Here is a 57,671-nt window from a genome sequence, read left to right on the forward strand (position 1 = left end):
CCTGTGCCGGTCTCCTGATGCGGGTGCCGTTGCCGATGACCAGCACGGAAAGGATCAGCAGGACCGCACCTCCCACCAGGGGGGCGGAAGCATTGGCATGGTCCAGCAACTGGCCGCCCAGTGCGCCGCCCATCATGATCGCCAGCTGGATCGAGGCGACCAGCAGTCCGCCGCCGCTTTCCGGCTCGTCATCGATTTCCCTGGCCAGCCAGGTGGACCAGCACACCGGTATGGCCGCGTTCAGCGCTCCCCAGCCGACCATCATGGCCGCCACCGCCCAGAAGAGATGCCCGGCTTCCATCATGGCCAGGGTGACGGCGGCAAGGGCCAGGGGGAGGTAGCGCAGGAGCGGGTAGAGGTGCTGCCGATGGAGCATGGCGCCGGCAAAGTGGGTTCCCGCGAATCCGGCCAGGCCCAGGCCGAGCAGCAGGAGCGACAGCTGGCTCGGGCTCACGGCCATTTCGGCTTCCAGGAAGGGACGGAAGTAGGTGAAGGCACCGAACGCACCCGCGAACGTCAGCATGGTCGAGATCATGCCCAGGGCGACGTAGCGGCGCTTGAGCAGCCCGAACAGGCGGGTGACCGGAATGCTCGCCCGCGGCGGCATCGAGGGAAGGCTCCTGGCCTGCCAGAGCAGATTGACGATCACCAGCGGCACGAGGCCGCCGAACACGACCCTCCACCCGAACAGTTCCCCCAGGTAGGCCCCGATCGGTGCGGCGAACGCCGTGGCGATGGCATTGCCCATGAAGAGGGTGCCAAGCGCCTTCGGCACGCGGTCGGCGGGCACCAGCCGGATGACGGTCGCCGTGGCCAGCGACCAGAAACCGCCGATCGCCAGTCCCAGCAGGGCGCGGGCCGTCATCAACAGGGAAAAGTCGGGCGCCAGGGCGATCATCACCAGCGACAGCAGCATCAGCAGGGTCATGCCCATCAGGACGTGCCGGCGGTCGAAGCGTCCGGCGATCGGCGCGATGAACAGGCTGGACAGCACCGCGAAGAAGCCGGACACCGAGATGGCCTGTCCCGCCAGGCCCTGGGTGGCCTGCAGGTCTTCGGCGATCGGGGTCAGCAGGCTGACCGGCATGAATTCGGCGGCGATCAGCATCGCCACGCAAAGCGCCATGGAGCCCACGGCACTGCCCATCTGTCGTTGGGTCGATTCAAGTTCGAGAGTTGAAGTCGTCATCGGGTTTTACTCCGGCAATGCGCAACCCGGCACCGCCTCGCGGAGGAGGGGCGCAACGTGGTCGTCAGGTGGAGGTGCGGCCGGGCGTGCCGGATATCGCGAGCGGGATGGTTCGCTGGCTGCCGCTGTTGGAGCCTGATGATAGAGAGGCCGGGCTGCTCGAAGAACACCGGACGCCGAATAGAGCCATGAGCCGAAGTAATCAATCCGGCCGGTTGCGGGCGAGGCTATTCCCCGTAGCGCAGCGCCTCGATCAGGATCTGCATGGCCCGCGAGGTTTCCCGCTGGCTGGAGTAGTAGAGGTGATAGCCGGGAAAGGTGCGCCACCAGCTCTTCATCACCGGCAGCAGGCGTCCGGATTCGAGATGCGGGCGGGCCAGGTCTTCGGGAACGTAGGCCAATCCATATCCCGACAAGGCGGCGTTCACGATCTGGTAGATACCGTTGAACACCAGCTGGCCGTCTACCCGCACATTCAGCTCGCTCTGGTCCTGCTTGAGTTCCCAGGCGTACAGGTTGCCCCGCGTCGGGAGCCTGAGATTGATGCACGCGTGATTCGTCAAGTCCTGGGGGCTGGCAGGCATCGCGCGCGCGGCGAAATACGACGGCGCGCCGACGATGGCGAATTGCAGGTCGGGCGCGATGCGCACGGCCGAGCTGTCCCGGGTCAACCCATCGCCCAGGCGAACGCCGAAGTCATACCTGCCCTGGACGATATCGGTGAAGGCGTAGTCGGAACTCAGCTCCACCTTGATCTTCGGGTAGGCGGCCAGGATCCCGGAGAGCTTCGGCCACAGCAGCGTGTCGATGGCATGTTCGGTGGCGGTGATGCGGAGCGTGCCGGCGGGCGTTTCGCTCAGCTCGCTGACATGCCGCAGCTCCGACTCGATGTCCTTGAAGCGGGGGGCGACCACGCGCAACAGCCGTTCGCCGGCCTCGGTGACCGATACGCTGCGCGTGGTCCGCGTCAGCAGCCGCACCCCGAGCCGTGCTTCCAGTTCACGGATCGTGTGGCTGAGCATCGACTGGGAGATGCCGAGCCGGGCGGCTGCGCGGGTGAAGCTGCGCTCCTCTGCAACCGAGATCAGCGCGAGCAGATCGCTGTAGTGTTCCCGAGGCATCGATTCATTCCAGGCATGGACGGCGGAATTGTACCAGCCGGATACCCCGACGGCTGACGGCGCCTGCCGGGGCAGTGGCTCCGAGGGTTTCAATACGCGGTGAAACCGCTCCCGCTCAAACCGCCAGAGTGGCGGAGTCGATCACGAAGCGGTACTTCACGTCGCCCTTGAGCATCCGCTCGCAGGCCTCGTTGATCTACTCGGCCCTGATCAGCTCGAGGTCCGCGACGATGCCGTGCTCGGCGCAGAAGTCGAGCATTTCCTGGGTTTTCGGGATGCCGCCGATCATCGAGCCGGCGATCGCGCGGCGCTTGAAGATCAGGTTGAACACATCGGGGGAAGGGTGGGGCGAGGCCGGCGCGCCCACCAGCGTCAGGGTGCCATCGCGCTTCAACAGGGCCAGGAAGGCATCGAGGTCGTGCGGGGCGGCCACGGTATTCAGGATCAGGTCGAAGCTCTTCGCGTGGGCCGCCATTTCCCCGGGATTGCGCGATACCACGACCTCGTCGGCGCCAAGTGCCCTGGCGTCCTCGCGCTTGGACTCGGAGGTGGTGAACGCCACCACGTGTGCGCCCAGCGCATGGGCAAGCTTGATGCCTATGTGGCCCAGGCCGCCGATGCCGACGACGCCGACCTTCTTGCCCGGACCGGCCTGCCAGTGACGCAGCGGCGACCAGGTCGTGATGCCCGCACACAGCAGCGGCGCCACGGCGGCGAGCTGGTCTTCGGGGTGCCGGATGCGCAGCACGTAACGCTCGTGCACGACGATCTGCTGCGAGTAGCCGCAGCGTCCAGCCCGGCTCGTCCGGCGTCGGGAAGTTGTAGGTGCCGACCATGCCGTCGCAGTAGTTTTCCAGGCCGGTCTCGCATTCCTCGCAGTGCCTGCAACTGTCGACGATGCAGCCGATGCCCACCAGGTTGCCCGGACAGAAGCCCGACACATGCGCACCGACGGCCGACACGCGGCCGACGATCTCATGGCCCGGAACGCAGGGGAACTGGGTGCCGGCCCATTCGGCGCGTATACTTGGTGCAGGTCGGAATGGCAGACGCCGCAATAGGCGATGTCGATCTGGACATCATGCGGCCCCGGGGGCCGGCGAGTGATCTCCAGCGGTTCGAGGGGCTTGTCGCCGGCATAGGCACCGTAAGCTTTTACAACCATGGAAGGCTCCTTTCATCAACGTGCCGTGCGCTCGATATGACGCGCAGGCGAGATCGCCAATGTAAGCCGATACGGGCTGACCAATAAGGCGCCAAGGCCGCACGTACCTATGCAGCAGATTGATCAATCCGGTCGCCTGGCAGGTTCCGGGTGCAAGTGTGGGGGCGAGTAATCTGCGTTGAGCAAAAAAGCCACGCCCAATGGCGTGGCCTTTTTGTCGAGCGACCCGTGCAAACACGGGCGTCGAGTCACTTCAGGTTGTTACGAAAGAAGGTGGTCAGTTTGTCGAAGGGGATCAGATTGACGCGGTCATAAAGATCCACATGGCCGGCGCCCGGAATCACCAGCAGTTCCCTGGGCTCGCCGGCGAGCTTGTAGGCCTCCTCGCTGAACTCCCGGGAGTGGGCGTTTTCGCCGGTGACAAACAGCATGGGCCGGGGCGAAATCGTCTCGATGTCCGCAAAGGGATAGAAGTTCATGAACTTGACGTTGCTGGTCAGCGTCGGGTGCGTGGTGAGTTCGGGCGACTGGCCTTCGGAGGTGTATTCGCCTCGGGGGGTACGGTAGAAGTCATAGAACTCACGCTGGATCGGATCGGTATTGGCATCCAGTTTGTGTACCGTGCCGCTGGTATAGCGGGTTTCACCCCCGGTGAACTCCACATGGCGTTGCTGGGCGGCTTCCTCGAGGATTTTCTTGCGTTGCTCGAGGGTTAGCGAGTGCCGAAGTGCGTTGCGGTTGGCGCCGCCCATGTCGTACATGCTGACGGTCGCAATGGCCTTCAGGCGAGGGTCGATCTTGGCCGCGCTGATGGCAAAGCTGCCGCTGCCGCAAATCCCGATCACGCCAATACGGTTCCTGTCGACCAGGGCGTGCGTGCCCAGGAAATCCACCGCTGCGCTGAAGTCCTCGGCGTAGATGTCCGGCGATACGGCATTGCGGGGCTGGCCTTCGCTTTCGCCCCAGAAAGACAGATCCAGGGACAAGGTCACGAAGCCCTGTTCCGCCATCTTCGTCGCATACAGGTTCGCGCTCTGCTCCTTAACGGCGCCCATCGGGTGGCCGACGATGATGGCCGGGTTCTTCGTGCCAGGCGCGATGTCCTTGGGAAAGAACAGGTTTCCCGCCACCCTCATCTTGTACTGGTTATCAAAGGTGACCTTCTGCACGGATACCTTGTCGCTGGTGTAAAAGTTGTTCGCGCCGTTGGACATGTCTGCAGCCATTACCGTGAGTGAGTTCAAGAGAAGGCCAAACAATAGAATCAACTTCCTCATTGGGACTTCCTTTCTTTAGTGATCGATGAGGTCGCCTCCCCACTTGGGAAATGTCGATCAGACCGACCCCGGCCAGATCACTCTATGCCGCGTCAGGCTGTCCGGTAAGGTGAAAAGACCACATGGACCCATGCATCAGATTGATCAATCTAACAGCTCGGAGTTGGCGCAGGGATCAGCACCCGGCAGCCGCCGCCGACCGCGAAGCTGTACCCGTTGGCCTCGCCGGCGAGGATCATCCGCCCGAGCTGCAGGAGATCCCGCCGCGGTCCGTGACCGTCGATGCCGATGCCGAACAGCTTCGGCAGCTGGCTGACGAGCACGGCCAGGACGAAACAGGCGGTTTGAAAACAAGGTCGACGCGACAACTACCTTGAAAAACGCCGGCAAACAACCGGGCGCATGTTCACCGGCGGCGCCGGCTGCCGGGCAAGATCAGGAGGCGACGATCGGCACTCCCGCATTCTTGTCAAGTACCGGTGGCCGTCTAGATTCCAAGTGGCCCAGGACCGCGCAAGCGCGTATGCAGGAGGCCGATCATCATGGCTACCCCAGTATTCAAGCGAATTACTCTGGAGCAGTTCGAGGAGTTGTTGCTCCAGTTTCCCTTCACTCGGCAAATCGATGCGGTGCATATGCACCATACCTGGCGGCCGAGTCATCGCGATTTCAAGGGACATGAAACCATCGTCGGCATGTGGCGCTTCCACACCCGGGAGAGGGGGTGGAGCGATATCGCCCAGCACATCACCATTGATCCCGAGGGTTTCATCTGGTTGGGGCGCAACTGGAACCGTCCACCGGCCAGTGCGGCCGGCCATAACGGCAATTCCGCCTTCGGTCCGTTCATGTTCGAGATGATCGGCGACTTCGATAAGGGCCACGACACTTTCGCCGGCGCCCAGCGCGAAACCGCGCTACGGGTGGTCGCGCTGGTTCAGCAGCGCTTCGATCTGCCGGTCACCAGTCTGCGCTTCCACAACTCGATGTCACAGAAGTCCTGCCCCGGAAGCAGTCTGGTCTATGACGAGGTCGTGGCGGCAGTACAACAGATCCGTGCCCTGGGCCGCGGGCTGAACCGTGTCATGGCCGCCGGTGCAGTGGGCGAGGGGCCGTTTCCGGAAGAGCGGAGCCAGACCACCCGAGAGGCGATCGATATCCTGTCGCGCGTCAGCGCGGCGGCCGACGATCCCGCCGATGCGGAGCTGGCGCATGACGATGTCGAGGCCGCAGCCAGCGCTGCGGGCGAGCTGCAGCCTGCGCAGCTGGTGCGCGAGCTATCGCCGCAGCGCCTGACCGCGTTGCAGCCCCACGTGATCAATCTGTCCCTGGGGCGCTTCTCGGCCAGCGGCAGGATCAGCACCACGGAGTCCGATGTCGACGCCATTTTCGAGGAGCACCTGGTCAGGGCGCTGGCAGAGGCCAAGGCGCAGAACCGCAAGTTGCGCCTGCTGTTCTATGCCCATGGCGGGTTGGCCAGCGAGTCCGGCGGCCTGGCCATCGCGGAGAAGCACATCGACTGGTGGATGCGCAATGGCGTCTATCCGATCTATTTCGTCTGGGAGACCGGCCTGTTCGAGTCCATCGGCCAGATGCTCAAGCGGGCGGTGTTCGGCAGTCCGCGCGGTTTCATCGATTCGGCCACCGATCTGCTGATCGAGAGCGCGGCCGAGCCGCTGCGTGGCCCGCAGATCTGGGGCGAGATGAAGCTCAGTGCCGAACGCGCGGCGCAGCCGCAACTGGGTGGCGCCTGGCAGGTTGCCGGCAAGCTCAAGGCCTTCTGCGATGCCCATCCCGGCGAGATCGAGCTGCACGCCATCGGCCACAGCGCCGGTTCGATCTTCCACAGCCACTTCCTGGCGGCGGCGCACAATCTTGGCGTGCCCGTATTCGACACGCTGCAGCTCTTCGCGCCTGCGGTGCGGGTGGATACCTTCAAGGATCAGCTGCTCGGGCTGCTCGATGCCGGCAAGGTGGCCAGGAAGCTGACGCTGTTCACCATGAACAAGCACTACGAGAAGGACGACAATTGTGCCCAGCTTTATCGCAAGTCCCTGCTCTACCTGATCTTCAATGCGCTGGAGGATAAGCGTGGCACACCGATTCTCGGCCTGGAGGAGTGCCTGCGGGCGGACGCCGATCTGAAGCGGCTGTTCGGCCTGGATGGGCACCATGCCGGGGTTGGTGAGGTCGTCTGGTCGGTGTCGCCGAGCGAAAGCGGTCGTTCCGCCAGCCATGCCACCGCCCATGGCGATTTCGACGACGACCCGCCGACCATGAACAGCGCCGTGCGGCGGATTCTCGACCTGCCTGACGATCGCGTGATCGAGGCCTACCCAGGCAGGCAGCGCCGCTCCACTGCCGAACTGAACTGGGCGGATGACATCGACTGGCCGGAGGAGTTCGAACCCTCTCACGCGGCCTTGCCGACCGAGCACGCGCCGCCGCTGACCCCGCCCCAGGTACAGGCTGCGCCGGTGGTTGCCGGCCCGGCAGCCGCAGGCGGGCGGCGCAGCGCGCTCTGCGTGGGCATCAACGACTACCCCGATCCCCAGCACCGTCTGGCCGGTTGCGTGGCCGATGCCCGGATGTGGGCCAGCTCCCTGAGCCGGCTCGGGTTCGCCACCACGCTGTTGCTCGATGGCCAGGCCACGCGCGAGGCGATCGACCGCAGCCTGCGAGCCATGGTGGAAAGCGCCCGGCCGGGCGATGTCATCGTCTTCCAGTATTCCGGGCATGGCACCTATGTGACCGACCTCGCCGGCGACGAAAGCGATGGCCGGGACGAGGCGCTCTGCCCAGTGGACTTCGCCAGCGGTGCGCTCTATATCGACGACGACATCGCCGAGCTGTTCGCTCGCCTTCCCGAGGGCGTCAATCTCACCTGCTTCACGGATTGCTGCCATTCGGGCACCAACAGTCGCTTCGCGGTCGGCTCCAGCGGCGGTCGGCCGCTGCATGCGCGGGATGCGCGCCGTCGCTTCGTGCCGCCGACAGAGGAGATCAACCGGGCCCATGTGCAGTTTCGGCAAAGGCTGGGCAGGGCTTTGCGGCGCGACGGCAATGGCGGTACCGAACTGATGCGCGACATCAAGTTCGCCGCCTGCCGCGACGATGAGGTGGCGTGGGAAAGCGATGGCCATGGCGAGTTCAGTCTGCATGCCACGCGCGTGCTGGATGCGGGCATCGACGGGGTGAGCCACGAGCAGTTCCTCCAGCGCGTCCAGGCCGACTTCGGCCCGGCGCCACGGCAACACCCCCTGCTCGACTGTACCGAGAAGGCCCGTAGCGGCGGCCTGCTGCAGCCGCGGCAAGCGGAGCAGCCGCTCGAGGTGGACCATGCCCTGCTGATGCAAACGTTGTGGCAACTGCAACGGCTGGCTGGCCAGCTGTCGCGGCATGGGCGATGACGCGGTGGCAGGGGCGGCGCAGGGAGCCGGGGCTATGGGCTACATGTTGGGGGAAGCATTCGGCTGGACGCCGAATCCCCCCTATGAGCGATTGCCTGGCGATCCTTTGTACCGCCCCTTGCGCATCTACACAGTGGATCCTTCCTTCCCGCGGCTCGACAGCGCCGTCGCCACCCTCGAGGTGCCCTACGAGCCGCTGGAACCGGGTCCCCGGGGGCAGTTGTTCCGGGTCGACAACCACGATGTCCAGCTCGGCCTCGACTACCGCTGCGCCGAACTCGACGAGCGCAATGTCCTGATCGCCGATGGCTACGTGCCCTCGCCGTCCGATCCGCGTTTCCATCAGCAGATGGTCTATGCGGTGGCGAGCAAGGTATACCTGACCTTCCGGCAGGCGCTGGGGCGCGATCCGGCCTGGGGGTTCGGCAAGGCTCACGAGCCGGCCCGGCTGCGCCTGTATCCCCACTACGGGGAAGCGCGCAACGCCTACTACAGCCATGACGGGCAGGAAGGGGCGATCCGCTTCGGCTACTACAAGGCCGAGGACAGGCCGACTGACGCCACTCTGCCGGGGGGCTATGTGTTCACCTGCCTGTCCCACGACATCATCGCCCATGAGGTCAGCCACGCTCTGCTCGACGGTCTGCGCTCGCGCTTCTGCATTCCCATCGGACCGGATGTGCCGGCGTTCCATGAAGCCTTCGCCGACTTGGTGGCGATATTCCAGCACTTCAGTTACCGCCCTGTATTGATCACGGCTATTCGCCGCTGCAAGGGCGAGCTGGCCCACGCGCAGTTGCTCACCCAGCTGGCGCGGCAGTTCGGCCATACCACCGGGCACGGCGGTGCCCTGCGCTGTGCGATTGAGCCCGATCTGGAAAAGCCGCGACTGTACGACCCGGAGCTGGAAGCCCACAAGCTGGGGACGGTACTGGTGAGCGCCGTGTTCGAGGCCTTCACGCGCATCTTCGCGCGCAAGACGGAGCGTCTGATCCGGCTCGCCACCAACGGCAGTGGGATTCTTCCGCCGGGGGAGATGCCCCATGACCTGCAGATACTGCTGGCCGAAAAGGCCAGCCAACTGGCCGGCGAGTTTCTCGGCATCTGTATCCGTGCCATCGACTATTGCCCGCCGGTGGCCATCGGCTTCGGCGATTACCTGCGTGCCTTGATCACCGCCGATCACGAGGCGGTGCCAGATGACCGCTGGGATTATCGGGGAGCACTCATCGACAGTTTCCGGCGGCGCAATATCTATCCGCATCTGGTGGCGAACCTCTCCGAGGACGCCTTGCTCTGGCGCCCGCCGCGGCTGGAGCTGCCGCCGGTTCCCAATCTCGACTTCGCCTCGCTGCGTTTTCGCGGCGATCCCGGGCATGCCGCCGGCCTCGAGGAGTTGCGTCGGCAGGCCGATGAACTGGGCCGCTACATCTGCCACGCGGAGCGGCTGGAGGAGTTCGGGCTGGTCGCGCCGGATGATCCACGGCTTGGCGGGGATCGAGTAGGTCCAGCGTGTATCCAGTCGATCCGTACTGCTCGTCGTGTCGGTCCCGATCGGCAGGTACTCTTCGACCAGGTAGCGGAAGTCACCCAGGAGCGTCGGGTGGCGGCGTCGGCGCACGGTCCGGGCTTCTCGTTTCACGGCGGCGCCACGCTCATCCTCGGCCCGACCGGGGAAATACGCTACACCGTGTCGAAAAGCATGGTAGGCCAAGGGCGGCTCGAGCGACGGCGAGCGTTTCTGCAAAGTCGCAGGGGAAGCCGTTTCTGGACGGTGGAGGAGGGGAATTACACGCCGCGCGGTGATGTCTTTCGGCTGGTACATGCCGACGAGGAGGAGTGAGCGGCTCCGTTCGTGGCGGCCAGTCGACTACATCCACGAGCCGGGTGCTGTGCAATCCATTTATGGACAACATTGGTGTTGATGCCGTGGCTCAATGCCGCGCTGGCGACACAGGCGCCGGGCTGGCCACACTCCTGCACGACTTGAGCCTTGAGGGCCGTGGAATTTAACGAAGCCGCATGCCACCTCTTACATACGACCACTAGTCGGAATTCACTCCAAGAAATCAGTAGAGGAATTGCTATTCCTCCTGCCCAATCTAAATTCAGAAAAATCTCAACATACAATGTGGCTTTCAGCTTGGGAATAAGCAGCCATTAAAGGGCTCTCTGCTATAAACAGCAGAGCTACAGGGCTTTGTATGTTCATAAGCCATGAAGCATAGGCCCCCTGCAACTATTATCCATCGGATTGCAACGGCATCTGGCGGTAGCGTGCCAATTACTCAAGCGTATCGCTTTAGTATCTTCAGCATCTATTGTCTCTCCCAATACAAGCGAGCCGATCAAGCATCGCTTGCGTCGATTCGTCGCGGCCTGACAGTGGACACTATCCGCTAGAGAGAACAGCAGGGCGGCGGCGCTCAGCTATAAGCTCGTGCGCCTTATTATTAAGGTCGGGGTTTGTCCCAGACCTCTGAAAGGAGAATCCCGATGCAAACAATCACTCTCGGCGTTAGTGTCAAAGCGAGCAAGACGTCGATAACGATACCTGAGTACGATATCAAGGTCGAAGCAACGGATTACCTAGAAGTTGAAGTTCCTCCAGGCAAATTAAACGTCGACATTCAGCCCGGGAATGCTGAAGCCCTTAGTCTGCTGGTCATCAAATCGTCTGTTTACAGTGACCTAGAGTTTACAGTCAATGACGGCGTTGGGGGACAACCATCAGCTGCCATTCGGCTGGACGGGCCTCAGATATTCTCGGGTGGCGCAATGGCCTTGTTCGCAGTCACAACACCAAAAAGACTCGCCTTCCAAAACAATGGCTCAGAGACGGCCAAAGTCGAAATCTTTGTCGGGCGCGATGCGACCCCCTAGTAATTCATTACTTCATAGCGTCGTATTGGAGAGGTGACCATGCCAGCCGCGCTAACCTACCCAGGCGTTTACATCGAAGAGGTCCCAAGCGGTGTTCGTACCATCACCGGTGTGGCGACCTCGATCACCGCGTTTATCGGCCGAGCGCTCCAGGGGCCGGTAAACAAGCCGGTACGGATACAGAGTTTCCCGGAATATGCCCGCATATTCGGCGGACTGTGGCAACTCAGCACGATGAGCCACGCCGTGAATCATTTTTTTCAGCACGGCGGAACCGACGCAATCATCGTGCGAGTCTTTCGCGGGGACGAGGTGGCCAATACGGCCACTATCACGCTTGCTGCCGGTCTGGTGCTGGAAGCGTCGAGTCCGGGCAACTGGGGAGCGGTTCTGCGGGCCAGGGTTGACCACAAGACTCGTGATCTAGCAGATGCGGCGCTGTTCAATCTCGCCATTGAGTTACTCGACAAGCCCAAGGGCAATGTAATCGCTTCGGAACAGTTCCGGAATGTTTCTGGAAAGGGGAGTGATCCGCGCTTTGTCAAGATGGTTCTGGAACAGGGATCGAGCCTTGTGCGGGTGCGCACCCCGGGGATGGAGGGCAGCAGCCCGGCCGATGGAGTTACGGATGCCGTTAGTGCGCCGAATGCCGATGGAGATCCGATTTCTTCGGCTCAAATTACGGGTGGCCAGCTTGATCAGAGAAGGGGCCTCTACGCCCTCGAGTCAGTGGATCTATTCAATCTACTTTGCATTCCTCCCCTTGCACCGGATGCCGAAGTGGACGATGACACGTGGGCGAAGGCCGCAAAGTACTGCCAGGAACGGCGTGCAATGTTGATCGTAGACCCGAAAGCGGAATGGGCCGCCAATGCGAACACGGCTATCAGCAAGGCAGAGGCTGGGGTGAACGACATTCGCACGGCCATCAGCACCGATAAGGCGAAAAACGCGGTGGTTTATTTCCCCCATCTGCGTATGCCCGACCCCCTCAGCGAAAATCGCTTGGCTGATTTCGCGCCCTGTGGTGCGCTGGCAGGAATCATGGCACGCACGGATGCGCAGCGTGGCGTATGGAAGGCACCGGCTGGACTGGATGCGTCATTCTCCGGGGTCAAAGAGTTCGCCTTTACGATGACGGACGAGCAGAACGGGCGCCTGAACCCGCTGGGCCTCAATTGCCTGCGCAGCTTCCCGGTGTCCGGCAATGTCGTCTGGGGTGCTCGTACGCTCGCGGGGGCGGATCTGCTTGCTTCCGAATGGAAATACCTGCCTGTACGGCGCATGGCCCTCTTTCTTGAAGAGAGCCTATACCGCGGCACGCAATGGGTGGTCTTTGAGCCCAATGACGAACCCTTGTGGGCGCAGATCCGCCTCAATATCGGTGCCTTCATGCAGAACCTGTTCCGCCAGGGCGCGTTCCAGGGGCGAACCCCGCGTGAAGCCTACATCGTCAAGTGCGACCGGGAAACGACAACCCAGAACGACATCAACCTTGGCATCGTGAACATCCTGGTCGGCTTTGCGCCCCTCAAGCCGGCTGAATTCGTCGTCATCCGAATTCAGCAGATGGCCGGCCAAGTGGAAGTCTAGGAGAACTCGCCATGGCCCAGTTCAGCGTCAATGCACAGCGCTTCGATCCCTACAAGAACTTCAAATTCCGGGTGAAGTGGGATGGCCGCTACGTCGCCGGCATCTCCAAGGTGGGGGCGCTCAAGCGCAGCACCGAAATGGTCGAGCACCGTGAGGGCGGCGACCCGTCCACCAGCCGCAAGTCGCCGGGGCGCACCAAGTTCGAGGCCATTACGCTGGAGCGCGGGGTCACCCACGACACCGAGTTCGAGAAATGGGCCAACAAAGTGTGGAACTTCGGTTCCGGACTGGGCGCCGAGGTGTCCCTCAAGGACTTCCGCAAGGACATCATCATCGAGGTGTACAACGAGGCCGGCCAACTCGCCCTGGCCTATAAGGTGTTCCGCTGCTGGGTCTCGGAATTCCAGGCACTGCCGGACCTGGATGCCAACGCCAACGCCGTGGCGATCCAGAATATCAAGCTCGAGAACGAAGGCTGGGAACGGGATTACGACGTGACCGAGCCCAGCGAGCCCAAGTTTGTTGAGCCGCCGGTATAACAGCCATGGGTAGCCTATGTGCAGCCGATCTGCTTGCGCTCTGGGAGCGAGGCCAACGTCGTCACGCGCTCGACTGTGGCTTGCTGCTCTTCGCGCTGGCGCAGCCCGAGATACCGCTGGAGATCCTGGCCGACCGCCCGCTGGGAGAGCGCAACGCGGCGTTGATCCGGCTGCGGCGGGCACTTTTCGGGCCCGTCATTCCCTCCTACGTCGATTGCCCGAGCTGCCGAGAGCGGCTTGACCTCACCCTGGATGTCGAGGTGTTTCTGGCGCATGCGGCGGCCGATCCGTCGGCAGCGGTAGACGTAGCAGGCCAACACTTTCGGCTACCCAGCAGCCGCGACCTTGCGGCGATCAGCGGCGCAGCAGACGAAGAAGAGGCGGCCCTGGAGCTCGCCCGCCGCTGCCAGATGGCGGATGCGGGCGAACAGACCCTTTCCGTCCCACTGTCGGCGCTGATGCCAGACCTGGAAGCCTGCTTCGAAGCCGCCGACCCGCTACTGGAACCCAGCCTCGATGTCGCTTGCGAAGTCTGCGGCTATTCCTGGCTCGTACCCTTCGACATCGGCACGCTGCTGTGGGACGAGATCGAGGCAAGTGCCCGCGGCCTGCTTGCCGAGGTGCACACCCTGGCGCGCGCTTACGGCTGGTCGGAGCGCGAGATTCTGGCTCTGTCCGCGCCACGGCGCGCGGCGTACCTGGGGATGCTCGCATGAGCGGGTTATTGCGCCGCCTCGCCGCCCAGGCCATGGGGCGCGCCGCGCCCCTTAGGCCGATGGCGCGTACGCCCTACGCCGCGCCGCCGGGGCTGGTGGAGGAGGGCGCGGAAGGGACGGCACCCATTGTTGGCGAGGGCGGCCCCATCATTCCTCAAGACCGCCATTCCGGCGAAAGCTGGAATCGAGTCCCGCGCCAAGGCTTGAACCAGTCGATCAGCTCGAATTTAGAGGGCGTGACGGTTCCCCTGGAACCGCGTTCCAGCTCGAACCTCAAAGCGCAGGCGCTCGACTCCATGGACATTGCCCAACACGCCGATCGTTCCGGCGCAGGCCAGGCTCCAGAAAGCACCCGGCAACCTTGGTCTCAGACGGTGCCCCCCCTTCAAACCAATAGCGCGGTCTTCGCGGCAGCGGAGCGCTCGAACGGTCGCGATGCGCTCGAATCGCCCGCATCACTCTCGATGCCCGATTTCGCCCGCGAGCCGGCTCCCTTGCTGGCGCTGTCCGCCCCTGTGCCCCCGGCCCCCGCCGGCATCCCCTTCGCGGTTTCACCCAGCCGCAGCGCATCTCCCCCGGCCGCCAGTGATTCCACGGAAGTCCACGTCACCATCGGCCGCATCGAAATCACCGCGGTTCACGAAGCCCCCCCCGCCAAGCGCTCCTCGCCCGCCAAGGCGAAGCCCATGTCCCTGGATGAATATCTGGCGCGTCGGGACGGGAGGCGTTCATGAGCAACGCACTGGCCATTGCCGCCGTGACGTCCGTGTTGCGCGATCTACTCAAAGACGGACTGCTGAAAGACAGGCTGCTGAACCGAGACGTCAGTGCGATGCTCGGCAGAGCCATCGAGGTGAGCCTGCTGCCGCCGGATCGGGTGGTGGCCGGCGACGGCGCGGAAGTTTCGCAGCTCAATTTGTTCCTGCGCCAGGTCACCCCGAACCTCGGCTGGCGCAACGAGGGGCTTCCCTCCCGCGACGACTCGGGGCGCCAGCGCCTTTCCAATCCGCCGCTGGCGCTCAACCTGCATTACCTGCTTTCGGCCTACAGCGGTGGCGACCTGCATGCCGAGGTCCTACTCGGTTGCGCCATGCAGGTTCTCCATGAGGTGCCGGTACTCACCCGTGGCGCCATCCAGGCCGCGTTCAAACCGGGGCCACCACCAAGATCGGCACTCGAGGAGGCACTGGCCGACTCCGGTCTCGAGCAGCAGATCGAACTGATCAAGATCACGCCCGAGTCGCTCAGCACGGAGGAAATGTCCAACCTGTGGAATGCGACTCAAAGCCACTTCCGGCCCTCGGCGGCTTACGTGGCGAGCGTTGTCCTTATCACCTCCACCGAGTCTGTCCGCTCCCCGTTGCCGGTCCTCAGTCGTGGCATCGTCCATCCGGTGACCCTTCGCGACCGCGGCGTGATCGTGGAGCCCGGCCTGATGCCGCCTGTGCCCATGCTCCAGACCATCGACCCTGATCCGCTACGCAAGCAACCAGCGGCCAGCCTGGGCAGGACGATCAAGCTGATCGGCCATCATCTCGATGGCACGGCGCGCGAGGCAGTGCTCTCCAACGATCGTTTCGAGATCGAAGAGGCCATTGGGGAATCGGCTGCCGGCGGGGCAGCAGGCTTGCAGTTCGCCATTCCCGTCGCCCGAGCGGCAGATTTCCCGGTCGGCGTCTATCGCGTCGGCGCCCGCGTCCTTCGTCCAGGCGAGTCCCACTCCCGCGAGACCAACCGGCTGGCCATGACGCTGGCGCCGGAGATCACGAACCTGCCGATGAACGTGGTGCGCGACGGTGCCGGCACCGCGAGCTTCACCATCGAGTTCCGGCCCCAACTTCGCGCGGGGCAAAGCGTGGTGCTGGTCCTGGGGCAGCAGGAGTATCGGCTGCAAGACGACTTTGTCGCTCCTGCCAGTTCGCTCAAGTTCGTCATCAAGAACGCACCGGTATCCGAAGCTGGAGGTCCAGGGCACCTCGTGCGCCTGCGCATCGACGGCATCGAGAACCCGATCATCGACCTGTCGGCGCCGCCGCCGGCGACGCCGAAGTTCCTCAATCAGCGGATCAAGATCCAATGAACGCGCTCGCCGCCAGCCAGGACTGGATCGACGCCAACCAGCGGCTGATGGTGGCCGAGTTTGACCGGCTCAAGCAGCGGCTGGGGGCCAACAGCGATGGCGACCCCCCTGCGCCTGCCGGGGAGCTCCGGCGTACCCCGTGGCAACGCCTGATAGCCGCCCTGTTCGACGAACCGAAGCAGCCGCCGAGCGCTGAAGCGGGAAGCGAACCCAGAGCCTCGGCCGTGGAATCCGCCCGCGCCGCAATGCCTGCGCCTGCCGCCATCGATTACCTCGTGCAGCACTTCGGCCTCAGTGCTTTCGAGCGCAATGTTCTGCTCCTGTGCGCCGGTGTGGAGATGGATTCGCAACTCGCCGCGCAATGCGAGATCGCCAGCGGCCCGCCGCGCCGCCCTGGCGCCAGTTTCGGCCTGGCGCTGGCGGCGCTGGATGAGCCGGACTGGGGCGCGCTTGCGCCGGTCAGCCCGCTGCGGCGCTGGCGGCTCGTGGAAATCGACGAATCGGCCGGGCTGGCGCAAGGGCGTTTGCGTATCGACGAGCGCATCCTGCACTACCTCGCCGGGGTCAATTACCTCGACCTGCGCCTGCGCGGGCTGTTGCGCGCGGCAACGCCCCCGATGGCGATGGCCGATACACATCGCGCCGTCTGCGCCGCTGTGCAAGGCGCCCTCGAAATCGCCTCTGCGGGCGATGTGCCGGTCATCTGGCTGACCGGCGACGATGCGCCGGGGCAAGCCGACGTTGCCGCAGCAGTCGCAGCGGCCCTCGGCGTCCGACTGCACGTCCTGCGCGCAGAGGACGTGCCCGCCAGCCACGCCGAGGTCGAAGCCCTGGCGACACTGTGGGAGCGCGAAGCGATCCTGCTCGGCAGCACCCTGCTCGTGTCCGCCGGCGCGGATTCCCTGCCGGCCCCGGCGATGCACTTCATCGAACAGCTGCGCGGCCTGGCGTTCGTCAGCGCCAGCCAGCCACAGCCGCTCGAACGTCCCTCCCTGCGCTTCACCATCGACAAGCCCGCTCCGGCCGAACAGAAGCTCCTCTGGCAAGAGGTGCTCGGCGCTGGCGCCACCCAGCTCAACGGCGCTCTCGATGGCATTGCCGGCCAGTTCAAGCTGAGCGCCCGCAGCATTCAAGTCGAGGGGACCAATCTCGCGCCCGCGCTGGCCGCGAGCGATCGTCCCGACCGGGTCATATGGTCGGCCTGCCGCAGCATGGGCCGCGCGAGGCTCGACGGGTTGGCGCAGCGCCTCGAATCGAGCACCGGCTGGGACGACCTCCTCCTGCCCGAGGCGCAAAAAGACACGCTGCGCCAGATCGGCGCCCATGTGCGCAACCGGCTCAAGGTCTATGTCGAATGGGGCTTCGCCGACAGGAGCGCCCGCGGCCTGGGCATCAGCGCCCTGTTCGCCGGCGAGAGCGGCACGGGCAAGACGATGGCCGCCGAGGTGCTCGCCCACGAATTGCAGCTCGATCTCTACCGCATCGACCTGTCGGCGGTGGTCAGCAAGTACATCGGCGAAACGGAAAAGAACCTGTGCCGCGTCTTCGACGCCGCGGAAGACAGCGGCGCGATCCTGTTGTTCGACGAAGCCGATGCGCTGTTCGGCAAGCGCAGCGAAGTCAAGGACAGCCACGACCGCTATGCCAACATCGAAGTCAGCTACCTGTTGCAGCGCATGGAGTCGTACCGCGGGCTGGCCATCCTCACCACCAACCTGAAGGCGGCGCTGGATGCCGCCTTCCAGCGCCGCCTGCGTTTCGTCGTGCACTTTCCGTTTCCCGATCAGGCGATGCGCGAAGCGATCTGGCACAGCGCTTTTCCGCCGCGCACGCGGCTCGGCGCGATCGACACCGGCAAGCTCGCCCGCCTCAACGTAACCGGCGGCAGCATCCGCAACATCGCCATCAATGCGGCATTTCGCGCGGCCGAACTCGGCGAGCCAGTCTCCATGGTGCACCTGCTGCATGCGGCCCACCTCGAGGCCAGCAAGCGCGGGAGTCCTCTGAGCGCCGCCGAAACACGGGGCTGGGTACCGATATGAAGCACGTAGTTGTCCACATCGATCGCCTGGTGCTGAAGGGCTTCCGGCCCGAGGACCGGCATGCCATCGCCGCCGGCTTGCAGCAGGAACTGGCGCGAGTATTCGCCGACGGTGAGGTCGTTTCGCTGTTGCAGGCCAGGGGAGACATGCCGCGGCTGCGCGTGAGCAGCGTGCCTGTCGAACCCGGTGCCAAGCCGCAACGGGTCGGGCAGAGCGTGGCGCAGGGCATCGGCAAGGAGATCGCGAAATGAGCAGCGCCGCTTCCCTGCGGACGCAGGTCGCCAAGTCACAACCAATGAGCGATGCGAGTCATGCCAGCTTGCTGCTGCAACGCAAGTGCGCGTGCGGGTCGCCGACGACATCGCTGGCCGGCGAATGTGCAGAATGCGCGCGCAAGAAACGCCTGCAGACCAAGCTCACGATTGGCGCGAGCAACGACCCACTGGAGCAGGAGGCGGATCGGGTGGCGGATCAGGTGATAGCAGCGCCGGCGCAGTCGCCCGTTAGTAGTGCTTTGCCCCGCATTCAGCGCTACATGACGCAACCAAGCAAAGCGGTAGGAGTCGCGCCCGCCAGCGTAGATCGCGTTCTCGCCAGCTCCGGCCGACCACTCGAACCGGCGTTGCGGCAGGACATGGAACAGCGGTTTGGTTATGGCTTTTCTCGGGTTCGAGTGCATACCAATAGTGTCGCAGAACAATCAGCGCAAGACGTTAACGCCCATGCCTATACGGTAGGACACAACATTGTGTTCAGTGCAGGTCGCTTCGCAACGGGAACTTATGAGGGACGGCAGCTAATTGCGCATGAGTTGACACATGTGGTACAGCAGTCAGGTGCAGATCCAATACGTATTGGTCAAAGCAATGAAGAGGGTGGTCAGCTACCTTCTCATTTTGCAATTGCGAACGGCGGCCCTGTCCGGATTGCGGGCTCGGGCGGCGTGTGGGTCGCACGTGAGGGCGGAACGCAAATACCACCTGTCCTGAGCTTTCTGACCGCCGCGGAAATTCAGAAACTCAAAGCGTTCGGCGATGCTGATTTTCAGGAGTCGCTGAACACATTGCAGGGACATCTTCGGAAGACGAAGGGTTTCACCCAGGCGGGGGAGACACAGAAGTACATCGATATTCGTCAGGCAGCCGGAGAGTTGCGGACTTTTCGGGATTACATCAACGATCCCGGCGTAGTTGCCGTGAAAGTGGTGCCCAGCGCTACCGGCGGACGTTCTCCGGATATGTTTCTGCGCTACGGGAACGGTGACACCTCAAGGGTTGAAATCTCGAACATCACGTTGGCTTCACCGGACTACCGGCCGGATGTGCGGCCGAACGCCAAAGGTCAACTGGCGCCGAAAATTCCCAAGCAGGATATCCCCGGACAGCCGGGGCAAACACAGGTAGCGCTACCGACCAACGAATTTGACGATAGCGCCATCAAGGCGGCGATTCGAGGCAAAATTAAGGCTAGCCGCAAAGGGCCCTCACAGCTCGAGGCGCAGAATCCGAACACGCGTGCGGGCGGTGCGGCGATGGCGCCGGGCGGCGACGTGGTAGTTCAGATCACGCACGGTGAGGTTAACAAAGCCCGGCTCGATCAGATGATCAAGGAACTCGAGCCCGAACTATTGGCCTCCTCCGCCCGACGCGTGCAGATCGATTCCATCGATGCCGCCGAACCGAGAGCTGGCCGCAAGATATTCGAGTACAACCGCGAGGGGCAGAAGTTCGTCGGGATTGTGAGGAAGCCGAATCGGCCGCCGCTCGAACTGCCTCTGGGCCAGAAGCCGGGAGCCATGGGAGCGCCAAGGGGCATGAGTGGGATAATCAAGGGAGTTGGCGGAACGATCATCGGCATCCTAGCGCAGCTTGCGTATGCCTTTATCATCAGCAAGATCGCACAGAAGATCGAGGAGGCGCAGATCGAACGCGAACTGAAGAAGCTCGATCCCCATATCGGCGAAAAGTTGAACGCCCTTTCTGGTGATGTGTTGGAGAGGCAGTCTGCAAGCGAGCAATCCGTCTATGCCACCATACCATACTCACTGAACTACATGCGCACTCTGACCGATCCGGCCAGCCGGCAGCTTTTCTTCGGTGAGAGTGAGCACGATATTAATACCAACCAGTCCTTCCACGAGCAAATGGCGGAGCAGACTTTTTTTACCGATGCCAAGCTAGGAAATATAAAGATAACCTCCGGCGAACAACCCAAAGATCAATCGTCATTCTCGCTAGAGCGGGACAAGTATGGGACTTACGAAACCCATATATTTACTTTCGAAAAATCCGTGAAGCTTCAGCGCTTCAGCAATACGGAACTAAGAGACTATATCTTGCAGCAGGCACTCGCCGAAGAGATGAACGCCCCCGAAGGCGCTCCGCCTAGTGACCGCTCCGTCGAACTTCGCAAGCGCCTCGATACGATGCAAGGAACCATCGCGAAAGAAGAGGAAGGAAAGCGCGCCGAAGCGGAATCCGAAAGACTGGCGGAGGAAAAACGGAAACAGGAAAAGCTGGCGCAGGCGAGAGAGGCCCAAAAGGTACCGCCTCTCCCTAGCCCGCCGCTGCTGCCGCAGCCCGGCTCGACGCCGCAACCCCTGTTCACACCGCAGAACGATCCCTTTAACCTCGGCGGTCGTCTACAGCAGAAGTCATTGTTCGAGCAGGCCCAGGACTCCGTAGACATGGCCGAGGCGCTGAAGGCGGAATTCGTCAAGAAGGCGGAGGCGCTCCGGCAGGAAAATCCTTCGGGCGAAAAGGTTGAGCTCCACAAAAAGGCAGTGGAGGAATGGATCAAGAATCTGCGTCTTGCATTCAACGCCTGGAAGACCAAGGGCAATCCCGACTGGCAGGCAGTTAAACGTATGGAGTTTCTGGTGTGGTGGGTGGACCAGCCGGAGGGCAAAGCAGCACTCATGCGATAGGACGGCACGGGCTCGTAGCCAAAGCGGTGCCGTAATGCGCCGTTTCAGTCTGATGAGCATAGCCCACGTTAGTTTGGTAGAGCGCAGCGGAACCCATTGCTAAACAGCCAAAAAAGGCGATCGGGTGGGATTAATGATGAATAGACACAATGTGGCAATGAAGGCATCTAACTCATGACCACCTTCTCAAACTCTCCCAAGGTCCTTAAAGGCGGCATCGTGCTGATCGATCCGGAATCAGCGCGTGTGCTCCGCATCATCTCCCTCCAATACAACCCCGACTCCCTCTCCCGTTCCCTGCAACTGCAAGCCGCCGGAGGCGAAGGCGGCAATCGCTCGGAAGCGCTGCGCTTCAAGGGGCCGGCCGTCGAAACCATCAAGCTCGACGCCGAGATCGACGCCGCCGACCAGCTCGAATTCCCGGCCCAGCATCGCGCCACTGTGGAGTTCGGCATTCAGCCGCAACTGGCGGTGCTGGAATCCCTTACTCACCCGAGTAGCGCCCAGCTCATCGCCGTCGACCGGCAGGCGAGTTCCGGCACGCTGGAAATCGCGCCGATGGAGGCGCCGCTCATGCTCTTCGTGTGGAGCAAGAGCCGCATCGTGCCGGTGCGGCTGACCGATTTCTCGATCACCGAAGAGGCCTTCGACCCGGCGCTCAACCCGATTCGCGCCAAGGTGAGCCTGGGCCTGCGCGTGCTCTCGGTGGATGACCTAGGCTTCGCCCACAAGGGCGGCGGCCTGTTCATGAGTTATCTACAGACGAAGGAGCGGCTGGCCACGAAGGCGCAAGCCGGCGCCTTTTCCACGCTCGGCATCGGAGGAATCGGCTGATGGATCCGATTGAGGCCTTCATGCAGGCCAACGCGCTTACCACGCCGCTGTTCCCGCCCACCAGCCGTTACCACGGCATCGCGGCGGCGCAACTCATGCTGCCGGACGGGACGACCGTCGCCTACCTGAAACGCCGCTTCGTGCCGCCGCCGGAGAACTTCGCGTTGTTGCAGGAGCACATGGTTGCCGCCAGGGATCGGCTGGACAACCTCGCCGCCCGTTACCTCGGCGACCCGCAGCAGTACTGGCGGATCTGCGACGCCAACGGTGCGATGCGCCCGGACGAGCTGACCGAGACGGCCGGGCGGCGGCTGCGGATCACTCTGCCCGAAGGCATTCCAGGAGCGCCGGATGCTGGCTAAGGGGATTCAGCTCACCCTGCTGATCGGCCCCATCGTGCCGATCCCCGCGCCACGGGTGGTGATCGACGCGCTGGAGAGCGTGGAGGTGACCACCGCTGCCGGCACGGCGAGCGGCTTCCAGCTCAAGTTCCAGTTCTCGGCCAAGTCCGAGCTGAACACGCTCGTCCTGATTGCTGGCGCCCAGAACACCGGCCCAGGGGCGCCGCCGCTAAGGGTGATGCTGATCGTTACCCTCAACGGCACGCCGCAGCCGCTGTTCGACGGGGTCATGACCAATGTGCAGGTGCAGCCGGGGGGGCAGGGGTCGCCCGGCACGCTGACGGTTACCGGTGAGGACGTCACCAAAGTCATGGACATGCTGGACTGGAGCGGCGTGCCCTTTCCGGCGATGCCGATCGAGGCGCGCGTCGCCGTGCTCTGTGCGAAGTACGCACCCTTCGGACTTGTACCGCTGATCGTCCCGGTCCTGTTCACGGATGTGCCCAATCCGGTCGACAAGATCCCGGCTCAACACGGCACCGATCTGCAATATATCCGCTGCCTTGCGCAGGACGTAGGTTATGTCTTTTACGTCGAGCCGGGGCCGGTACCCGGTACGAACGTCGCCTACTTCGGACCTGAGATCAAAGCGGGCGTGCCTCAGCCAGCGCTCAACGTCGATATGGATGCGCTGACCAACGTGGAGTCGATGAGCTTCAGCTTCGACCCCACCAAGGGCAGGTTGCCGGTGGTCTTCATCCAGAACCAGCTAACGCGCATCCCGATCCCTCTCCCCATCCCCAACCTCAACCCGCTTCAGCCGCCGCTGGGCGTGTTGTCCACGCCGCTGGCCAATATCGAACTCCTCAAGGACACGGCCAAGTTGAACCCGATGCAGGCAATTTCCCGAGGACTGGCGAAGGCCAAGGAGTCTCAGGATGCGGTCAGTGCCAAGGGCAGCCTCAATGTGCTGCGCTACGGCCGGGTGCTCAAAGCCCGAGGACTGGTCGGCGTGCGCGGTGTGGGCTTGGCGTACGACGGCCTCTACTACGTGCAGAGCGTCACCAGCACATTGAAGCGCGGCGAGTTCAAGCAGGAGTTCACGCTGACGCGTAATGGTCTGATTTCGATAACGCCGAGGGTGCCGGTATGAATGACGTGTGCCACAAGTTCTATGGAAAGTACCGCGGTATGGTCCTCAATAACCTGGACCCGTTGCAACAGGGCCGGCTTCAGGTCCAGGTGCCGGACGTTTCCGCCCTGACGCCCGCCACTTGGGCCATGCCCTGCCTGCCGACCGGCGGCATGCAGGGCGGTATCTTTGCCTTGCCCGTTATCGGTTCCGGGGTGTGGGTGGAGTTCGAGCACGGGGATCCGGATTTCCCCATCTGGACCGGCTGCTTCCTGGGCAGTGCCGCGGAGGTGCCAGCCTTGGCCCGCGCCACACCACCAGGAATTCCGGCCATCACACTGCAGACGCCGCTGCAGAATGGCATCACGGTGTCCGATGTGCCGGGGCCTACCGGCGGGATCATGCTCAAGAGCACCACAGGGGCAACCCTCATCGTGAACGACACGGGCATTTATATCCAGAACGGCAAGGGCGCTTTCATCACCCTGATCGGGCCGACGGTGACCATCAACAATGGCGCGCTGACGGTGATCTAGCCATGCCCGGACCGCTTCTCCACCTCGGCGCCACCGTGCTCTGTGCCCATGGCGGCATGGCCACTCCCACCGCACCCAACCCCCGCGTACTGGTGAGCGGCCAGCCGACGGTGACGATGACGGCGCCGTATGTGATTGCGGGCTGCCCCTTCAACGTCGTCGTTCCGCTCCCTTGCGTCACCGGCCAATGGGTGGTTGCGGCGCTGCGCGTTCTGTCGAACGGCCAGCCCTTGGTGCTGATGGACAGCCAGGCAGTGTGTGTGCCCAACGGCACGCCGCTGTTGCCGCTTGTGGTGCAAACGCGGGTGATCGGGAGCTGAAGCAGCATGAACCTGCGCTATCCCTACAGTTTTGACGGCCGCGGCTTCACCGCCCAGGCGGGCGAGGAGGCGTGGATTCGCGGTCTCATCGAGCAGGTGCTGTTCACTTCGCCCGGTGAGCGCGTCATGCGCCCGGACTTCGGCAGCGGCTTGATGCAATTGGTCTTCGCGCCCAACAGCACGGAGCTGGCCGCAACCACCCAGTTTCTGGTCCAGGGCGCGCTGCAACAGTGGCTCGGCCATCTCATCACGCTCGAAGCGGTGGAGGTCGAGGCTGTCGAGTCGATGCTGCGGGTGACGGTGCGTTATCAGATCCTCCGTAGCGGTAGCCGGGAGGTCGCAAGCTTCGAACGGGCGGGGGCGCTGCCGTGATCTACCACTGCTGCGACAAACTGCGGCGCCGGCGGGTGATCGAGGAGACCACCCTCAACGGCATCGACTACCTGGAAGTGCTGGACCACGATGCGCCTCCCGGCCCCTCCGGCCAGCCGTTACGCCAGCAGACGCTGCTCGTGCGCCTGTTGCGCCCGGTGCCGGCCGACTTCAAGGCGCAGCAGGTGAGCATCGAAGGCGGGGAACGGGTACGTGAGGTGCGGGTGCAGTGGGTAGCGCCGGCATCCACTCCGCCACCCGCAGCCAGCCTTGCGGAACAGGACTACTTGAAGAGCCTGACCGAAGCCGACCATGTGCTGGTGGTTCGCACGGATCGCTACGGCGACTTCTCGCCCTACCGGCTGCGAGTGCTGCGCGAGGGACCGGAGCAAGGGCCGCCGGAGGGCTTCGATCCGCGGATGTCGGAGATCGAATTCTCCTTCAAGGTTGCGTGCCCGAGCGAATTCGACTGCGCGCCGCGCAATCTATGCCCGGAGGAGCCAGCCAAGGCACCGGTGATCGACTATCTCGCCAAGGACTATCCGAGCTTCCGCCGCCTGATCCTCGACCTCATCACGCAACGGGTGCCCGGCTGGCGCGAGCGCAGCGCCGCCGATCTGGGCGTGACGCTGGCCGAGTGGCTTGCCTATGTATGCGATCAGCTTTCCTACCAGCAGGATGCGGTGGGCACAGAGGCCTACCTGGAAACCGCCCGGCTGCGTACCTCGCTGCGGCGGCTTGCTCTGCTGGTGGACTATCCGATACACGACGGCTGCAATGCCCGGGTCTGGCTGCAGGTGCTGTCGAGTTCTGACGCCGTGGCGTTGCCGCGGAGCGAAACCCGCTTCCACACGAAGGTGGCCGGTCTTCCGCCCCGCATTACGCCCGATTCACGTGAAGACGAGGAGGCGCGGAAGGCCGCTCCCACGATCTTCGAGCCATTACACGATGCGGTGCTTTATGCCGCGCATAACGAGATTGAGTTTTACACCTGGGGCGAAGAGCGCTGTTGCCTGCCGAAAGGTGCAACCCGTGCCACGCTGAGCGACGACCTCCGGTCGCGCCTGCTTCTGCGCCGCGGCGACGTTCTCCTCTTCGAGGAACGCGTGGGCCCGCATACCGGACGCCCCGAGGATGCGGACCCGACGCGCCGTCACGTGGTACGCCTGACCGCCGTCAGCCCCGAGGCGCAGCAAATCCTGAGCAGTGGCCGGGAGGTGGGCAGAGAAGCGGGCGCGCTGTTGAAGGATCCGCTTCCGGATCCTGGCGGCGCAGTTCGCCACATCGTGGAGGTCGCCTGGGCCGTCGAAGACAAGCTGCCTTTCCCGCTGTGCATTTCCTCCGTGACCGACGAGGAGCATGGCGAACGCTTCATCTCGAACGTCAGCGTGGCGCGCGGCAACGTGGTCCTCGCCGACCACGGGTGGACCCTCCCGGCCAGGGAATCGCTTGGCACCGTTCCTCGGGCGCGGCTTGCCTACCCGCCCGACCGTGACCGGAACCGGTGTGCCGATGACGAGCCGACCGAAATTCCAGCGCGCTTTGCGCCACGGCTGGCGAACGGCCCCTTGACGCTTGCCGGAACGGTGCTCAAGACCCGGGACATGAATGGCAAACGCATCAAAGAGCGGCTTCCGTTCGATGCCGACCTGCCGGCCGCCTCCGCCATGCAGTGGCGCCGGGAGGACATCTTGCCGGCCATCCAGGTGAGCACCGTTGTTCAGGGCAATCCCGAACAATTCGAGTCCTGGGAAGCCCGGCGCGATCTTCTGAACAGCGAGGCGGACGATCGCCATTTCGTCGTCGAAGTGGAGCACGACGGCAGCGCGCGGCTGCGCTTCGGAGACGACGTCCACGGCCGGCGGGCGAAGGCAGGAATGGCTTTTTGGGCGCGCTATCGAGTGGGCAACGGTCGCGCCGGCAATGTGGGGGCGGGTGCCATTGCCCATGTCGTATCCAGTGATTCCGCAGTGCTGGGCGTACGCAACCCGCTGCCGGCAAGCGGCGGCGAGGACATGGAGGACGCCGCCTCGGTACGCCGGGCCGCTCCGCAGGCCTTTCGACGTCAGGAGCGCGCCGTCACCCCCGAGGACTATGCCGAGGTGACCGAGCGCTACGTCGGCGTGCAGCGCGCGGCGGCTACCCTGCGCTGGACCGGGAGTTGGCACACGGTGTTCGTCACGGTGGATCGACGTGACGGCCTGCCGATGACCTCCGGGTTCGAGAATGAGTTGACGCGCCACATCGATCGCTACCGGATGGCGGGCCACGACACCGAGTTCAACGATCCGGTGTTCGTCTCGCTGGAGATCGACCTGCTGGTTTGCGTGCAGGCAAGCCACTTCCGCGCGGACGTGCGTGCCGGGCTGCTGGAGGTACTCGGCAACCGCCTGCTGCCCGATGGACGTCGCGGCCTGTTCCACCCCGACAACTTGTCTTTCGGTCAGACCGTTTTTCTGAGCCCGCTCTATGCTGCGGCGCGCCAGGTTGCCGGCGTGGCTTCCGTGGAGGTCACCCGCTTTCACCGCCAAGGCATGGAGGATCCCCGCTATCTCGTCGATGGCTTCATGCACCTGTCCCGCCTGGAGATCCCGCGCCTGGATAACGACCCCAATTTCCCAGAGCACGGCGTGCTGCGGTTGAACCTCTTCGGAGGCAAGTGATGAGCGATTCCGGCCTCTCGAACTGTGGTTGCTGCGCCGGCCTGGATGCCGAAACCCCTGCGCGGATCGACAACTCACCCGGTCAGTCCGCCATCGCCTATCGGGTAGGGGTACATGCGAGCTTCAGGGAGTCCTTCCTGGCCCGGCTTTCCAGCGGCGACTTGCCCGCTCTGTCCAGTCTCACTACTCGTCGGGATGGCGACTTCACCATCGCGCTGGGCGACGCCCTCGCGACCTCGCTGGACGTGCTCACTTTTTACCAGGAGCGTTATGCCAACGAGCACTATCTGCGCACTGCCACCGAGCGGCGCTCCATTCTGGAGATGGCGCGCCTGGTCGGATACGAGCTCGCCCCCGGCGTGGCCGCATCCACCCGGCTGGCGTTCAGCCTGCAGGAGGTGCCCGGCAATCCGGCGTTGGCGGCTGCTCCCGTGGTTATCCCTATTGGCGCACGAGTGCAGAGCGTGCCCGGGCCCGGCGAGCAGGCACAGACCTTCGAGACTATCGAAGAGGTGGAGGCCCATGTCGAGTGGAACGCGATTCCGGCGAAGAGTACGGAGGCGTGGCATCCCAAGGCGGGCGACAAGGCGTTATGGCTGGCGGGATTGAGCACCGGCCTGCACGTGGGGGACGCGATTCTGATCGTCGGTCAGGACAGGTTGCAACCCGCCAGCGATCAGTGGGAACTGCGCCTGCTGACAAGTGTGGAGGAGGACCGGGAGAGGCAGCGCACGCGCGTGGGATGGGACGTGGGGCTTCGCGATCTCAGCGCTGCAACGAAATCTGCGCCGGTGGGGGTGAGTGTTTATGCCCTGCGCCAGCGGGCCGCTCTGTTCGGGCATAACGCGCCGGAGCCAAAACTGATGTTCAACGCGAATAATCCGCCGCCGTCCGCATTGACCGACATCGAGAAGAAGGACGGTAGTTACTCTTGGGAGACCCTTCACTGGAAGGACTTCACGATTCGTAACAATCACATTGACCTTGACGTCGCCTATCCCAAGGTCACACCTGGAAGCTGGTTGGCATTGGTATCCAACGACACCGGATCCAGTCATGGCTCGGGTTTCCCGGGCGATGTTGAACTCTATCGAGCCAACATAGTGAGCTTTCCCTCGCGCAGCGACTTTGGCCTTGCCGGCAAGATCACGCGTATCGTGCCGGACAAGGCACCTGAGCCCACCAAGTTCCATCTGCTGGAGACCTTGGTGTTGGCCCATTCGGAACTACTGCCGGTGGCACCATCGCCTCTTCTCTATCCGCTCTTCGGTTCTGAATTGTCCCTTGACCATCCTGTGACCGGCATCGGTGCTGGCCGCCCCCTTGCCATGAGCGGCAAGCGTGCGCGCATCCGCTTGCGCAAGGGTGAGAGGGAGCGGGGTCTGGCTCTCACTGGGGGGGCCACAGTCAAGATTGCCGAAGGCGACTCTCTTCGCCTTGCCGCGGCCCCCGAGGAGCATTCCGCTGGCGCCTGGCGGGCACTCACCCCGGAAGAGTTTGGACAACGTGTAGCTCAAGCCGACCCCAAGGAGCTGCGATTTCGGCTTCTGGCCCCCGATGGGCGGGAGGGATTTGTCGAGGCTCCCGCTGCAGCCTTCGAACTTGTTCCGGCAGAGAAGGCGGACGATGAGGTCCAGGAAATCGCAGTCGTCGGTGTGTTGGCAGACACATTGCCGGATCGGGGCCGCACCTCGCTCCCTCTCTCAATGCCCCTTGAGCACTGCTATGACCGCGACACGGCGCGAGTCAATGCCAACGTGACGAGCGCGACGCATGGTGAAACCGTGAGCGAGGTCCTCGGCAGCGGTGACGCCCGCGTTGCCAATGCACACTTTGCACTGCGCCAGGCGCCGCTCACCTACCTGAGGTCAACCGGGAGCGCGACCGGACGCAAATCCACGCTCGAGCTGCGGGTCAATGATCTGCTCTGGACGGAGGTGCCCAGCCTGTACGGGCGTGGGCCGACCGAGCGGGTCTATGAGATCGCGATCGACGATGAGGCGCGCGCCACGCTGCGTTTTGGTGACGGCATGGAAGCGGCGCGTCTGCCGTCGGGTGATCACAACATCCGTGCCGCTTACCGCAAGGGCGTGGGGCTTGCGGGCAATCTTCCGGCCGGCAGGCTCACGACGCTGTTGTCGCGCCCGCTGGGGGTCACGGGCGTCACCAATCCCGAAGCGGCGTCCGGCGGGAAGGATCCGGAGCGCGAAGAAAATGCGCGGAAGAACGCGCCGCTCTCGGTAAAGACCCTGGAAAGGGTGGTCTCGATACGCGACTACGAGGATTTCGCCCGCGGCTACGCGGACATCGTCAAGGCCCACGCTCTCTGGATCCCCAGCGGCCCTGCCCGAGGGGTGTTCCTCACTGTGGCCGCTGAAGGCGGCAAGCCGCTGAAGGCGGACAGCGTTTGCGACCTGCAGGCGGCGTTGCATCGATACGGTGATCCGCTGATGCCGATCCAGGTTGTGAATTATCGCGAGGTCGCATTCCAACTGCGCATGACCATCAAGGCTCGCCCGGACGCTGACAGGAAGCTGGTCATGGCAGAGGTCGAGTCGCGCTTGGCTGCCTATTTCGGCTTCGAGGCGCGCAGCTTTGGCCAATCGGTTTCCGTGGATGAGGTGCTTGCGATGGCACAGGCGGTTACGGGAGTCGAGGCTGCGCAGGTCATCGAATTGCACCGTCGCGACAAGCCTTCGCCGAAGTTCGTCGCGCGGCTTTATGCCGAGCTGCCGGTGGCGTCGGTGGCCGGGGCGCCGCAGGGGGCCGAGTTGCTCACCCTGGATGGTGCCTCCCTGATAGTGGAGTTCATGCCATGAGCTTTGACGCCGACGCCCTTTTCCGCCTGCTACCTGCGATTCATCGTATCCGCGATGCGGAATTGGCCGCGAGCATCCAGGATCTGCTGACGCCGGCCGAGGCGAAGGAGCTTCTTGCCCTGGAAGCTCTACCCAACGCGACGGTGGCCGAGCAGGAGCGGCTTGAAAGCTTGCGCGAGAAAGCCCGCCGTGGGCCGCTCAAGGCTCTGGCGATGGCAATCGCCGACGTGATCGCCCCGGTAGAGGAAAATCTCGCCCAGCTCTACGACGATCTCTTCATCGAAACCTGCGCCGATTGGGTGATTCCCTATATTGGCGACCTGATTGGCTACGAGCCACTGCATGCGCTGGGCCGGGCGCGCGGGCTGGCGCGTGCCGAGGTGGCGCATACGATCGCACTGCGCCGGCGCAAGGGCACGGCGGCGGTGCTGGAGCAATTGGCGCGTGATGTCACCGGCTGGAACGCTCGTGCAGTGGAGTATTTCCAGCTCTTGGGCGCGACCCAGCACATGAACCATCTGCGACTCCACAGCCGCTATGCCCCCGCGTTGCGTGATTGGGAGCCACTGGCACGCATCGATAGTGCTTTCGAGACGGTGACTCACACGATCGACGTCCGGCGAATAGACAGTCGGCGCGGCCGCTTCAATATCCCCAACGTCGGTATCTTCCTTTGGCGTATCGGCGCCCATCGTCATACGCGGAACCCGGCGCTGCGTGTGGACGATCGGCGCTACCTGGTGAGCCCGCTTGGTCATCCCCTTCAGCTCTACAGCAATCCCCGGCCCGAGGAGGAGATCGCTCATCTGGCGGAACCATCCAACGTGCCGGAGCCGATTACACGCCGCATGTTGAGGGAGTACAAGCCGCTCTACTACGGCACGGCGGCTCGAACTGGCGATGCCGACTCGAGTATCGTGCTCTATGCGGATGGAACTGAAGTTCCGCGCGACGCCATCGTCGCCTGCAATCTTGCCGACGATGGCGCCGGCTGGGCACATGCGCCGCTGGACGGAACTTCGCTCAGGGGGGATTCCTTGGCGGACAAATACGGCATCGACCCGGTGTTGGGCCGAATCACATTGGGTAAGGATGTCCCACTGCCGAAAGCGCTTCATGTCACCTACCACTACGGTTTTCCTGCCGCCTTGGGGGGCGGGGAGTACAGCCGCGAACGTCAGCCCGATGCGCCGGGCACGAAGGTGCTGCGCATCCCTGCAGACCATGCCTCCGTCCAGGCAGCGCTGAGCGCTCTCGACGGCGACGGTGTCGTGGAGATCCAGGACAGCGGTCGCTACGAGGAGACACTCTCGGTCAAGGTGCGTTCTGGCGCACAGGTGACGCTGCGCGCCGCGGAGAACTGCAGGCCGACGCTGATACTCGAGGGGCCGCTCTTGGTCAGCACCTTGATCACGAGCACACCAAATACGCGATCCGGCGGCACCTTCAATCTGGAAGGGGTGTTGATGGTGGGCGACTGCCTGAAGGTGCCTCGTCAAGCTGGCAGTGAGATCTCGCGTGTGCGAGTCGCGCATGCCACCTTGGTGCCTGGCCTGGCGTTGGACGAGGTCGGCGCACCGGTCTCCAAAGGTGCTGCCAACCTGCTGGTGGAGCTGCCTGGTGTATTGATCGAACTCGACCATGTGATTATCGGCTCGATTCGCGTGGTTGAACTGGCAAGCCTCGTTGCGAAGGATTCGATCATTGATGCCACTGATCCGACGCTTCCAGCCTATGCCGCAATGCAGGGAGGCACACCGGACGCGTCCTCTCCCGCAGGCGAACTTTCCCTCGAAGCCTGCACAGTGATCGGCAGGATTCATGCAGTCTCTGTCGGCCTGATCTCCAACAGTCTGTTATTGGCGCACGCCGCCGCTGGCGAACCACCGATTCGTATCGAGCGTCGCCAGACAGGTTGTGTGCGTTTTTCCTTCCTGCCGTTTGCCTCCCTCGTGCCGCGTCGCTTTCGCTGTCAGCCGCAGAGCGACAGCGAATCGCGGGTGGTTCCCCATTTCGTATCGCTTCGCTACGGGCTGGCATCGTACTGCCAGCTCACCCGTAATACTCCAGACGAGATTCGCCTTGGGGCCTCCGACGAGAGCGAAATGGGCGCGTTTCATGAGTTGTTCTCGCCGCAGCGCGAGGCGAATCTGCAAGCCCGGTTGCGGGAGTATCTGCGCACGGGGCTGTTTTCCGGCATTTTCTACGCAAGCTGAACTTTGCCCTGAGGAGCACGACAGATGAGTTTCGATTGCAGCCGGTTCAGCTTTCGCCCCTGGAACGACTTCCTCGGGGTGGTGATGCAGCAGGGGCGTGTCCAGCTCGATGCCGACTGGAACGAATGGGTCGCCGAGCTTGCACGACGGCTGCAGGCGGGAAGCCTGGATACCTTCGGCCCGGCTGTGGTGCCACGGGAGACGCCCAACGGCTTCCGTATCGCAGTCCAAAGGCAAGGGCTGGTTATCGGTCCCGGGCGCATTTACGTGGATGGTTTGTTGGCAGAGAACCATGGCACGGGGCCAATCGAGTGGGATCGGCAACTGGCGGAGGAGGCAGGCAGCGATTTTACCCCCTTCTTCGAGCAGCCCTACCTGCCTTTCAATGACCTCACTCAGGAGAGCCCAAGCAGCGTATTCAACCGACCAAGTCTCGCTGGCGGCCCTTACCTTGTCTATGTGGATGTCTGGCAGCGCGAAGTGACCTACCTGCAAAGCCGCGAGCTGGTGGAGAAGGCGGTGGGCGTGGATACCACCGGTCGCCTCCAGACCGTGTGGCAGGTGAAGCTGCTGAAGAACATCGGAAATGCCACCTGCGCCTCGCGCGACGACGAAGTGCCGGGATGGGATGCGATAGTTCGCCCTTCCGCTGCGCGGCTCACGACATCGACCGGCGAACTACCCGATGCGCCCAATCCCTGCCTACCGCCGCCTTCCGCCGGTTATAAAGGACTGGAGAATCAGCTCTACCGAGTCGAAATCCACCGCGGAGGCGCCCAGAACGACACCCACCACAGAGTCGCCCAGGGCGACAAGGCCACCTTCAAGTGGTCGCGCGACAACGCCACGGTAGCCTCGCGCGTCAGCGCCATTCCTACGCCAACCACGATCGTCGTCGAGAGTGTGGGCCGCGACGGCTACTTGCGGTTCTCCAACGGCGACTGGATCGAGATCCTCGATGACTGGCACGAGTTGCATGGCCTGCCAGGCGTGTTGCGGCGTATCCGGGCGGGCGGAGGGGTGGATGATGCCACCCGTACCATTACTCTTGAAGCAGCGCTGCCGGATGGATTGTTTCCGGTGGATGCCCAAGGCGTACCGGTCGATGCGCGCAACACCCGGGTACGACGCTGGGATCAGGCAGGGAAGGTACTTCAGGCCGATGGATCGGTCTTCCATGATCTGGATGCCTCCGGCGAATCAGATGGCATTCCCATACCTCCCGCAGGTACCAGCCTCTTTCTGGAGCACGGCATCCAGGTGAGCTTCGATACCGAACCGGCCGGCGGCGAGTTCAAGGCCGGCGATCACTGGGTTTTCGCCGCCCGAGCTACAGACGGCACCATTGACCTGCTGAATAAGGCACCGCCGCGCGGCATCCATCATCACTACGCGCGGCTGTCCGTCATCAGCGACCTTGGTCTGGCCATCCGCGCCCATGATGCAACCGACTGTCGCAGCCTATGGCCGCCCGAGGCTCAGGGCGAGAGCTGCGATTGCACCATTTGCGTTCAAGCGGAGGCGCACAACGCCGGAATTGCGACCATTCAGCATGCGATCAACAAGCTGACTGAGCGCGGCGGAGGCACCATCTGTCTGGACGTTGGCACCTACAGGTTAGACGAGCCATTGCACATCAAGAAGGCAAGCTCCTTGCGCATTCGCGGCCAGGGGTGGAGCACCGTCTGCTCTAGGCACGGCGCTCTATGCACCATAAAGGATTCCGTCGGGGTGACACTTGAGCGCATGAGCTTCATGGGTTCGGCCACCGAGGGCAACACCACCGCAATGATCACTGCGATCAATACGGTGGGCCTGCGCCTGCAAGAAGTGGCCATCATGGGGGTGGCAGAGAGGAGTTCTGTCAACGTGGCTCTTGCATTAGCCGGCCACCAAATCGGGACAGTCGTCAGCGACTGTGCGCTGGTGGCTGACCAAGGTATGAAGGGGGGCACGCACGAGGTCGAACGCAACCATCTCCTCACAGCCCAGTGCCGCATCGAGAACAGTTTCTTCCTTTGCCGCTGGCGCGCGGTGAACTTCGAAGGGCTTGCCGGGCACGAGCAGGAGGCCATGTGTCTTCATTATGGCGAACTCCTCATTGCCGATAACTTCGTCGTTGGCTGCGGCGATGCCGGGTTCCAGATTACTGGCGCGACACTACCCGGTGGCATCGTCGCAATTCGCGGCAACGTTCTCAATGTGAACGGGACAGGCATTAGGGCAGGTACCCGCGGCCTGCGCATCGATGGCAACGAGGTAACTGGTGCTACCGACCGCATGAGAGGCGACGGGATCGATCTGGTGCCAGGGCTGGACCCCCGTGGCATCGAAGATCTCTGGGTCACCGGCAACGCACTCACCGATCTTGGTGGCCATGGCATTGCCATCCGCACGGCGGTGGGCAGCGGCATGATCACGTCCAACATCGTACGCCGGGTGGCCGGCGCTGCGCTCCTCATGGAGGAGGACGGCAGCGCCGAGTACTTGGCCATCGACAGCAATCGGTTTGTCGAGATCGGGCTCAATCCAAATCCAAAGTTGGAGTTTGTCGGTATCCAACTTCTGGCGGTGGCCCGGGCGGATGTCCGCGACAACCTACTCACCGATGTGGCCCACATGCAAGAAGTGCAAGGACAAACACTAGTGAAACCGGGGGGAGCCGCTCTGCTTGCCGCGGCTTTTGGCGAGCTTCGGGTCGCAGGCAACCGTGTTCATGGCGTCGGCCCACCCGTCGTCTACCCCGACTCCGGTATCACGGTGGCGATGCGTTTCCTCACCCCCTTTCGCCACTTGGCCATAGCCGGCAACAGCGTAGCGCGCTTGAACAATATCGCTGATCAGGCGGTCTCCTCTCAGGTTTGGCAGGCCCTGAGGGTGGGGCCGGAGGCCGCACGCCGACCGGCCATAAAGCCCTTCGCCTTCATGTCGCTGACGGCGCGAGATCTGCTCATCACCGCCACCCGCGTGCGTGCTATTGCCAGAGAGGAGGCACCCGGCATAACGATATCCGGCAACCAATTAACTTCTTTCGCGGCCGAGTTGCCGGCGGTTGAGATCGAGGAGGTGGAGACATGCCTGTTTATCGATAATTACTGTCGCATACTGGAGAAGGGACCCAGCCCCCGCGTAATCGCCAAGCTCAGCGCCAACTACATCAACGCCAGCAACAACCGCCTGATTAGTACGGGAGAGAAGAATACGCTTGATTTAAATACTGATGATGGTCGTCTCGTGGCTGTCGGCAATATTAGTACCGGCCAAATTATTCTGAATGGCAAACCGCTAGATCAGAAATGGAAAGCACTAAACCTAATCGGTTCATGACCCACAGGGGAACACCATGCGCATCATGCTCTTCCACGGCGAACAATCTATTGCCGATCTTGCCGACAATATTTACGCCTGCCTCAGTTCGAAAACCCACGCAGTTGCAGAAGCGGCCCTGCTCAAGGCCAATCCAGAACTCAAAGAGATTGGCAGCCTCAAGCCCGGTGCAATCCTCAAGGTGCCAATGATTTCCGGTATAAGCTTCAAGGCTGATCGAAATCACGCGGACCCTATCGAACAAGTCGGAGCGGCTCTGATCCGCTCGTTGGAATCATATCGCTCGCAGCTAGTGGATGCTGTGACAGAGGAGGGGAAGAAACTTGATGATGAAGCGAGGTTGTTGGAGGACACCGAGTTCAAACGGCAGATAGAGGGCGAGGACGAGGGCGAACTTCGAGCGCTCTGCGCAGCGGCAAGGCACGGGCTGGTGGGGCGGGCAAAAAAGCTGAAGAATTTTAAGAATGCAATGTCCGGCGTAGTTGATCAGTTGGCCGGCGAACTGGGGAAGTTCTCGCGATAGAAGACGGTGAGGTCAAGAAGAACTCCATAAGGCGCACCGAAGATATCCCTCTTTCGAGACAATGCCGCCGCTACGACTTCATAGCCAATGACGGACGAACGATGTTCTCAGAATGGATCGAAACTGCTGCGAAACTAGTCGGACGATAACCACCCTTTGCCTTGGTGTGCTGCTCGATCTTCGGATACCACTTGCGCTGCCCCGCTTCAGGCTTTTTCTGATAAGCGTGAACCGCTCCGGCTAGGTTCAATTTCGCTCAAGGCGCCCAATCCACACCATGGTCCTCGAGATAGGCATCCACGGCGGCGCCAACGGTGGGGTGGAAAATGTCCGGGCCGAGTTTTTCCATCAGTTCGAACTGCCTGAGCTTGTCCTTGACCGGGTCCTTCATTTCGGCGAAATGGAGTTCGATGCCGCGCTCGTGCAGCTTCCCGCCCAGTTCGCCGAGCATGTCCGCGGATGTGACATCCACACTGGTCACCGGCTCGGCCGCCACCACCACCCTGCGCACCGGCGTGGGGGATTCCTCGATGGCTTGCAGGATGCGCTGCTGGAACAGCTCGGCGTTGGCGAAGAACAGCGGGGCATCCCAGCGGAACAGCACCAGCCCGGGCACGCGCCTGGCGTCCGGATAGCGCTGCACGTCGTGGTAGCCGCGCACCCCGTTGGCGCGGCCGAGGACGGCATGGTGCGGGCGCCAGCCATCCCAGAGGAATTCGATGATCGAGATCGCCACCGCCAGGCCGATGCCGGGGATCGCGCCATATACCGCGACGCCGACGAAGCAGGTGACCGAGAGCCAGAATTCCCATGGCTGCATGCGGAAGATCCGCTTCAGATCGGTGATCTCGAACAGGCCGATGGCTGCCGCGATGACCACGGCGGCCAGCGCGCTGTTGGGCAGGTAGCGCAGCAGGTTGGGCGCCACCAGCAGCAGCGCGGCGACCGCCAGCGCACCGGTCACGCCCGTCAACTGGGTCTTCGAGCCTGCCGCTTCGGCCACGGGCGTGCGCGAGGAACTGCTGCTGATCGGAATGCCCTGGAAGAAACCGGCGGCCAGGTTGGCGATGCCCAGTCCGACCATTTCCTGATTCGGATCCACCTTGCTGCGGGTGCGGGCGGCGTAGGTGCGTGACAGCACGCTGGTGTCGGTGAAGGACACCAGGGCGACGGCGAAACCACCGAGCAGCACCTCGGTCCAGTTGAAGTCGCCGAGCCAGGGCACGGTGAACGCCGGCAAGCCCTGGGGGAGTTCGCCCAGGACCTTCACTCCGACCTTGTGCAGGTCGAAGAAACTGACCGCCAGCGTCGCCAGGATCACCGCGACAAGGATGCCGGGCAGGCGCTTGAACGGCTTGAGCAAGAGGATCAGCGCCAGGCAGCCACCGCCAACCGCAAAGCTGTACCAGTTGGCCTCGCCGGCGAGGATCGCCTGCCCGAGCTGCAGGACATCCCGCAGCGGTCCACGACCGTCGATGCTGATGCCGAACAGCTTCGGCAGCTGGCTGATGAGCACGGCCAGGGCGATACCGTTCATGTAGCCATAGCGGATCGGCTTGGACAGGAGTTCGGTAACGAAACCCAGGCGCAGCAGGCCGGCGAGGATGCACACCAGGCCGGACACCACCGCCATCATGCTGGCCAGGACGATCGCCTTGGCTGGGTCGCCTTCGGATGTCACCAGGATTACCGCAAGAATTGGCGCCGCCAGAGCCGAGTCCGGCCCGAGCACGAGGATCCGGCTGGGGCCGAACAGCGCGTAGGCCAGCAGCGGCACGATGGTGGCATACAGACCGTAGATGCCCGGCACGCCGGAGGCCTCGGCATAGGCAATTCCGACCGGCACCAGCATGGTGGTCAGCACCAGGCCGGCGGCAATGTCGTTCGGCAGCCAGGCGAGACGGTACTGCCTGAGCATCTGCAATCCCGGCAGCCAGCGCAGCCAACCATCCGCGGAGGTGGGGGCACTGTCGGGCGGCGGGTGGTCGGATTGCATGGATAGGCTCTCCTTGTTCGGAGCAGCACCTCTGCTCAGTGGGGCGAGTCTCCGGCAAGGAAGGCAAACGCCATCCCCAGGATCAGGTACACGGCGAGCAGCTGGACGCCTTTGAACCAGTCGGAGCGACCGTCGTCGGCTACCTGCCCGGTAATGAGGACAGACAACACCACCACTAGCACCAGCCCCGGCGGAAAGTCCAGGTCCATGGCTGCCGGACCGACAAACAGGCTGGCCAGCGCCAGCACGGGGGCAACGAACAGGGCAACCTGAACACTGGAGCCGATGGCGATCGCCAGGGACAGGTCCATTCGATTCTTCATCGCCATGATGATCGCCGTGGCGTGCTCGGCGGCGTTTCCGAGAATGGCGACGACGAAGATGCCGACGAAGGCATTGCTCAGTCCGAGCTGCCGGGTGCTGGGCTCGATGGCCGCAACCAGGATCTTGCTGCTCCAGGCAATCAGGACGGAGGCCGCTCCCAGTACCAGGAGTGCCTTTCCCATCGACCACGGGACCTGCTTCGGCGTGTCGTCGTCTCCGCTCCTGGCAAAGATCGGCAAGTAGCGATCCGGGGCGAGGTACTCCAGAGCGAGAGTGGCCGGGACGAAGATCAGAAGCCAGTTCGGCATGCAGGGCAGCTCCCGGGTAGCGCGCGGAAACGCGCTTTCCCCCTGCAATGGATTTGCAGGCAGTGGGGAAAGTGTAGTTTCTCGGCCCATCGCTGGCCGGGGCGAAAATGCCTTGAGTCGACGCCTGCAAACCGCGGGCCTTGTCCTCCCTGCGAGCGACCGATCCCTCGGGGTGGAAAACCACGCAGGGTTTTCCACCGGTGAGACGCCAGGCGGCATCACCCTTCGGCGGCAAGCCGCCGCCATGGCCGATGGGAGCGCTGTCCCGGTGCCGCAGCCTCAGGCTCTGGCTGCTTCGTCCGCCTCGTCGGGCTCGACCGGCGCCAGTGCCGGGCGGATCTCGTCGTTCAGCCGCCAGAAGCTGTGCATCACCGACACGAAGTCGGCGAGCGGGCCGAGGAGGGCGCTGTTGACCTTGGCCGCGTCCTGGTCGAGGGTGCGGGCGATGTCCTTGGTGCGTGCCTGGCCGTTGTCGTACAGGAACTGCAGGATCTGGCGCTGCCCCTTGGGCAGTTTGGCCAGCCTGGCCTGCTCCTTCGACAGCGGGTTGGCGGCGCTGGCGCTGACGGCGAGCGGCGAGGCCGCCAGGGTCTCCATGATGCGCGACTTGCGCGGCGGGGCCGTCTCCATGACGTCTTCATCCACTTCTACTTCCGGCTCGGCCACCGGGGCGGGAGGCGCCGGCTGGTCGCCGTTCGGTACCTGGTCGAGCATGGCCGGCTTGATGGTGTAGCGGCCCTGGGCGTCGCGGTCCAGCCACTCCCGGCGCAGGGTGACCAGCGACACCGAGGCCGGTTCGTCCGGTCCCATCGCGTCCATCACCTCGTCCGGCGAGCAGCCCGGGTGGTTGCAGATGTATTCCAGCACCTGCCTGTCCAGCCCGCTCAGGCCGGACAGGGCTGGCGAGGCGGCGGAGCGGGCCGCTTTCGCCGCGGCCGGGGCGGCCGCCGCCCGCGCTGCCGGGCTGGGCGCGCGCGGCGTTTCGCCGGCTCGCGCGGCGGCTGGCGTCGTCGCGCGGCTGGCGCTGGCCGGCGTGGACTGGCGGGCGCCGGCGGGCGCCTGCTTGCCCATGGACATGCACTCCAGCACGTAGTCCCGCACGGTGTAGCCGGCGAAGGTGAAGGGATCGAGCCAGAGTCCGGTCAGGCCCTTGAGCGCGGTGGTGACTTCCGCGCCGCCCAGCTCAGTGTTCCTGGCGATCTGCGCGGCATTCTGGTTGGGATTGGCCATGATCCAGGCCAGCAGCTTGCGTTCGATCTTGTTGAGCTTGGTGAAGGCTTCGCGCAGGCGGGCGAATACCTGCTCCTTGGGCTCGTCCGGCGCCGGGATCTCGACGGGGGCGGGCGCCGGCTCGGGTTTGGCGGCGGGGGCGGCGACGGCAATGATTGCCGGCTTGGCGACGGGGGCGGCATCGGCCTTGGCCTCGGCCCGCTTCTGCATGGTCTCCTGCGCCCTGGCGCGCGCCTTGAGCAGCTCTTCGGCGACCCATTGCGGCGGGGCCTTTTCGGCGGTTTCTGCCGGCGGCGTGGGGGCGGGCGGTGGCAGGTTCCCGCTGCGGACGGCAGTCAGGCCGGTCGTGGCGGATGGGCTCGCAGAGGCAGCCGGGCGGGGCGGCTCGACCGGCGCTGCCGCTGCACGCGGGGTTTCCGCCGGCCGTTCGATTCTTTCGGCCAGAGGACGGGTTGCCAGGCGGACGGCGGCTTCCTGCGCGTCCGGTTCTTCCTCGGCCCGTGCTGCGCCTGACGGCTTGATGGCCGCTTGCACCGGCTGTGCGGCGGGTGCCGCTGCCGCGGGCGGTACGGAATCGAGCGCCGGGGCGGCGGCGCTCCGGGCCGTTGCGCGGCGCAGGTGCAGGCGGCCCAGCAGCTCGTACAGCTCCGGGGCTGCGCTGGCCCTGGCGGCTTCGCTTACGAGGGCGATCGCATCGTCCAGCCGGTTGGCCAGGACCAGTTCCTTCACCTTGTTCTCAAGCGTGACGAGATCCTGAATGCCCGCCGTGTCCTTGCCGGTTCCGGGCTGTCCGAGCAGCAGGGCCATCTCCAGGCGCCAGAGGATCTGCGGCGAGGCGACATGGTTTTCGAGGGATTCGCTCAGCAAGTCCTGTGCAAGCGCCTGCTGTCCGGCACTGGTCAGCTGGCGCAGGGCGCCGGACAGAGCCTTGAGCGAGCCATCGGGACAGGCTTCATGCAGGCAGGATTCGAAAGCGGCAAAACTGTGGGTGCGAGTGATGCCCCACAAACGCTCGATGAGAGGTTTGTGCTCCAAACGGGAATACCTATGCGTTGGGTCGGAAGGCCGACGTGGTGGTGCGGAAAAAGCCGCGGACTATACCACGACGGCCCCGGCCTTCCGGCTTTCAGGCCCACTCCTTTTAAAGTCTTTCCCTTTCCCAACCGCTTCCGTAGGCGCAAATTCATTTGCGATGCTTCCGGTTTTGCCGATGATCGCCGATGAATCCGCTCCTGTGGCCGGCTGGCAAGCAGCCGGCCGAAGGCCTTGAAAGGTGGCCTTCAGGTCACCAGCCGATAGCAGGGCACATAGGGCGTGCCGCCCGGCAGCTTCATCCGGTGCTGGTCGACGAAGGCCTGCAGCAGGTCGTCCAGCGGTCGCATCACCGACGCTTCGCCGTGGATCTCGTAGGGGCCGTACTGCTCGATCAGGCGGATGCCCTTGTCCTTGACGTTGCCGGCGACGATGCCGGAGAAGGCCCGGCGCAGGTCGGCCGCCAGCTGGTGAGGTGGCAGGTCGCGGCTCAGCTGCAGGCTGGCCATGTTGGCGTGGGTCGGGTCGAACGGGCGCTGGAAGCCTTCCTCGATGCGCAGCAGCCAGTTGAAGTGAAAGGCGTCGTTGCGCTCGCGACGGAACTGCCTGACCTCCTTCAGCCCGTGGCTCATCTGCCGGGCCACTTCGACGGGGTCGTCGATGATGATCCGGTAGTGGCGCTGCGCGGCTTTCCCCAGCGTGGCGCCGACGAAGGCGTGCAGCTGCTCCAGGTAGGGCGCCGCGCTCCTCGGGCCGGTGAGGATCACCGGGAACGGCAGGTCCTGGTTGTCCGGGTGCATCAGGATGCCGAGCAGGTAGAGGAATTCCTCGGCGGTGCCGGCGCCGCCGGGGAAGATGACGATGCCGTGGCCGACGCGCACGAAGGCCTCCAGGCGCTTCTCGATGTCCGGCAGGATCACCAGTTCGTTGACGATCGGGTTGGGCGTCTCGGCGGCGATGATCCCCGGTTCGCTCAGGCCCAGGTAGCGGCCGCCGACGAGCCGCTGCTTGGAATGGGCGATGGTGGCGCCCTTCATCGGTCCCTTCATCACGCCAGGCCCGCAGCCGGTGCAGATGTCCAGTTTGCGCAGACCCAGTTCGTGACCGACCTTCTTGGTGTACTTGTACTCCTCGACGCTGATCGAGTGGCCGCCCCAGCACACCACCATCTTCGGCTCCACGCCGGGGCGCAGGGTGCGGGCGTTGCGCAGCAGGTGGAAGAGGTAGTCGGTGATGCCCTGGGAGGTGCTCAGGTCGATGCGCAGGCTGTCCAGCTCGCTCTGGGTGTAGACGATGTCGCGCAGGGCGCTGAACAGCATCTCGCGGGTGCTGGCGATCATCTCGCCGTCGACGAAGGCGTCCGCCGGCGCGTTGAGCAGCTCCAGGCGGACGCCGCGGTCCTGCTGATGGAGGCGCACCTCGAAGTCGTGGTAGGACTCGAGGATGGTCTTGGCGTTGTCGGTGCGGGCGCCGGTGTTGAGAATCGCCAGGGCGCACTGGCGGAACAGCGTGTAGAGGCTGCCCGCCCCGACTTCGCTCAGTTGCTGGACTTCGCGCTGGGACAGCGTTTCCAGGCTGCCCTTGGGGCTTACCGAAGCGTTGATTCTATTTCTTGAGTCCATTTTCGGTCCCCTGTGAACGATGCCGGCGGCCGGAAGAGCCGCCCGCATCAGGATGGTGAGCGCCGAACGCGCTCGCGCGCACGGGCATTCTCTCCGCCGGCCGGGCGAAACGGCAAACCTCGCGGCGGGATCGCCGGCGGCCGGGGCATCTGTGCCGATCTTACGCTGGGCTTGGGTGAAACGGCGCGAAAACGATGCGGCGAGCGGCGGCTGCCGGCGCGCTTGCGCGAGCGGGGTTGGTCCGTCGTCCGCCCGGCGGGGTGGCACCGGTTGTCACAATTCGCCACCCATAATTCTGTTCATCGAGTGCGCGCGGCAATGCAGGCAGGTGGCGGATGGACAAGATGGATGTGGTCGAGTCGCTGGGGCAGATGCAGTTGCTGCGCCCGGCATGGATCAAGGCGGCGCTGGCGGCGAACGACCGGCTCAAGCTCTATCTCACGCTGCTGCAGGCCGCCGAGGCCCACGCCGAGCGGCCCGACGCGCCGCCCCTGGAACTGGCGCGGGAGTTCGCCGCCGCGCAGGTCGCCGCCGCCTGGCTCAACGAGCTGCCGGCCGGCGCCTGCCGCGAGGGGCGGCGGCTGCACCTGCCCGAGTTCCTGCGCCTGGCGGCCCTGCTGCACGACGACCTGCGGGTCATGGCGCGGCCGCTGGCCGACGGCGGCGACCCGCTGCTGCTCGGCCGGGTGGAGAGCTGGTGCGGCTGGCTCGACGCGCTCACCGACGACAGCCTCGACGCGGACCAGCTCCGCGCGCTGACCAGCGGCAAGCGCGGCGACGAGGACAGCTTCCACCTCTTGGTGATGGACCTGCACAAGGCGCTCAACCACCTGGCCGCCGAGCTGACCGACGAGCGCATCGACGGCGCCCACGTCTGGCAGCTGGACGAAGCCGACCGGCCGCGGGTCGCCGCCTTCATGCGCGGGCTCAACCGCACCCGTGCGCTCAAGTTCGACCACCCCGGCCTGGACACCGCCGCCACCCGCGACGGCGGACGGCTGCTGCTGCAGAACGACATCGGCACCAACGACGCCCATGTGCTGGTGATCCAGGTGGAGAGGCTGGCCGTCAGCCTGACCTATTCCGACCTGCACGCCCGGCGCTTCGCCTTCTTCCAGACCATGCTGGCCGAGCTCGGCGCCGCCTGGTCCGCGCCGGACACGCGGGTCAGCGCCGGACTCAACGCCGGCGAGGCCTACCAGGTCGGCACCGCGACCTTCGCCTGCGCCGACGAGCAGGCGCTGCAGCAGGTGCTCGAGGGCATCGGTGCGCGCATCGTTTTCCTGATCGACTGGAACCGCGCCCGCAAGCGCCTGCTGCCGTTCGTCTCCAAGCCCGCCGCCGTGGCCATCCTCGGCGAGGCGGCGCGGCGCGAGGTCGGCCACATGGGCTGGCTGGCGGCCGGCGGCGAGCAGCTGATCTACGGGGCGATGCAGGGACTCGGCGAGGACTGCTTCCATATCGGCGACCGTCTCGACCAGGTGATGGGCGCGGCGCAGGCCGAGGAGTTCCTCCTCGAGGTGCTGGCGCTGGCCAGCCAGGGCATGCGCCAGCGCCAGGCGCTGCCGCTGATCGCCGACGAGACGCGGCTGCTGCTGGTCCGCCACATGCGCCGGCGGCGCGACGAGTTCGACCTGCTGACTGGCCACGCGGCCTACTGCCATGCCATCGCCGAGGCCCTGCGCGACGCCCTGGCCCATGGCTGGCAGAGCGACCGCAAGGCCGCCGCCAGGCTGGCCGAGCGCGCCAAGCAGTGGGAGCGCCAGGCCGACCTGCTGGTGATGCATTCGCGCACCCGCGCCGAGCGCCATCCGCGCTGGGAACCCTTCACCCGGCTGATCGAGGGCGCCGACGACGTGGCCGACGCGCTGGAGGAGGCGGCCTTCCTGCTCTCGCTGATCGCCGACGGCCATCATCACGGCTGGCATGGCGCGGTGCAGCGGGTGATGCAGCAGCTCGCCGACGCGGTGCTCGAGGCCATGCAGGACCACGTGAAGGCGCTGGCCATCGCCTGCACCCTGGGCGAGGACAGCAGCGGCGAGGACCACGACGAGTTCGTCGCCGCCCTCTGGCGGGTGGTCAACGCCGAGCGCCAGTGCGACAACCTGCTGCGCGAGGCGCGCCGGGCGCTGGCCGGCAACGTCGGCGACGCCGCGACGCTGGTCCTCGCCACGGACTTCGCCGAGGCCCTGGAGCGGGCCAGCGACAAGCTGCTCGCCACCGGCTACGGCCTGCGCAAGCTGGCCTTCAGCCGTGTCGGGGTGGGCTCGTGAACGCCCCGCAGACGGCCGTCGAACGCGACGGGCTGTGCCTGATCCAGTCCATCGGCGACGGCCGGCCCCTGCCCGCGGCGGCCAGCCCGGCATCCCTCGGCTTCAAGGCCTGGAACCTCGCGCGCATGGCCGCGCTCGGTCTGCCGGTGCCGCCGGCCTTCGTGCTCGGCACCGGCTGGTGCGGGCGCGCACAGGAGGTCGGACCGCCGCTCTGGGAGACGGCGCTGGGCGAGCTGCAGGCCCTCACCGGCCTGACCCTCGGCGACAGCCGCCATCCGCTGCTGCTGTCGGTGCGCTCGGGGGCGCCGGTGTCCATGCCGGGGATGCTGGAAACCCTGCTGAACATCGGCCTGAGCGACGCGACCCTGCCCGGCCTGGTGCGCCTGACCGGCAATCCGCGGCTGGCCTGGGACGCCTACCGGCGGCTGATCGCCGGCTTCGGCGAGGTGGTCGCCGGGATCGACGCCCGGCACTTCGAGGCCGATCTGGACGCGCTGCGCGGCGAACGGGACGAGCGCGAGCTGGATTTCGCCGAGCTGCGCGAGCTGGCCGGCCGTTACCTGGCCACCTACCGGCGCGAGGCCGGCGAGGCCTTTCCGCAGGATGCCCGGGCGCAGCTGGGCGCGGCCATCGGCGCGGTTTTCGCCTCCTGGAACAGCGCCAGGGCGCGCGCCTACCGCGCGCTGCACGGCCTCGACGAGGCAATGGGCACGGCAGTCACCGTGCAGCGCATGGTCTTCGGCAACGCCGGCGGACTGTCCGGGGCCGGGGTGGGCTTCACCCGCAACCCGAGCAGCGGCGAGCCGGCGCCCTGGGTCGACTTCCTGTTCAACGCCCAGGGCGAGGACGTGGTCAGCGGCCGGCGCAGCGCCCCGGGCCACGACGAGCTGGCCGCCGTCGCCCCGGCGGTCTGGGACGAACTGCTGCGGGCCTGCGCGACGCTCGAACGGAACTTCGGCGACATGCAGGACTTCGAGTTCACCGTGCAGGACGGCCGCCTCTACCTGCTGCAGACCCGCAGCGGCAAGCGCACGCCCCAGGCCGCCGCGCGCATCGCCCTCGACCTGTGCGACGCCGGGCTGATCGCCCCCGAAGTCGCCCACGAGCGGACCGCAGGGCTGGACGAGCGCGCGCTGGCGCTGCGGGTGATCGCCGCCGGCGAAGGCCAGACCCTGCAGCCGCTGGCCCGCGCCGCCAGCGCGGCGAGCGGGGTGGTCTGCGGCGAGATCGCCCTGGACGAGGCGCAGGCGCGCCGGCGCAAGGCCGCCGGCGCCTCGGTGGTGCTGGTGCGCCGCGACGCCGAGACGCGCGACATCGCCGCCCTCGACCTGGCCGACGGTCTGCTGACCCAGCGCGGCGCGCGCACCTCCCACGCCGCGGTGGTGGCGCGGCAGATGGGCAAGGTGTGCCTGGTCGGCTGCGACGCGCTGTCGATCGACGAGGCGGGGCGGAGCCTGCGCATCGGCGAACGGATCGTGAAGGAGGGCGAGCCGATCACCCTGGACGGCAACGAAGGCGTGATCTACGCGGGGATGGCGAAGCTGGAGGAGCGGGTGCCGGAGGGATTGCTGGAGCGGCTGGCGCGGCTGCGTGACGTCCCGGGCAATGCCCGGCCCGGTTAGTGGCCGGCGCCTCACGCTTGGGAGGCGCGTGACGATGGGAAGCAGGCGCCCGCACTTCCTCACCGATCTGTAGCGCCTCGCCCGACACCCTCCGGAAACCTCGCCGGCCACCCTGATGGCATCGCCGCATCCGGATGGCCGGGCATGGTATCCGCATGAAGACGATCACGCTCGCCACGCCCATTTTATCCTTTCGGATAGTGCGGGAATTTTGATACTGTTTTATTATCTTGCGGGCTGTGAAAAATGGATCGATTAGGGAAGAGCAAGGGACGATGGTCTCGCGCGTCGCGCGTCGAATAAAAGCGGCAGCAAACCAGATTCGGCCAGATTTCTAGCTGCTAGCGATAATGTTCTTCGTATTCTCCACATCTTCTTCATTGCCGATCCCTTCGGTGAGTGAATAGCGGAACTGTGCCCAGCGCTCAGAGTGCAAGTGTCGGGCGCTCGACTTCGTGCAAATCTGGAACTTGTACGAGAAGCCGGATCAATGCTCGGCGTGCAGATCAAGAGCGAAAGTTGGGACTGCTTCATGGAGCAGCCCTTGCTGGAGTATCTGGATGTTGGGCCGGAGTTTCGTGGTCGCCTTGAAGTCGCTTTTTGAAAGAAGTGTATAACTATAAACAAGTGTCAAACTTTTCAAGGATGCCAGCATCATGTCTTCAACTGCCTTTGTCGAGGGTGGTGTTTATACAAGGCGCGTTGTTCCCTTTGTCGCCGGTGATGGCCGTTCGCTGAAACTCGTCAATATAAGATCTTCCGAAAGAATGCCCGACAAAGGTCCCGTGATCCTGGTGCATGGGGCTGGTGTCCGGGCTTCGATATATCAGGCACCCGTGGAAACGGACATCGTGGATGCACTGATAGCCAGCGGATACGATGTCTGGCTGGAAAACTGGCGCGCCAGCATCGATTTCGAGGCCAACCTCTGGACTCTTGACCAGGCCGCTTTGTTCGATCATCCGGCGGCAGTGCGTACGATCATCGCCGAAACCGGGGCCGAAACGGTAAAAGCCGTCATTCACTGCCAGGGATCGACCAGTTTCACCATGTCGGCCGTTGCCGGACTGTTGCCTCAGGTTTCAGTCATCGTCAGCAACGCCGTCTCGCTGCATCCGGTGGTGCCCAGGTGGTCATCCTTCAAACTGAACCGGATGCTGCCGCTGGTCAAACTGATGACTCAATACCTCAATCCTCATTGGGGAATAGAGGCGCCTACGCTGGCAGCCAAGCTGATCACCCTGATGGTGAACCTGACCCATCACGAGTGCGGCAATCCAGTGTGCAAGCAGGTCAGTTTCACGTATGGCAGCGGATTTCCGGCACTCTGGCGGCATGAGAACCTCGATGACGAGACCCATGAGTGGATTAAATCCGAGTTCGGCGCCGTACCGCTGCGTTTCTTCGAGCAGATAGTTCGCTGCACCAGCCGGGGCAATCTGGTATCTGTCGAGGGATTTCCGGAGCTTCCCGAAGATTTTGCATCCTTCGAGCCCAGGACCGAGGCCCGGTTTGCCTTTCTCGCCGGTGAAAAGAATCTTTGTTTCCTGCCGGAAAGCCAGGTCAAGAGTCATGAGTACTTTTCCAAGTGGCGCCCGGGTTACCACGCATTACATTTGTTGCCCGATTACGGCCACCTGGATGTGTTCATGGGGAAAAATGCTGCCCGTGACATATTCCCATTGATCATTCATGAACTCGAAAGGCAATGAGCAACACTTGCTGCAGTGCTTCACGATCAAGGACCAAGGAGAGACTCGTTGTTCGACAAGATTCCGGAGCGTATAAAAGACTACGCTGGCCGTTTTTCGCTGGTTGATGGTGTTCCGTTCAAGTTGCCTGTGGCGGCCACCAACTCTCCGGCCTTGATGGCCATATTTCCAATCGATGCGGAGAAAGCCAGGGCGTTTTTGCCCAAGGGCATACATCCGTTGCGCCTGTGGAAGAAAGCCCTGCTGATCGTGACGGTCATCGACTACAGGGAAACCCCTATCGGCAAGTATGTCGAGTACAGCATCGCCATTGCCTGTACCCATGGCAGGAAGCCTGCCCCCAGGTTGCTGCCGGCACTGTTCATGGATTTTTTCAAGGCCGGGCAGTATGTGGTGGATCTCCCGGTCTCCTCCGAAATTTCCGTGAAGGGGGGGAAAGGCATATGGGGCATGCCGAAGCACCAGGGCCATCTGAACTTCAATATCTCGGAAGAGCGCATCAGCAGTCAGTATGACCTGGATGGGAAGCTGGTTGCCTATGTCGAGATCGAGCCTCCGAAAAAGACCTGCATTCCCGTGCGGACAAAGGCTGCCAACTACTGCTCGTTCCGCGGCATGTTGATGAAGTCGGACATCTTTCTCGATGCCCGCTGTGGTGTTCGCTTGTTCCGCAAGGCCAAGGCCCGCTTTGTAATCGGCGATCACCCGCGTCTGCAGGCCATGAAAGAGCTGGAAATCGGCGATGCGATTGCCACCGTATTTTTGCCCTCGATCACCGGGACCCTGGATGATCATGTCGAAAGCTGGTTTCTGGATTTCGATCAGTTGCCGGAGAAGGCTCCGGAAGGGATGGAGTCGGTTGTCGACCTGAGCCTGGGCGAGGGCTGGCTGTCACCGCCTTCCGCGCCGATTCCTCCGCGTACAGACGGCAGGCAATAGCCCATGTCCAAGCCTGCCAACTTATTGCCGCAGGGAGCGGCCGCGTCGAGCCCCGATGTACCTGGAAGAGCCCTGATCCTGCCCGGAGGTGGGTTGCGCCTTTCCTATGCGGCCGGTGCCTTGTCGGAAATCTTTGCGCGCGGACTCACCTTCCAGCACATGGATGCCACCTCCGGTGGGGCGCTCAATCTGGCCATGCTGTTCTCGGGGCTGGGCATCGAGGAGATCTGCCGGCGCTGGCGGACTCTGCGCATGCGGGACACCTTCTCCATGATGCCGCTGGCCAATTATCTCCTGCCTTCGAGATTCATGGCCGCCAGCGCTTCAAGATCCTTCCGCGAGAAGGTTTATCCGCATCTGGGGATCGATTTCGAAAGAATCAGAGCTGTGGAGGGCATCCAGGGAACCTTCAATCTCTGTGATTTCTCGACCAAGACGAACCGGGTCATCCCTCATCGGGAGATGACGGAGGATTTTCTGGTCGCCAGCATGTCGCTACCGGCAACCTTGCCGCCCGTCGAGATCGACGGTGTTCATTACCTGGACTCGGGGTTCATCCAGGACGCCAACCTGATGGAGGCGGTGCGGCGGGGGGCTGGCGAGCTCTGGCTCATCTGGGTGATGGGCAATGTTCCGCACTACCGCAGCGGCCCGTTGAACGCCTATGTGCAAATGCTGGAGATGAGCGCCAACAGCGCGCTTATTAAAGAAATGCAGCACATTCGCGAGATAAACGAGCGCATTGCTCGTGGAGAGCAGCCTTATGGCCACCGGCAGCCCATCAGGCTCCATCTGATCAAACCCAGGCACCCCCTGCCTCTGGATCTGGCTCTTTATACCGGCGCCATCACCCATGACGAGCTGATCGAAATGGGACGGGCCGATGCGCGCGACTATTTCGCCAGCATGACCCCCGAAGGCGTTCCACTCGAACCTGAGACGTTGAAAATGACAGCACAGAATCCCGGCTTGCAGTTCAAGGAAACCATGGCAGGCGGCTTTGCCCTGGGTGTTGGCGAGGCGGCGGAAGGGCAGGCCAGAGGCAAACGGCAGAACCAGCGGCTGGTCATGCATGCGGAGGTTCGCATCGATGACATGAGCGCCTTCGTCAGGGACCCCGAGCACAGGGGGCAACTGACGGGAAGCATCGACTTTGCTCCGCTGGGAATGGGCATGCGGGCGAGCACCGGCGTATTCAACCTGTTCAAGCCTACCGATGATCCCGGCATGACCTTCATGGTTTATGAACTGGGCTTCCAGCACGACGGCAAGGATTACTATCTGGCCGGCCGCAAGGAAGTGCGCAACGGCCCGATCTTCAGGCTGTGGCCGGAAACCACCACCCTTTACACCCGTCTCCATGAGGGCACGGACGCGAGCGGTCCGGTCGTGGGTGCCGGGACACTGAGCCTTGGCGTGACGGATCTGATGAGGCTGCTATCGACCGTCCGCATCACAGAGGCGAATGGCCTGTCGGCACGCCTGAAAACCCTGTGCAGCTTTTTCACCTTCTTTGCCCGGTCGCTCTGGGATACCTACGTAAGACATACCCGGAAATCGGCAACGCCTGTGAATGGACTCTCCGAAAACCCTGTCAAGGGATCTCAAGAATAAGATGAGCATCAAGTATGACTACGAAGCTGTCGTGATCGGCAGCGGTTTCGGCGGCTCGATCAATACCTGCCGCCTGGCCAAGCGCTGGCCTGGAGCGGTCCTGCTGCTGGAGCGTGGCAGGCGTTATCCGATGGGCTCGTTTCCGCGTTCTCCCTACGATATAGCGAACAGCTTCTGGAACCTGCTTCCCGAGCAGAGGAAGCGGCCAAAAACCATTGCAGCTCAAGAGGCTCACGGGCTGTTCGACATCAGAAACTTCGATCATATCGATGCGGTCGTCAGCGCCGGACTGGGGGGCGGTTCGCTGATTTACGCCAACGTGTTCCTGGAGCCTCCCGAGGAGGTATTCGACGACAACTGGCCTGCAGCAGCCAGGAAAGAAGCCTTGCAGCCGTACTATGCCGTCAGCAAGGAGGTATTGGGGGCGAGACCGGTACCGCAGAGCAGCGATCCGCGGCGCAAGGTCATTCGCACCGAGCTGTTTCAGGCGTTTGCCCAGTCCGAAGGACGTGAGTCGAAGCTGCTGGACATCAACGTTTTCTTCGGCAACGACTTCGAGAATCCGACCGCCATCGGCCTTCAGGAGAAGAACCGCTACGGCGCGGTGCAGACTTCCTGCGTGTACTGTGCGGAATGCGATCTGGGGTGCAATACGCACTCCAAGAACTCCCTGGATCTCAACTACCTGCATGTGGCCGAGCACCAATATGCGGCCCGCATAGAAACCGAAGCGCTCGGGCAGAAAATCGCTCCCCTGAACGAGCGGGGCGAGGAAGATCCGTCGGCAACCGGGGAGCATGGCTACCGGGTCTACTGGCTCGATCTCAAGAACGGGCATGTCGAGTGCAGCGCAGTGAGCCGTCGAGTGGTGGTGTCCGCCGGTACGCTGGGTTCCACCGAACTGCTGATGCGCTGCCGGGATCTTCACAAGACGCTGCCCGGCATCAGCCAGCAACTGGGGCAGCACTTTTCCGCCAACGGGGATTTTCTCTCCTTCGTGATCGATGGAAAGAAACCGGCCAATCCGAACTATGGCCCGGTCATCACCCAGGGTACGGATTACAACCTGCTCAAGGATTTCGACCGCAAGCACGCCTTCATCCTCGAGGATGCCAGTTATCCGAACTTCGCCGCCTGGTATACCGAGGGCATCCGGCCCGGACTTTCGCACTTCCATGCCTTCGTGCGCACCGTGCGGCTGATGGCTTCTCGTTTCCTGCAGGGCCTCGGTAGCGGGCATATCGGCTATGCCTTCAATGAACTGCTCAAGGGGAGCCTTTCCTACACCAGCATCGTGCTGTTGTGCATGGGGATCGACAAAGGCAACGGTGTAATGAGCCTCTGCAAGGAAGGCTTCATCCACGTGAAGTGGCCCTACCGGGACAACAGGGGCCTCTACGACGCCATCGAACGCATGGGCAAGCGCTTCCGGGACTGGACTGGCGCCAAGGTATTCGTGCCCCTGCCGAACTGGCTATGGCCCATGAAGCGTAACGTGACCGTGCATGCGCTGGGCGGATGCCGTCTGGCTGACAGCCCGCAGCGGGGCGTGACCAGCGCGGCGCCGGAAACCTTTGGCCAGGTGTTCGGCTATCAGGGGCTCTATGTGGCCGATGGCGCCTTGCTGCCCAGCGCAGTGGGGGCAAATCCGGTGGCAACCATCAGTGCGCTCTCGGAACGGGTGGCCGAGGGCATCACCGGCATTCGCCCCACGGCGGATCTCTGAGAAAAGCTGCTTTTCAAGGTATCCGGCCAGGGAAGACAGGTACTTGGCTGGCAGACGGGGCGTCTGCCGGCACTCTGGCCGGGCTTGGGGCAATCGAGCAACGTCTGCGCGCCAGGCATAGGCCGCATCAGGACTGGATTCTTATGGAACATTTTCCCGAATTCGACGAAATCCATGTGATTTCGGACATCCACATGGGGGGAGACACCCCCGATTTCCAGACTCTCCGGGAAACGGGGCGACTCGCCGGCTATATCGGCTGGGTGGGCCAGCAGTGTCCCGAGGGACGGGTGGCGCTGGTACTCAATGGCGATGTGTTCGACACCCTGGCCGAGCGCTCCACCGGATACATCGCCATCGAGCGGGCCGTGGAAGTCGTCGGCCGCATCATGGGCGATCCCTCCTTCCGGGGCATCTGGGATGCACTGGCGCGTTTTGTGGCGCTGGATGGGCGGACCCTGGTCTTCGTCATCGGCAACCATGACATCGAGATGTCGTTCACCGGCGTGCAGCGGCTGATCCTCAACCGGCTGGCGGGAGACGATCCGCTGAAGCGCGGACGGGTCGAGTTTTCCACCGTGGGCGCCGGCTACAGCTGCACGGTCGGCGGCGCCAGGGTCTACTGCACCCACGGCAACGAGGTGGATGCCTGGAACTACAACCATTACGAGAGTCTGGCCAGGGTTGGACGGCGCCTGAATGCCGGCCTCGGTTTCGATCTGCGCGAGTGGCGGCCCAATGCCGGAACGCGGATGGTCAAGGAGGTCATGAACAGCGTCAAGGAGCGCTACAAATGGATCGATCTGCTGAAACCGGAAACCCAGGCTGCGGTTGGGACGCTGGTGGTGCTCGATCCTGCCCAGGCGAAGAAGGTTGGCGATCTGCTATCCATCTTCGGAGAAAAGGTGCTCAGCGAGAAGGACATGAACCAGCGCCTTTCCGCCGATGAGCCAGTCTCCGGGTCCCCGGGTCCGCTCGGCGCCGCCATGCCGGTCAAGGAGCCGTGGCTGGGGCCGAACCTGGGAGAAGCCTCCTCGGTGCAGGCGGCTGCCGATGTGGACAGCCTGCTGCTTCAGGCCGAAAAGAATCTCGGCAAGCCTCTGGCCCAGTTGGCGGAGCAGGATGGCCAGCTGGGAACCGGGCAACTGATCCTGGACCGCCTGACCGGCTGGATGCGCAATATCACCAAGGACGAAGCCCTGCGCCGGGCCTTGAAGGACTGGCTGGCCGACGACAAGAGCTTCGATCTGCAGGATCAGGACGACACCTTCAAGGCGGTTACGGCCAATGTCGGACAGTCCGTCAACTTTATCGTGACGGGGCACACCCATCTGGAGCGGGCGATCGACATGGGGGGCGGCCGTTACTACTTCAACTGCGGCACCTGGATTCGCCTGTTGCGCTTCAGCCAGTCCATGCTCAAGGATCAGGGCGCCTTCAAACCCGTCTACGACGTATTGATGGACGGGCGCATGGAAACCATCGACAGGGCGACATTCGGAGACGCTTCCTTAGTCATGAACCAGACCAGCGCCGTGTCCATCCGCCAGGAAGGGGGGCAGGTCGTAGGTCGCCTCTACCATGTACTGGGCGACGGTACGGGGACTCCCGAAGAAATCCAGCGATTCGCGAGGCCCTGAACATGCGCGAAGCTTCCGCCATTTCCAGTGTCAAACTGGAGCTATTACGGAGCGGGCCGGCCCATAACCAGCTGCTTTCTCCTCTGACCTCCTACATTGCGCTGTGCGGTTCCGATGGGCCGGTAACGCTGAACATGCCCTTCGAGCAGCGCCAGTTGCTGAGCCGGTTGCAACGCCTGCGCTATCAGATGGACAGGACGCAGACGTCCGAAGATCAGCGCCAGTCGGAACTGCGTGACCTGGGCGAGGTGATCGGCAAGGTGCTGGGGCTGGTACCCGGCCTGTTGTCCGAGCTGGGCAGTGCCAGCTCCACCAACGGTCGGCTCGTTCATCTGCGGCTGGTGATGTCTGCCTTCGAACTGGGCATGGTGCCTTTCGAAACCGCGATCGCGGCGGAGGGCTTTCCCGGAGCGGGGTCCCCCCTGTTCCTGCAGACGCGCATGCCGATTTGCGTTACGCGTGAATTCCGCCGTGGCCGTCCCCTGCCGATCGAATGGAACCGGGAGCCCCGCATACTCTTTGCCTTTGCGGCGCCGGATGGGTTGTATGTGCCGGCCGAGAGCCATTTGCAAGCCTTGCGGGAAGCCATCGATCCCTGGGTCAGAATCGAGGAAGACCCCAAGGCCCGCGTCGAGGAGGTCAAAAAGCATCTGACGGTGCTGCCCAATGCTTCCCTGGAGCAGATCCGGACGCTCTGTGCCTCGGGCGAGTTCACCCATGTGCACATTCTGGCCCACGGCAAATCCTTCCGGCATTGCGGGGAGGAGCGCTATGGCCTGGCCCTGTGCGCCGAAGGCAGTACGGCTGTCGACGTCGTGGACGGCGAGCGGCTGGCCATCGCCTTGATTGCCAGCGATCCGCTGGGTCACAGCCATCGCCCGACGCTGGTCAGCCTGGCGACCTGCGATTCCGGCAACATCGACTCCCCCCTGACCCCCGGGGGCAGCATCGCCCACGAGCTGCATGCCGCGGGCATTCCCTGGGTCATCGCTTCCCAGTTTCCGCTGTGGATGAAGGCTTCGGCCGTTGCCGTCAGGGAGCTGTATTCCGGACTCCTGAAGGGAACGGATCCACGCTGGGTGCTGTATGAACTGCGCCAGCGTCTGCGCACGGATGTTCCGGAAACCCATGACTGGGCCAGCATCGTGGCCTATTCGACCGTATCCAGGGATTTCGAGCAGCAGGTCAGTCAGTTCCGTGACCAGCAGACGCGGCGGCGGATCGAGGTCAAGTTCGACCGGATCGACGAGTTGGTCGGAGCGAACAACGAGGCTGGAGTCGAGCGTCTGGGGCTGACGGAGGCCCAGAAACAGGAGCTGACACCTCTCTCGACGGCCATTCGCGCGGACCTGGAAAGCTGGCGGGCCGAATCGGGATGCGTGACGCCGGGCAATACGGAAATGGCCTACCGTTTCGGCATCAGTGGCGCCTGCGAAAAGCGCCTGGGCATCGCCTTCAACCAGATAGACGAGTCGGCAGAGCAGCGGGCGTATGAAGCCTGCCGGGATTTTTATTTTCAGGCCTGGAAGCTCGATCCCTGCAACCACTGGGTCATCACCCAGTGTCTGGCGATACGGGCCATCCTGGCGCTGCGGGAAGATGAAGAGGGCCGCCCGACGGACAGGATCGAGCAGGAAGCCAGGCAACTGGCGGCCGACTACGGTGTGATCTGGCAGGCGGTTCGTCAGGTGGTCGACTGGCGCATATGCAACTTGTCGGGACGCGAACAGGCTTATGCGTATAGCACGCAGGCCGAGCTGGATCTGCTGGGGACCGTTTATGCCGGAGCTGCTTCCGGTGAGGCGCTGAAGGGCCAACTGGTCTTGAACTGCAAGGCCTTGAGGGAACGGAGCGTGACCAATGCCCAGCCGCTGGTTTCGGCACGTCGCCAGTTCCGGCGTTACCTGCAGGACTGGCCCAGCCCGCTGTGGAACGACCTGGCCAGCGCCGCGCTGGAGCACCTGTCCCAATAAGGGCAGACGCGCGTTCGAAAGGGATATGGCGCACGTGCGAGCGGCTCCCGGGCCTTTGCCGACGGACAGTAACGTGCAGGGTCCATAAGCGAGGCAGCCAACCCGCCCGGGCCCGCAAAGCTAGAGCCCATGAAAAAACCGCCTGCCTTGCGGCCGGCGGTTTTTCGTTTTCCGGGCCCCCGAGGGGCCGACCGTCAGGCCGGCGCCGAGGTGCGGATCAGGTGGTCGAAGGCGCCCAGCGAAGCCTTGGCGCCTTCGCCCACGGCGATGACGATCTGCTTGTAGGGCACCGTGGTGACGTCGCCGGCGGCGAACACGCCGGGAACCGTGGTGCTGCCATGGGCATCGGTGATGATCTCGCCGCGCTCGCTGAGCTCGACGCTGCCCTTCAGCCACTCGCTGTTCGGCAGCAGGCCGATCTGCACGAACACGCCTTCCAGCTCGATGCGGTGCGCTTCGCCGCTGAGGCGCTCCTTGTAGACCAGGCCGTTGACCTTCTGGCCGTCGCCGACCACTTCGGCGATCGGCGCGTTGAGCAGCACGGTGACGTTCGGCAGGCTGTGCAGCTTGCGCTGCAGCACCGCGTCGGCACGCAGCTTCTCGCCGTGGGTCAGCAGGGTGACGTGGGCGACGATGCCGGCCAGGTCGATGGCCGCCTCGACGCCGGAGTTGCCGCCGCCGATCACCGCCACGCGCTTGCCCTTGAACAGCGGGCCGTCGCAGTGCGGGCAGTAGGCCACGCCCCGGGTGCGGTATTCCTGCTCGCCGGGCACGCCGAGGGCGCGGTAGCGGGCGCCGGTGGCGAGGATCACGGCCTTGGCCTTGAGCGAGGCGCCGGACTCGAACTGCACCTCGTGCAGACCGCCCTTGGCGGCGGCCGGCACCAGCTTGACCGCGCGCTGCAGGTTCATGATGTCGACCTCGTACTGGCGGACGTGCTCTTCCAGGGCGCGGGCGAGTTTCGGGCCTTCGGTCTCCGGCACGGAGATGAAGTTCTCGATGTCCATGGTGTCCAGCACCTGGCCGCCGAAGCGCTCGGCCACCACGCCGGTGCGGATGCCCTTGCGCGCCGCATAGATGGCCGCCGAGGCGCCGGCCGGGCCGCCGCCGACCACCAGCACGTCGAAGGCTTCCCTGGCGTTGAGCTTCTCCGCCCCGCGGGCGCTGGCGCCGGTGTCGAGCTTGGCGAGGATCTGCTCGAGCTCCATGCGGCCCTGGCCGAACGGCTCGCCGTTCAGGTAGATGGTCGGCACGGCCATGATCTGGCGCTTCTCGACCTCGTCCTGGAACAGCGCGCCGTCGATGGCGACGTGGCTGATCCTGGGATTGAGCACCGCCATCAGGTTCAGCGCCTGGACAATGTCCGGGCAGTTCTGGCAGGACAGCGAGAAGTAGGTTTCGAAGCGGTATTCGCCGTCGAGGGCCTTGATCTGTGCGATGGCTTCCTCGCTGGCCTTGGACGGATAGCCGCCGACCTGCAGCAGGGCCAGCACCAGGGAGGTGAACTCGTGGCCCATGGGGATGCCGGCGAAGCGCAGGGAGATGTCCGCGCCCGGACGCTCCAGGGAGAAGGACGGGACGCGCGCGTCCTTGCCGTCGGTGCGCAGGGTGATCTTGTCGCTCAGGCCCTGGATGT

At 63.9% G+C, this 57,671-nt stretch carries 39 protein-coding genes and 1 pseudogene (2 of these 40 only partly in view); 30 read left to right on the forward strand and 10 right to left on the reverse strand.

Annotation, left to right across the window (positions count from 1 at the left end; translation table 11 throughout):
• The 5 genes and pseudogenes from ACG10_RS09980 to ACG10_RS23670 all read right to left on the reverse strand — a co-directional run.
• Positions 1-1,189, reverse strand: partial view of an MFS transporter gene (locus ACG10_RS09980; protein WP_232487234.1) — the 5' portion only. 5 nt of this gene lie to the left of the window's left edge; 1,189 of the gene's 1,194 nt are visible here — the first part of the coding sequence; it begins with the start codon at positions 1,187-1,189; the stop codon falls past the left edge of the window.
• 227 nt (positions 1,190-1,416) lie between these two features.
• Complete coding sequence (locus tag ACG10_RS09985) at positions 1,417-2,310, reverse strand: LysR family transcriptional regulator (RefSeq protein WP_089168101.1); 894 nt, start codon at positions 2,308-2,310, stop codon at positions 1,417-1,419.
• A gap of 115 nt (positions 2,311-2,425) precedes the next feature.
• Positions 2,426-3,475: pseudogene (locus ACG10_RS09990) on the reverse strand (NAD(P)-dependent alcohol dehydrogenase).
• A 248-nt stretch (positions 3,476-3,723) separates the two neighbouring features.
• Positions 3,724-4,752, reverse strand: a complete 1,029-nt coding sequence (locus tag ACG10_RS09995; protein WP_089168102.1) for an alpha/beta hydrolase — start codon at positions 4,750-4,752, stop codon at positions 3,724-3,726.
• A 149-nt stretch (positions 4,753-4,901) separates the two neighbouring features.
• On the reverse strand, positions 4,902-5,075 hold the full coding sequence (locus ACG10_RS23670) for a hypothetical protein (protein WP_157731428.1): 174 nt from the start codon (positions 5,073-5,075) through the stop codon (positions 4,902-4,904).
• A 219-nt stretch (positions 5,076-5,294) separates the two neighbouring features.
• Here ACG10_RS23670 and ACG10_RS10000 point away from each other — a divergent pair, with 219 nt between their 5' ends.
• The 22 genes from ACG10_RS10000 to ACG10_RS10105 all read left to right on the forward strand — a co-directional run bounded on the left by ACG10_RS10000 (position 5,295) and on the right by ACG10_RS10105 (position 36,024).
• The gene (locus tag ACG10_RS10000; protein ID WP_089168103.1) at positions 5,295-8,162 is read left to right on the forward strand and encodes a caspase family protein; all 2,868 of its coding nucleotides are present in this window, start codon (positions 5,295-5,297) and stop codon (positions 8,160-8,162) included.
• Positions 8,163-8,196: 34 nt separating this feature from the next.
• Complete coding sequence (locus tag ACG10_RS10005) at positions 8,197-10,005, forward strand: gluzincin family metallopeptidase (protein ID WP_157731429.1); 1,809 nt, start codon at positions 8,197-8,199, stop codon at positions 10,003-10,005.
• A gap of 653 nt (positions 10,006-10,658) precedes the next feature.
• Positions 10,659-11,045, forward strand: a complete 387-nt coding sequence (locus tag ACG10_RS10010; RefSeq protein ID WP_089168105.1) for a hypothetical protein — start codon at positions 10,659-10,661, stop codon at positions 11,043-11,045.
• A 39-nt stretch (positions 11,046-11,084) separates the two neighbouring features.
• Positions 11,085-12,638: a phage tail sheath family protein gene (locus ACG10_RS10015; RefSeq protein ID WP_089168106.1), complete on the forward strand. Its 1,554-nt coding sequence runs from the start codon at positions 11,085-11,087 to the stop codon at positions 12,636-12,638.
• Between the two features lie 11 nt (positions 12,639-12,649).
• Positions 12,650-13,177, forward strand: coding sequence for a phage tail protein (locus tag ACG10_RS10020; protein WP_089168107.1), 528 nt, complete (start codon positions 12,650-12,652; stop codon positions 13,175-13,177).
• An 80-nt stretch (positions 13,178-13,257) separates the two neighbouring features.
• Positions 13,258-13,893, forward strand: coding sequence for a hypothetical protein (locus ACG10_RS10025; RefSeq protein ID WP_157731430.1), 636 nt, complete (start codon positions 13,258-13,260; stop codon positions 13,891-13,893).
• Positions 13,890-14,627 carry a hypothetical protein gene (locus tag ACG10_RS10030; protein ID WP_089168109.1) on the forward strand — a complete coding sequence of 246 codons (738 nt, stop codon included), beginning with the start codon at positions 13,890-13,892 and terminating at the stop codon, positions 14,625-14,627. The genes ACG10_RS10025 and ACG10_RS10030 overlap by 4 nt, the downstream gene beginning before the upstream one ends.
• The gene (locus ACG10_RS10035; RefSeq protein ID WP_089168110.1) at positions 14,624-15,973 is read left to right on the forward strand and encodes a DUF4255 domain-containing protein; all 1,350 of its coding nucleotides are present in this window, start codon (positions 14,624-14,626) and stop codon (positions 15,971-15,973) included. Before ACG10_RS10030 ends, ACG10_RS10035 begins: the two co-directional genes overlap by 4 nt.
• On the forward strand, positions 15,970-18,015 hold the full coding sequence (locus tag ACG10_RS10040; protein ID WP_089168111.1) for an ATP-binding protein: 2,046 nt from the start codon (positions 15,970-15,972) through the stop codon (positions 18,013-18,015). Before ACG10_RS10035 ends, ACG10_RS10040 begins: the two co-directional genes overlap by 4 nt.
• Positions 18,012-18,266 carry a hypothetical protein gene (locus ACG10_RS10045; RefSeq protein WP_089168112.1) on the forward strand — a complete coding sequence of 85 codons (255 nt, stop codon included), beginning with the start codon at positions 18,012-18,014 and terminating at the stop codon, positions 18,264-18,266. The genes ACG10_RS10040 and ACG10_RS10045 overlap by 4 nt, the downstream gene beginning before the upstream one ends.
• Positions 18,263-20,941, forward strand: coding sequence for an eCIS core domain-containing protein (locus ACG10_RS10050; protein ID WP_198319048.1), 2,679 nt, complete (start codon positions 18,263-18,265; stop codon positions 20,939-20,941). Before ACG10_RS10045 ends, ACG10_RS10050 begins: the two co-directional genes overlap by 4 nt.
• A 174-nt stretch (positions 20,942-21,115) precedes the next feature.
• Positions 21,116-21,775: a hypothetical protein gene (locus tag ACG10_RS10055; protein WP_089168113.1), complete on the forward strand. Its 660-nt coding sequence runs from the start codon at positions 21,116-21,118 to the stop codon at positions 21,773-21,775.
• Complete coding sequence (locus ACG10_RS10060) at positions 21,775-22,137, forward strand: hypothetical protein (RefSeq protein ID WP_089168114.1); 363 nt, start codon at positions 21,775-21,777, stop codon at positions 22,135-22,137. Before ACG10_RS10055 ends, ACG10_RS10060 begins: the two co-directional genes overlap by 1 nt.
• Positions 22,127-23,269, forward strand: a complete 1,143-nt coding sequence (locus ACG10_RS10065) for a hypothetical protein (RefSeq protein WP_089168115.1) — start codon at positions 22,127-22,129, stop codon at positions 23,267-23,269. The genes ACG10_RS10060 and ACG10_RS10065 overlap by 11 nt, the downstream gene beginning before the upstream one ends.
• Positions 23,266-23,784 (forward strand): phage baseplate assembly protein V, encoded by a 519-nt coding sequence (locus tag ACG10_RS10070; RefSeq protein ID WP_089168116.1) that lies wholly within the window; start codon positions 23,266-23,268, stop codon positions 23,782-23,784. The genes ACG10_RS10065 and ACG10_RS10070 overlap by 4 nt, the downstream gene beginning before the upstream one ends.
• A 2-nt stretch (positions 23,785-23,786) precedes the next feature.
• Entirely contained in the window at positions 23,787-24,104 is a 318-nt protein-coding gene (locus ACG10_RS10075; protein WP_089168117.1) for a hypothetical protein, read from the forward strand.
• Between the two features lie 6 nt (positions 24,105-24,110).
• On the forward strand, positions 24,111-24,476 hold the full coding sequence (locus tag ACG10_RS10080; protein ID WP_089168118.1) for a GPW/gp25 family protein: 366 nt from the start codon (positions 24,111-24,113) through the stop codon (positions 24,474-24,476).
• Positions 24,473-27,139: a putative baseplate assembly protein gene (locus tag ACG10_RS10085; protein WP_089168119.1), complete on the forward strand. Its 2,667-nt coding sequence runs from the start codon at positions 24,473-24,475 to the stop codon at positions 27,137-27,139. Before ACG10_RS10080 ends, ACG10_RS10085 begins: the two co-directional genes overlap by 4 nt.
• Complete coding sequence (locus ACG10_RS10090; RefSeq protein ID WP_089168120.1) at positions 27,139-29,958, forward strand: putative baseplate assembly protein; 2,820 nt, start codon at positions 27,139-27,141, stop codon at positions 29,956-29,958. The genes ACG10_RS10085 and ACG10_RS10090 overlap by 1 nt, the downstream gene beginning before the upstream one ends.
• Positions 29,955-32,174 (forward strand): hypothetical protein, encoded by a 2,220-nt coding sequence (locus tag ACG10_RS10095; protein WP_089168121.1) that lies wholly within the window; start codon positions 29,955-29,957, stop codon positions 32,172-32,174. Before ACG10_RS10090 ends, ACG10_RS10095 begins: the two co-directional genes overlap by 4 nt.
• A 24-nt stretch (positions 32,175-32,198) precedes the next feature.
• The gene (locus tag ACG10_RS10100) at positions 32,199-35,501 is read left to right on the forward strand and encodes a DUF6519 domain-containing protein (protein WP_089168122.1); all 3,303 of its coding nucleotides are present in this window, start codon (positions 32,199-32,201) and stop codon (positions 35,499-35,501) included.
• A 16-nt stretch (positions 35,502-35,517) separates the two neighbouring features.
• On the forward strand, positions 35,518-36,024 hold the full coding sequence (locus ACG10_RS10105; protein WP_089168123.1) for a hypothetical protein: 507 nt from the start codon (positions 35,518-35,520) through the stop codon (positions 36,022-36,024).
• Positions 36,025-36,280: 256 nt separating this feature from the next.
• Here the strand turns inward: ACG10_RS10105 and ACG10_RS10110 are convergent, their stop codons facing one another.
• From ACG10_RS10110 to ppnN, 4 genes are all read right to left on the reverse strand, one after another.
• A complete protein-coding gene (locus tag ACG10_RS10110; RefSeq protein WP_089168124.1) occupies positions 36,281-38,020 on the reverse strand; it encodes a SulP family inorganic anion transporter in 1,740 nt (579 codons plus the stop codon).
• A 35-nt stretch (positions 38,021-38,055) separates the two neighbouring features.
• Positions 38,056-38,652 carry a calcium/proton exchanger gene (locus tag ACG10_RS10115; protein WP_232487235.1) on the reverse strand — a complete coding sequence of 199 codons (597 nt, stop codon included), beginning with the start codon at positions 38,650-38,652 and terminating at the stop codon, positions 38,056-38,058.
• Between the two features lie 279 nt (positions 38,653-38,931).
• Complete coding sequence (locus tag ACG10_RS10120) at positions 38,932-40,917, reverse strand: hypothetical protein (protein WP_232487236.1); 1,986 nt, start codon at positions 40,915-40,917, stop codon at positions 38,932-38,934.
• Positions 40,918-41,162: 245 nt separating this feature from the next.
• On the reverse strand, positions 41,163-42,536 hold the full coding sequence (gene ppnN / locus ACG10_RS10130; protein ID WP_039804276.1) for a nucleotide 5'-monophosphate nucleosidase PpnN: 1,374 nt from the start codon (positions 42,534-42,536) through the stop codon (positions 41,163-41,165).
• A gap of 335 nt (positions 42,537-42,871) precedes the next feature.
• Between ppnN and ACG10_RS10135 the strand changes: the two genes are divergently transcribed.
• From ACG10_RS10135 to ACG10_RS10170, 8 genes are all read left to right on the forward strand, one after another.
• Positions 42,872-44,809, forward strand: a complete 1,938-nt coding sequence (locus ACG10_RS10135; RefSeq protein WP_089168128.1) for a DUF47 family protein — start codon at positions 42,872-42,874, stop codon at positions 44,807-44,809.
• Positions 44,806-46,431, forward strand: a complete 1,626-nt coding sequence (locus ACG10_RS10140) for a PEP/pyruvate-binding domain-containing protein (RefSeq protein ID WP_089168129.1) — start codon at positions 44,806-44,808, stop codon at positions 46,429-46,431. The genes ACG10_RS10135 and ACG10_RS10140 overlap by 4 nt, the downstream gene beginning before the upstream one ends.
• A gap of 656 nt (positions 46,432-47,087) precedes the next feature.
• Entirely contained in the window at positions 47,088-48,143 is a 1,056-nt protein-coding gene (locus ACG10_RS10145; RefSeq protein WP_089168130.1) for a lipase family protein, read from the forward strand.
• 48 nt (positions 48,144-48,191) lie between these two features.
• A complete protein-coding gene (locus tag ACG10_RS10150; RefSeq protein ID WP_052263924.1) occupies positions 48,192-49,082 on the forward strand; it encodes an acetoacetate decarboxylase family protein in 891 nt (296 codons plus the stop codon).
• 3 nt (positions 49,083-49,085) lie between these two features.
• Positions 49,086-50,696 (forward strand): patatin-like phospholipase family protein, encoded by a 1,611-nt coding sequence (locus ACG10_RS10155; protein ID WP_089168131.1) that lies wholly within the window; start codon positions 49,086-49,088, stop codon positions 50,694-50,696.
• Between the two features lies 1 nt (position 50,697).
• Positions 50,698-52,422 (forward strand): GMC oxidoreductase, encoded by a 1,725-nt coding sequence (locus ACG10_RS10160; RefSeq protein WP_089168132.1) that lies wholly within the window; start codon positions 50,698-50,700, stop codon positions 52,420-52,422.
• Positions 52,423-52,565: 143 nt separating this feature from the next.
• Entirely contained in the window at positions 52,566-54,062 is a 1,497-nt protein-coding gene (locus tag ACG10_RS10165; RefSeq protein WP_089168133.1) for a metallophosphoesterase, read from the forward strand.
• A 2-nt stretch (positions 54,063-54,064) separates the two neighbouring features.
• Positions 54,065-56,035 carry a CHAT domain-containing protein gene (locus ACG10_RS10170; protein WP_089168134.1) on the forward strand — a complete coding sequence of 657 codons (1,971 nt, stop codon included), beginning with the start codon at positions 54,065-54,067 and terminating at the stop codon, positions 56,033-56,035.
• Positions 56,036-56,229: 194 nt separating this feature from the next.
• Here ACG10_RS10170 and ahpF read toward each other — a convergent pair whose 3' ends face one another.
• A protein-coding gene (gene ahpF / locus ACG10_RS10175) for an alkyl hydroperoxide reductase subunit F (protein ID WP_089168135.1) crosses the window boundary here: on the reverse strand, positions 56,230-57,671 show its 3' portion. Its footprint extends 124 nt past the window's final position; only the last 1,442 of its 1,566 coding nucleotides appear in the window; its start codon lies beyond the right edge, outside the window; it ends in the stop codon at positions 56,230-56,232.

The organism is Azotobacter chroococcum, assembly GCF_002220155.1.
Taxonomy (GTDB): Bacteria; Pseudomonadota; Gammaproteobacteria; order Pseudomonadales; family Pseudomonadaceae; genus Azotobacter; species Azotobacter chroococcum.

What these genes read in the sequence shown, in the direction of transcription:
- ACG10_RS10005 (WP_157731429.1), top strand. Translation starts at nt 8,197, where the DNA reads ATGGGCTACATGTTGGGGGAAGCATTCGGCTGGACGCCGAATCCCCCC.
- ACG10_RS10055 (WP_089168113.1), top strand. Translation starts at nt 21,116, where the DNA reads ATGACCACCTTCTCAAACTCTCCCAAGGTCCTTAAAGGCGGCATCGTG.
- ACG10_RS10000 (WP_089168103.1), top strand. Translation starts at nt 5,295, where the DNA reads ATGGCTACCCCAGTATTCAAGCGAATTACTCTGGAGCAGTTCGAGGAG.
- ppnN (WP_039804276.1), bottom strand. Translation starts at nt 42,536, where the DNA reads ATGGACTCAAGAAATAGAATCAACGCTTCGGTAAGCCCCAAGGGCAGC.
- ACG10_RS10045 (WP_089168112.1), top strand. Translation starts at nt 18,012, where the DNA reads ATGAAGCACGTAGTTGTCCACATCGATCGCCTGGTGCTGAAGGGCTTC.
- ACG10_RS10040 (WP_089168111.1), top strand. Translation starts at nt 15,970, where the DNA reads ATGAACGCGCTCGCCGCCAGCCAGGACTGGATCGACGCCAACCAGCGG.
- ACG10_RS09985 (WP_089168101.1), bottom strand. Translation starts at nt 2,310, where the DNA reads ATGCCTCGGGAACACTACAGCGATCTGCTCGCGCTGATCTCGGTTGCA.
- ACG10_RS10065 (WP_089168115.1), top strand. Translation starts at nt 22,127, where the DNA reads ATGCTGGCTAAGGGGATTCAGCTCACCCTGCTGATCGGCCCCATCGTG.
- ACG10_RS10155 (WP_089168131.1), top strand. Translation starts at nt 49,086, where the DNA reads ATGTCCAAGCCTGCCAACTTATTGCCGCAGGGAGCGGCCGCGTCGAGC.
- ACG10_RS10020 (WP_089168107.1), top strand. Translation starts at nt 12,650, where the DNA reads ATGGCCCAGTTCAGCGTCAATGCACAGCGCTTCGATCCCTACAAGAAC.
- ACG10_RS10030 (WP_089168109.1), top strand. Translation starts at nt 13,890, where the DNA reads ATGAGCGGGTTATTGCGCCGCCTCGCCGCCCAGGCCATGGGGCGCGCC.
- ACG10_RS10035 (WP_089168110.1), top strand. Translation starts at nt 14,624, where the DNA reads ATGAGCAACGCACTGGCCATTGCCGCCGTGACGTCCGTGTTGCGCGAT.
- ACG10_RS10135 (WP_089168128.1), top strand. Translation starts at nt 42,872, where the DNA reads ATGGACAAGATGGATGTGGTCGAGTCGCTGGGGCAGATGCAGTTGCTG.
- ACG10_RS10105 (WP_089168123.1), top strand. Translation starts at nt 35,518, where the DNA reads ATGCGCATCATGCTCTTCCACGGCGAACAATCTATTGCCGATCTTGCC.
- ACG10_RS10095 (WP_089168121.1), top strand. Translation starts at nt 29,955, where the DNA reads ATGAGCTTTGACGCCGACGCCCTTTTCCGCCTGCTACCTGCGATTCAT.
- ACG10_RS10170 (WP_089168134.1), top strand. Translation starts at nt 54,065, where the DNA reads ATGCGCGAAGCTTCCGCCATTTCCAGTGTCAAACTGGAGCTATTACGG.
- ACG10_RS10165 (WP_089168133.1), top strand. Translation starts at nt 52,566, where the DNA reads ATGGAACATTTTCCCGAATTCGACGAAATCCATGTGATTTCGGACATC.
- ACG10_RS10070 (WP_089168116.1), top strand. Translation starts at nt 23,266, where the DNA reads ATGAATGACGTGTGCCACAAGTTCTATGGAAAGTACCGCGGTATGGTC.
- ACG10_RS10115 (WP_232487235.1), bottom strand. Translation starts at nt 38,652, where the DNA reads ATGCCGAACTGGCTTCTGATCTTCGTCCCGGCCACTCTCGCTCTGGAG.
- ACG10_RS09995 (WP_089168102.1), bottom strand. Translation starts at nt 4,752, where the DNA reads ATGAGGAAGTTGATTCTATTGTTTGGCCTTCTCTTGAACTCACTCACG.
- ACG10_RS10160 (WP_089168132.1), top strand. Translation starts at nt 50,698, where the DNA reads ATGAGCATCAAGTATGACTACGAAGCTGTCGTGATCGGCAGCGGTTTC.
- ACG10_RS10080 (WP_089168118.1), top strand. Translation starts at nt 24,111, where the DNA reads ATGAACCTGCGCTATCCCTACAGTTTTGACGGCCGCGGCTTCACCGCC.
- ACG10_RS10075 (WP_089168117.1), top strand. Translation starts at nt 23,787, where the DNA reads ATGCCCGGACCGCTTCTCCACCTCGGCGCCACCGTGCTCTGTGCCCAT.
- ACG10_RS10010 (WP_089168105.1), top strand. Translation starts at nt 10,659, where the DNA reads ATGCAAACAATCACTCTCGGCGTTAGTGTCAAAGCGAGCAAGACGTCG.
- ACG10_RS10060 (WP_089168114.1), top strand. Translation starts at nt 21,775, where the DNA reads ATGGATCCGATTGAGGCCTTCATGCAGGCCAACGCGCTTACCACGCCG.
- ACG10_RS10015 (WP_089168106.1), top strand. Translation starts at nt 11,085, where the DNA reads ATGCCAGCCGCGCTAACCTACCCAGGCGTTTACATCGAAGAGGTCCCA.
- ACG10_RS10110 (WP_089168124.1), bottom strand. Translation starts at nt 38,020, where the DNA reads ATGCAATCCGACCACCCGCCGCCCGACAGTGCCCCCACCTCCGCGGAT.
- ACG10_RS10145 (WP_089168130.1), top strand. Translation starts at nt 47,088, where the DNA reads ATGTCTTCAACTGCCTTTGTCGAGGGTGGTGTTTATACAAGGCGCGTT.
- ACG10_RS10090 (WP_089168120.1), top strand. Translation starts at nt 27,139, where the DNA reads ATGAGCGATTCCGGCCTCTCGAACTGTGGTTGCTGCGCCGGCCTGGAT.
- ACG10_RS10050 (WP_198319048.1), top strand. Translation starts at nt 18,263, where the DNA reads ATGAGCAGCGCCGCTTCCCTGCGGACGCAGGTCGCCAAGTCACAACCA.
- ACG10_RS10100 (WP_089168122.1), top strand. Translation starts at nt 32,199, where the DNA reads ATGAGTTTCGATTGCAGCCGGTTCAGCTTTCGCCCCTGGAACGACTTC.